Below are 57026 nucleotides of genomic sequence, written 5' to 3' on the forward strand. Positions count from 1 at the left end.
TCGAGGGCGTATAGCCGTTGTCGAGCGCGGCCGAATAGACGATCGGCTTGAACGACGAGCCCGGCTGCCGGTAGGCCTGGGTGGCGCGGTTGAACTGGCTCTGGTCGAACGAGAAGCCGCCGACCATTGCGAGCACGCGGCCGGTCCAGGGGTCCATCACCACCATCGCGCCGGACACTTCGGGGATCTGGCGCAGCCGGTACTGTCCCTCGACCGGATTGCCGTCCTTGTAGAGCGGATCAGCGTAGATCACGTCGCCGGGCTGGAGCACCTGCGACACCGCCGTTGCCGCCCTGCCCTTCGCAGGGCCGGTCGCCGCCCTTGCCCATTTGATGCCGTCGAGCGTGATCAGGCCGGTTTCGCGCTGCTTGCTGACGGCGCCGCCGAGCTCGCGGCTCGGCTGGAATCCGATGCGCGCCGACTGGTCGCTGGTCTCCAGCACCACCGCCATGCGCCACGGCGAGATGTCGGAGAGCGACTTGATCTCGGCGAGCTTCACGCCCCAATCGCCCGAAATATCGAGCTTGCTCATGGCGCCGCGATAGCCCTGCTGCTCGTCATAGTTGACGAGGCCGGCGACCATGGTCTTGCGCGCCATCACCTGGATCTTCGGATCGAGCGTGGTGCGGACAGACAGACCGCCCTCGTAAAGCTTCTTCTCGCCGTAGCGCTCGAAGATGTCGCGGCGGACTTCCTCGGCGAAATATTCGCCGGCGAAGGTGTGGGCGCCGTTGGACCGGTTGGTGACGGCCAGCGGCTCCTTGCGCGCCTTGTCGGCGTCGGCCTGCTTGATCCAGCCGTTCTCCTGGAGGCGGTCGATCACATAGTTGCGGCGCTCGATGGCGCGGTCGCGGTTACGCACCGGATGCAGGGTCGCCGGCATCTTCGGCAGCGCCGCCAGATAGGAGGCCTCCGCCACCGTCAGCTCGTTCACCGACTTGTCGAAATAGACCAGCGAGGCGGCCGCGATGCCGTAGGCACCGAGGCCCAGATAGATCTCGTTCAGATACAGCTCGAGGATCTTGTCCTTCGAGTAGGTCTTCTCGATCCGCATCGCCAGCAAGGCTTCCTTGATCTTGCGGGCGAAGGAGACCTCGTTGGTCAGAAGGAAGTTCTTGGCGACCTGCTGGGTGATGGTGGAGGCGCCCTGCGGACGCCGGTTGGAGCCGTAGTTCTGGATATAGACCAGACCTGCGCGCGCCATGCCGGTGTAGTCGATGCCGCCATGCTCGTAGAAATTCTTGTCCTCGGCCGCGAGGAAGGCATTGATCACGAGCTTGGGCACGGCCTGGATCGGCAGATACAGCCGTCGCTCCTTGGCGTACTCGCCGAGCAGCGAACCGTCGACCGCGTGCACACGCGTCATCACCGGCGGCTCGTAATCCTGAAGCTGAGAGTAGTCCGGCAAGTCCTTGGAGAAATGCCAGATCAGGCCTGCCACGGCCCCGACACCGACAAGGAACACCACCGTTCCCGCGGCGAACAGGAAGCCCATGAACCGCACCAGCAAGCGCATTATCTGTTTATCCGTTCAAACTCTGGATCAGCCCAGTATCAGCCCCTTGGCGCTCAAAAACAGGCGCCAACCTCACGTCGCGCATTCACCGGCCTACTCAATTACGTCAGTGCCGGACCTAAGACGCTCGCCGAACGGGATTCTCGCCGATTCCGGAACCCCCTGCGGCGTTTTTATAAATCGCCCGCTGTGGCCAAACTAGGGCTTTTGCGGCGGGACGGAAAAACCCTTCCTCAATTCTCTCAATTCGACGATCCCCCGGTCGTCAATTCGACGATCCGGCGGTCGCCAGCCGCTTGGCCAGGAACCCGTCGATGGCTTGCGCCATCGCGCCCACGGCACGGGACCGCCAGCCCTCGGAGACCAGATGCTCGAGATCGCCCTTATTGGAGACATAACCGATCTCGACCAGCACCGACGGCACGTCGGGTGCCTTCAGCACCCGGAAACCGGCCGATTTCAGCGGATGCTTGTGCATCCGCACCGTCGACTTCATTTCGCCCATCAGCACATGCGCAAAACGGTTTGAAAACGTGCGGGTTTCCCGCTGCGTCAGATCGATCAGGATGTCCGCGACGTCGGTCGGCTCCTCCGCGAGATTGAAGCCGGCGATCGCGTCCGCGCGGTTTTCCGCGTCCGCCAGACGCTGGGCCTCGGCGTCGGACGCCTTGTCGGACAGCGTATAGATGGTGGCGCCCTGGGCATCCCCCTCGGCGCGCGGCAGCGCATCGGCATGAATCGAGACGAACAGCGCCGCCTTGATGTTGCGGGCGACTTTGACCCGGTCATTGAGCGGGATGAACGTGTCGTCGTTGCGCGTCATCACGACACGGTATTTGCCGGCCTTTTCCAGCCGGTCGCGCAGCGCCAGGCCAAAGGCCAGCACCAGGTTCTTCTCGCTCTCGCCGCTCGACTGCGTGCCGTTGTCGATGCCGCCATGGCCGGGATCGATCACGACGATCGGCCGGCCATCGGCCTTCTGCTGCGCCGTTTCCGGGCCCGCCGTCGCGGGCACCGTGGCGGGCGGCGCGTCGGCGATCGCGGGCCGCAGCTCGGGCCGGTTTTCCGGGGCGAGCGATTGCACGAAGGCGGCGCGGTCGACCTCCTCCAGCTCGAGCACGAGCCGGGCCGGCTGTCCGTTGGCCGCCTCCAATACGTAGGAATTGGCGATCTTGGCCGGCCCCGTCAGGTCGAACACGATTCGCGAGCCGCCGGGCATGACGAGCCCGTAGCGGAAGGCCTTGACCAGTCCCCGCCCGCCGGACCCGGTCCCCGCGGGCAGCTGAAAATTGACCTGGGGCACGTCCACCACCACCCGGTACGGGTCGGCGAGCGTGACGGCGCGGAAGCTGACGGTCCGGTCGATGTCGAGGATGAAGCGGGTCTGCTTGCCGTCGCCAGCCAGCCGGGCGGCCGAGGCGATTGGAAAATTCGCTACCGCAACAGAGGGTTGCGGCTGGCTTTCCGCGGCGCTCAGGCGGGAGGAATCAGCATATGGCAATGCCGCGGCGCACAGAAGCACGCATCCCAGCAGGACTCTTTGTTTTGCGCGGCTCGCCACCGATTTCGTGCCTCCGAGCAGCTTGTTTAACGCAATAGAACCACAGGGTTAATCGATCCTTAATGACGGGCGCGCGAAACTCGCTGACTGTGACCGCCGTGCGACGCTCCCTTGCACGGATGGCCCATTCCTCGTATGTACGGAATGCTGACGGCCGATATTTTCGGTTGTGTCGCATTCAGCCTCCCGGTGCAGCGCCGGAACTCTCAAGATTTGGGAATTCCAGCGTTTTCCGTTCTCCTCTAAGACCAGCGCGGTGCGCGGCAGCGAGGTGGAGCGGGCCAAGCCCCGGCGGCGGACGGTTCCCGGGTACCACTTTTCCGGGACGGTTCGGACAGCGACGTAACCCATTACCCGGTCCCTTGATCCCAAGGGAGCGGTTCGTGATCCCCAAGGCGAGCGCGCTCGCGCCATGCCTGGCCAGCAGCAACTGATTGAGGGGCGGCCCCGCCGCCCAATGTTTCATACGGGCCGACGCTTGATGCGCCAGACTGTGCCGACGAATTCTGAAGGACCATTCGCGACGCTGCGGAGTGATAATCCCGCGCGCCGCCACGGCCCTGAGGCTTCCGGTCCGGCAAGGCGCGAGAGACGGCGTTTCGGCCTTCCCCTCACCCCCGAATCAGGTGGACCGTCGCGTCTCCCGGCGGCGCGATACGCGCCCACGGTGAATCGCGCCCGCCGCCGCCAAGAGTTAAGACATGCCCAACAAGATGTTGATCGATGCCACCCACCCGGAGGAGACCCGGGTCGTCGTGGTCCGCGGCAATCGCGTCGAAGAGTTTGATTTCGAGACGGCGCAACGCAAGCAACTGCGCGGGAATATCTACCTCGCCAAGGTCACCAGGGTCGAACCCTCGCTCCAGGCCGCCTTCGTCGAATATGGCGGCAACCGCCACGGCTTCCTCGCCTTCAGCGAAATCCATCCCGACTACTACCAGATCCCGGTTGCCGACCGGCAGGCGCTGATCGAGGCCGAGGAGCAGGCCCATCGCGAAGCCGAGGAAGAGAGCGAGAACCGCTCGCACGGCCGCCGCCGCTCGCGTCACCGCAACGCCCGCCGCCGCGGTCACGGCGAACGCGTCCGCAGCGACATCGTCGAAGGCCTCGACGCCGGCGCCGATCCCGCGGCGCAGCCGGTCGAGGGCCAGATTCTGACTGAGCACGCCGAGGGCGCTCCGCAAGAGGGCGAGCATCTGCACGCCGACGCGGAGCATCACGGCGAGCACGATGCCCATGATCACCACGATCATGATCACCATGAACACGCGCACGACGACCATCATCACGATCACGCTCACGATCATGACGACCATGGCCATGACGGCGGGCACGATCATCACGACCACGATCATGCCGACGAGACGCCCGCGCCTGTCGCGGCCTTTGGCGCCGAACCGGTGGTCGCGGCCGAGGCCGTTGCCGAACCGCAGGAGGCGACCTCCGAAGCGCACGCAGAGGCTCTGGCCGAAGCCGTAACCGCCGCCGCTGAACCGGCTGATGCAGTGTACGCTGCCGGCGAAAGCACCGAAGCTCTGCATCACGACGCTGACGCGGCGGCCGAGGACGACGACGACGAGGATGACGACGGCGAGGAAGCCGAAGAGGAAGTCGTCGAATCCGTCGGCGGCGACGACGTGTTGGAGGAAGTGCCGGAGCGCACCTTCCGTCCGCGCCGCCAGTACAAGATCCAGGAAGTCATCAAGCGCCGCCAGGTGATGCTGGTGCAGGTCGTCAAGGAAGAGCGCGGCAACAAGGGCGCGGCGCTGACAACCTATCTGTCGCTCGCCGGCCGCTACGCCGTGCTGATGCCGAACACCGCGCGCGGCGGAGGCATCAGCCGCAAGATCACCAGCGCCCAGGACCGCTCGCGTCTGAAGGAAGTGGTGCAGGATCTCGACGTGCCCGAGGGCATGGGCATCATCCTGCGCACCGCCGGCGCCGCCCGCACCAAGCCCGAGATCAAGCGCGACTTCGAATACCTGATCCGGATGTGGGAGACGGTGCGCGACCTGACGCTGAAGTCGCAGGCCCCGACCCTCGTCTATGAGGAAGGCTCGCTGATCAAGCGCTCGCTGCGCGACCTCTACAACAAGGAGATCGACGAGATCTCGGTTGCCGGCGAATCCGGCTACCGCGAAGCGCGCGACTTCATGAAGATGCTGATGCCCGCCAACGTCAGCGCGGTGAAGCAGTATCGCGACGGCCAGCCGCTATTCTCGCGCATGGGCGTCGAAAGCCAGTTGGACGCGATGTTCTCGCCGACCGTGCAGCTGCGCTCCGGCGGCTACATCGTGATCAACCAGACCGAGGCGCTGGTCTCGATCGACGTCAACTCCGGACGATCGACGCGCGAGCACCATATCGAGGACACCGCGCTCAAGACCAATCTGGAAGCGGCCGAAGAGGTCGCCCGCCAGCTCCGCCTGCGCGACCTCGCCGGCCTGATCGTCATCGACTTCATCGACATGGACGAGAAGCGCAACAACCGGGCGGTCGAGCGCAAGCTGTCCGATTGCCTCAGGCAGGACCGCGCACGCATCCAGGTCGGACGCATCTCGCATTTCGGCCTGCTCGAGATGTCGCGCCAGCGCATTCGTGCCAGCGTGCTGGAATCCTCGACCGATCCCTGCCCGCATTGCGGCGGCACCGGCCATGTCCGCTCGGTGTCCTCGGTTGCGCTCCAGCTGCTGCGCGGCCTCGAAGAGATCCTGATGAAGGGCGCGACCCACAATCTCGTGGTCCGTACCCGCACCGACGTCGCGCTCTACGTGCTGAACCACAAGCGCGGCCATCTGCGCGACCTCGAAAACGGCTTCAAGGTCACCCTGGCGGTCATCGCCGACCCGAGCGTCAGCGGACCGCAGGCCTACCTCATCGATCGCGGCGAGCAGGTGCATACGCTCGAAGCCGCCAAGGCGCTGCTCGCGGCGCAGGCCGCGGCAAGCCCGCCCCCGGTGGTTGAAGAGGCCTATGACGACGAGGAGTTCGATCCGGAGCTGGAATCCGAGATCGAGTCCGAGGAGACCGAAGGTCTCACTGAAGAGCAGGCTGCCGGCGAGGCGGCCCCCGAGCAGGACGGTCAGCGCCGCAAGCGCCGCCGTCGCCGGCGCGGCCGCGGTGGCCAGCGCGACGGCGAGTTGCGCGAGGATAGCGCGCCCACGCTTCCCGAGCCGGCAATGGTCGCTGGCGAGTCCGAAGAGGACGCCGAGTCCGAGCAGGACGGTGAGGAAGGCGAGGAACAGGCAGCCCGTGGCGAGCAGCAGGGCGGCGGTGAGCGCCGGCGCCGGCGTGGTCGCAGAGGCGGACGCCGTCGGCGTGGGGGCGGCGAGGAAGGTCTTGCCGGCTCCATCGGCGACGAGCTCGGCACCCAATCACCATCGGAAGCGACCGAAGCGGTGGCCGATTTCGACGGCTTTGGCGGCGAGGCTGCGCCTTCGATCGCGCAGGCCGAGCACACCGCCGAGCCGCAAATCGCGCCGCCTGAGCCGCGTGCCGAAGTGCAGGCCGAGGTGCCGGCTCAGCCGGAGCCAGCTCCTGCTGTCGTAACGGCGGAAGAAGAGCCCGCTGACGAGAAGGCCGCGCGGCGGCGCTCCACCGTCCGGGAAAAGGTGAGCTTCCTGTCGAGCAGCCCAAGCGAGCCCGCAACGCCTGTTGCGCAGGCGAGCGAGCCGGTCGCGCCGCCCGCGCCGGCACCTGCGCCCGCACCGGAAGCGGCAAGCGAAACGCCGGCCGCCCCACGCCGCGCCGGCTGGTGGTCCCGCCGTTTCGGCGGCGGCGAATAAAGTCGGACATAGAATAAAAAACGCCCGGCCATGCCGGGCGTTTTTCGTTTCACCGCTCGCCAATCCGCTATGGGGGCAGCTCGTCATTACCGAGCGGCGCCACATCGCGCGAGGCGATCTGGCGGAGCTGGTCGTAGAGATCGGGCGCCTCGCTGGTGCACAGGCAGACGCCTTTTGCAGAAGGCGCCTCGCCAGCGTTGAGATAGGCGTGGCCCATGGTGCTGTCGAGATAGATGCCGTCGCCCTCACCGAGGATCTCAGGCGCGTAGAACTCGGTGTGGACGGCGACGCGTCCGCTCGTCACCAGGAAATATTCCTCGCCGCCATGGCGCAACAGCGGGCCAAACTCCTCCAGCGAGCGCGCGCGAACCTCGGCCACGATCGGCACCATGCGTTTGCCGATCAGATCGGTGCATTGATAGGTGTAGGTGTAGAATTTCGTGGTGATCACCTGCCCCTGCCCGGCCCGGCTGATGCTCCGCCGCGCGGTGACCGGCCGGCCCTGCGGCGCCGCGACCGCTGGATTGAACAGCTCGGCGATCTCCATCTTCAGGCCGGAGGTGAGCTGGAGCAGCTTGTCGTAGGTCAGCGACATCAGGCCGTTCTCGACCTTGGACAGGGTCGACAGCGCCATGCCGGTGCGCTCCGCGACCTGCTTGAGCGTCAGGCCCCGGGCCTGGCGGGCCGCCTTGAGGCATTGGCCCAGCTGGGAATTGGCACCTTCGGGCGTCGTTATCTCGCTCATGCAGCAATCCTACCACGGCGATGGAAATATTGTTGGCCTATCCGTCTAATCTTTTCGGCCAAGACACCCCTTGAGGGGCCCATTTGACGACCTGTTGGGCAGCAGCGCCAGCATTTGGGCACGAAATGCCTCGGTTTGACGATTATTGGTGCGCCGCCTTTACTTTCCGATATGCTAAATTGTTTTCATAATCTGAAAGGGGATTGGCATTGTCCGGACTTTGCGATTCCAGCGCCGTTGAGCTGCGCCGCCTGCTGGCCGCGCGGGCGATCTCGCCCGTCGAGCTGCTGGAGGCCTGCCTGTCGCGCATCGCCACCATCAATCCTGCCGTGAATGCCGTCGTGACGTTGGACGTATCAGGCGCGCGCAAGGCGGCAACGGCCGCCGAAGCCGCCATCCTGCGCGGCGAGGATCGCGGCGCACTGCACGGCCTTCCGGTGCTGATCAAGGACACCCAGGACACTGCCGGGCTGCGCTCCACCTATGGCAGCCCCCTGTTGCGCGACAATGTACCGGTCGCCGACCAGGGCTCGGTCGCGCGGCTGCGCACAGCCGGCGCCATCATCTTCGGCAAGACCAACACGCCGGAATGGGCGGCCGGCGGCAACACCCGCAATCCGGTGTTCGGCGCAACCGGCAATCCCTTCGATCCCATGCGCTCGGCAGCCGGCTCCTCCGGTGGCTCGGCGGTGGCGCTCGCCTGCGGCATGGCGCCGCTCGCCTCGGGCTCGGACACCGGCGGCTCCTTGCGCAATCCGGCAGGCTTCTCCGGCATCGTCGGCATGCGTCCGTCCTACGGTCTCGTGGCCAGCGAGAAGCGCGCCTTCGGCTGGTCGAACCTGTCGACCGACGGACCGATGGCGCGCAATGTCGCCGACACCGCGCTGATGCTGTCGGTGATGGCGAGCGATGATGTCCGCGATCCCCTGGCCTATACGCTGCCCGGCGAGCCGGTGCGCAGTCGCGCCGAACGCTGGGCCGCACCGCGTCCCGCGGACCTTGGCAAGCTGCGCCTCGCCTTCACGGAGGACTTTGGCTTCGCCCCGACCGAGCAGGCCATCCGTCGCGTATTCCGCGATCGTGTGGCGAGGCTCGCGCCGCTGTTCGCCGACTGCCGCGAGGCGACGCCGGATTGCTCCGGCGCCGACGACGCGTTCGCGGTTCTGCGCGCCGGCCTGTTCCTGGCGATGCACGGGAAGAACTACAAAGAGCGTCCCGAAATGCTCGGCCCGAATGTCCGCGCCAATGTCGAGGAAGGCCTGAGCTACACGCTCGAGGATCATGGGCGCGCCGCCACGACGCAGACGCGGATCTATCGCGCCTACCAGACCTTCTTTGAAACCTGCGATGTACTGATCAGTCCGACCATTACGCTGAGCCCGCGCCTCTGGTCGGAGCTCTATCCCGCCGAGATCGACGGTGTGCCGACCAAATCCTATTTCCACTGGCTCGCGCTCGCTTATGCCGTGACGCTTCCCGGCCACCCCGCGATCAGCATTCCGCTCGGCCTCGATGAAGCCGGCCTGCCGTTCGGTCTCCAGATCGTCGGCCCGCGCGGCGGCGACGCCATCGTGCTTTCGGTCGCCGCGAGCATCGAGGCCGCGTTCGCGGGCGATGCGCAATTGTGCCGGCCGGTGCCCGACCTGGCGCGGCTCGCCGCAGCGCCGCCGCTGTCGGCCGCGCCCGGTTTCCTCACCTGGGAATAACCCGACACCAGCCCTGGATGCACCGCCGGCGCAACGGAGACGAGCATGACGGAACTGCCGAGGAAAGCCAGCGTCATTGCCTTCGTCCTGCTCTACATCGCCTACTGCATCTCCTACATCGACCGCGCGGCGATCTCGCTGGCGCTGGCGCAGATCGGCAAGGACTTCAATCTGCAGGCCGCCGATCTCGGCATCGTCATCAGCGCATTCTTCCTCGGTTATGCCGCGATGCAGGTGCCGGGCGGATGGCTCTCCGACCGCTTCGGCTCGAAATATGTGGTGATCGTCACCATCGCGATGTGGTCGCTGTTCACGGCGTTCACGAGCCTTGCCTGGTCGCTGACCTCGCTGATCGCGATCCGCTTCATCTTCGGCATCGCCGAGGGCGGCTTTCCGCCGGCGAGCATCCGCGCCGTCGCGGAAGTGTTCAAGAAGGATAGCCGGCCGAAGATGTCGGGACTGCTGCTGTCGTCCAACTACGCCGGCAGCATGGTCGCGCCGCTGATCATGGCGCCGCTGATCCTCTGGCTCGGCTGGCGCCATGCCTTCAACGCCATCGGCATCGCGGGCATCGTCTTCGCGGTGGTCTATTTCGTCTTCGTCCCCTATCTGGGACGCCCGGGCAAGGCCGATGCAGGCGCGCCAGTGAAGGCCGAAAGCCGCGCGCCGATGCGCGAGCTCATGAAGAATCCGCTGCTGTGGCAGTTGATGGTGGTGTGGTTTGGTCTCAGCTGCGTCAACAAGGGCCTGGATTCCTGGATGCCGCTCTACCTGCTCCAGCAGCGCGGGCTCGACCTCAAGACCGTCGGCGTCCTGGCGCCGATCCCGTTCGTGATGGCGACGATCGCGACCGCGATGGGCGGCTGGGTGATGACGACGTTCTTCTCCGAGCGCGAAAAATACCTGCTGATCGGCAGCTCCGCATTGACCGGCATCTTCCTCTACGCCATGTACAAGTCGGAGACGATCACGATGCTGATCGCGTTCCAGTCGCTGGTCTACTTCTTCAAATCCTTCGTGCTGGCCTCGGTGATTGCGCTTCCGACCAAACTGCTCCGCGACGACCAGATCGGATCGGGCGTCGGCATGGTCAATCTCGGCGGCCAGAGCGCGGGCTTCGTCGCCCCCGTCGCGATCGGCTTCATCGTGACCGGAACCGGATCGTTCGATGCCGCCTTCGGCTTCCTGGTGGCGATGACGGCGTTGTCGGTCGTGGTCGCGGCAACCATCAGCACGGCGCAGCCGAAGCTCGTACCACAACCGGCCTGACAGGAGCATTCTGCCCATGCAAAGCGCGATCGTTCTCGGCGGCGGCATGATCGGCGTGAGCGCGGCGCTGCACCTGCGGCAGCGCGGCTGGACCGTCACGCTCGTCGACCGCAGGGAGCCGGGCCGCGAGACCAGCTACGGCAATGCCGGGATGATCCAGGCGGAAGCTGTCCGCCCCTATCCGATGCCGCGCGACCTCGCCTCGCTCCTGAAGATCGCGACCGGCCGCACCAACGACGTGCGCTACAGCCTGTCGTCGCTGCATCTCCATATCGAGCCCCTGCTCCGCTACTGGTGGCATTCGGCGCCGAAGCGGCATCGTGAGGCGATCGACGCCTGGGCCAGGCTGATCGCCTATGCGACGGCAGAGCACGACATTCTCATTCGCGAGGCCCACGCCGACAATCTCATTCGCCGCGCCGGCTACCGGGCGCTGTATCGCGACGCCGCTGCATTGGATCTCTCGATCAAGGCCGCCGAAGAAGACCAGCACGAGTTCGGCGTGAACTTTCGTGTGCTCTCGGGCAGCGAGCTCGCCAAGGCCGAGCCGGTCCTGCGCGACGATCTTCCGGGCGCGATCCATTGGCTCGACACCTGGACCGTGTCCGATCCCGGCGCGCTGGTGACAGCCTATGCCGAGCTGTTCGAGCGTCTCGGCGGCAGGATCGTGCTCGGCGATGCGCAGTCGCTGCAGCAGACTGCGGCGGGCTGGTCGGTCAATACCGACCTGGGACGCATCGATGCCGCGACGGCCGTCGTGACACTCGGGCCGTGGTCGCCCGATCTGTTGCACAAATTCGGCTATCGCATTCCGCTCGTGCGCAAGCGCGGCTACCACATGCACTACAGCGGCGGCGCTTCGCTCGACCTGCCGCTGATCGACAAGGCCGGTGGCTACGCCATGGGGCCGATGGCCAAGGGCATCCGCATCACCACGGGCGCGGAGCTCACGAGCCCCGACGCGCTTGCAACGCCGGTGCAGCTCGCCAGCGCCGAAGCCTCTGCGCGGGAGCTGATCGACCTCGGCAAACGCGTCGAGCCCGATCCGTGGTTCGGCACCCGCCCCTGCACGCCCGACATGCTGCCGGTGCTCGGCCCCGCCCCGCTTCACCCCGGCCTCTGGATGAATTTCGGCCACGGCCACCAGGGCTTTACGCTTGGCCCTGCGACCGGGCGCCTGCTCGCCGAGATGATGAGCGGCGAGACGCCGGCAATCGATCCGACGCCGTACCGGCCGGAGCGGTTCTAGCTGCCGGCGTTGCGGCGCGCAGGGCGAGCGCGGCTGAGATGCGCGGCAGCGGCCAGATGCAACGCGCGAGGCGGCAATTCCATCAGTCGGCGCGCTCGGCCAGCAGCGTCCTGATGCGGTCGGCATCCTCCGGCGTCGCCGGATTGTAGACGATCATGCTGAGATCGGAGCGGCCCTCGACATTGAAGCTCGAATATTCGAACGACATGGTGCCGTGAACGGGATGCCGCAGCCGCTTGGTGCCATCGCCATGATGGCGCACGTCGTTGTCGCGCCAGAGCGCCGCGAACTCGGGACTGGTGCGGCAGAGCTCGTCGACGAAATCGGCGACATGCGAGACCGCGCCCGCGCGGGCGGCGTCCGCCCGAAACGCCGCCACCACGAAGCGGGCCACACTGTCCCAATCGTACTGCGCGGCACGCACGCGCGGATCGCAGAAGATGAAGCGCAGGATATTGCGCTGTCCCGGCGGGATCGCGCCATAGTCCGTCAGCACGGCGGACGCGGCGCGATTCCAGGCGACGACATCCCAGGTCGCGGTCCGCACCAGCGCCGGGCTGAATGCGAGTGCATCCAGCACGCGCTGCAGCCGCGGTGAGACGCCTTCGCTCGCCTGGTAGCGCACCTCGGGCGGGCGGCCGAGGCCGATCAGGAACAGATGCTCGCGCTCGACATCGGTCAGCATCAGGGCGCGGGAGATGCGGTCGAGCACGTCGGCCGATGGGGCCCCGCCGCGGCCCTGCTCAAGCCAGGTGTACCAGGTCGGACTGATATTGGCGCGCTGCGCCACCTCCTCGCGCCGCAGCCCGGGCGTACGCCTGCGGCTGCCACTGAGGCCGAACGCGGCCGCATCCAGGCGGGTGCGGCGATCCTTCAGATAGGCCCCGAGCAGGTTTTCGGCCGAAGCGGTTTCGCTCATCCTGTTAGCTATTATACCCCGATAAGGTCACTACTTTACCCGGATAACTCTAGCGCAGATGGTCCTCACCACCAACCCTCTTCCGATCCCTGGAGACTGCTCATGCGTGTATTCGTCACTGGCGCCACCGGCTTCGTCGGCTCCGCCGTCGTTCGGGACCTGATCGCCGCCGGCCACAGCGTCACCGGTCTTGCCCGAACGGATGAAGGAGCGGCCGCCGTCACCGCGTTGGGAGCCGAGGTCCATCGCGGCTCGCTGGAGGACCACACCTCCCTGCGCGGCGGTGCGGCCGCCTCCGATGGCGTGCTCCACCTCGCCTTCAATCACGACTCCTCGAAATTCGCCGACAATTGCGAGCTCGACCGCCGCGCCATCCTCGCACTCGGCGAGGAGCTGAAGGGCTCCGAGCGTCCACTCATCGTCACGTCAGGCGTGGCATTGCTTGCGCCGGGGCGGCTCGCGACCGAGGACGATGCGGCGGCCCGCCACTTTCCGCGCGTCTCGGAAGCGACCGCCGAGGATCTCAGGGAACGCGGCGTCCGCGCCGGCATCGTGCGGTTGCCGCCCACGACCCATGGCGAGGGTGATCACGGTTTTGTGCCGCGCCTGATCGCGATTGCTCGCGAGAAAGGAGCCGCAGCCTATATCGGCGACGGCATGAACCGTTGGCCAGCCGCCCATCGCGTCGACGCCGCACGCGTCTATCGGCTCGCGCTGGAGCACGCTGCATCCGCTCGCCGCTATCACGCGATCGCCGAGGAAGGCGTGCCGTTCAAGGTGATCGCAGAGGTGATCGGCAAACGGCTCGGCGTGCCCGTGGTCTCGAAATCCACTGATGAAGCCGAGCAGCATTTCGGCTGGTTCGCGCGATTTGCCGCCATCGACGTTCCGGCCTCGAGCGCGAAGACGCGCGCCCTGCTCGGCTGGGCGCCGCAAGAAAAAGGGCTGATCGAGGATCTCGACCAGCCCTATTATTTCCAGGCCTGACGGCGCTCAGCGCCGCCGTCGGCAGCCTGCAGATCAGTCCGTCGTGATCGCCGTTTCCATGTCGGTCGGATCGATCTGCCGGCTCAGCCCCGCGTTGAGCTTGTCGCGGTCGAGCTCACCCTCCCACCAGGCGACGATCACGCAGGCCACGCCGTTGCCGCAGAGATTGGTCAGCGCGCGGCATTCGCTCATGAACTTGTCGATGCCGAGCACGATCGCCATGCCCGGCACGAGGCGCGGATCGACCACGGCAAGCGTCGCGGCCAGCGTGATGAAGCCGGCACCGGTGATGCCGGAGGCGCCCTTCGACGTCAGCATCGCCACGACCAGGATCGTGAGCTGCTGACCGAAGGAGAGATCGAAACCGAGTGCCTGCGCGATGAACAGCGTCGCCAGCGTCATGTAGATGTTGGTACCGTCCAGATTGAACGAGTAGCCCGTGGGCACCACGAGGCCGACCACCGACTTGGAGCAGCCGAGCCGTTCCAGCTTCTCCATCAAGGATGGCAGCGCGCTTTCCGACGACGAGGTGCCGAGCACGATCAGGAGCTCGTCCTTGATGTAGGCCAGGAACTTGAAGATCGAGAAGCCGGCCAGGCGCGCGATGATGCCGAGCACGACGAACACGAACAGCGCGGCCGTGACGTAGAAGGTCGCGATCAGCCCGATCAAATTGAGGATCGCACCGGTGCCGAACTTGCCGATGGTGTAGGCCATCGCGCCGAACGCACCGATCGGCGCCGCGCGCATCACGATGGAGATGACGCCGAACACCGCGTGCGCGGCATCGTCGATGAACGAGCGGATCGTGTGGCCGCGCTCACCGAGGCTCATGATCGCGAAGCCGAACAGCACCGAGAACAGCAGCACCTGGAGGATCTCGCCTTGGGCGAAGGCGCCGACCACGGTGTCCGGAATGATGTGCAGCACGAAGTCGACGGACTTCTGTCCGGCGGCCTGCTTGGCGTAGGTCGCAACGGCCGCCTCGTTTGCCGCCGCGTTGCCGAAGCCCGCGCCCGGCCTCACCAGGTTGCCGATGATGAGTCCGATCACCAGGGCGAAGGTCGAGACGACCTCGAAATAGACCAGCGCCTTGACGCCGATGCGTCCGACCTTCTTGGCGTCCTGGATGTGGGCGATGCCCGAGACAACGGTGCAGAAGATGATCGGGGCGATCACCATCTTGATCAGCTTGATGAAGCCGTCGCCGAGCGCCTTGATCCAGTCGTTGGTGGCAACCGTCGGCCAGAGCCAGCCGACGATGGCGCCGAGCACGATGGCGATCAGCACTTGGACGTAAAGAACCTTGTACCACGGCTTGGCAGCAGCCGGCGCGACCGGCGTCCCCGCCATCGTTGTCGTTGTCATTGTTTCACTCCCCCTCGAAACGCCGGGCCAGCCAAGATCAACTTGGCCGGCCCTGTCAATTGGAACTGCTCGTTCTTGCGCGCTTTACCCGCGGCGATCGACGATCCGGCGAGCCGCCGGCATCAGCGTCGCGCCCAGCGCGTTCTTGACCAGCGAGGCCGCGATGAACGGCGCCAGGCCGACCTGCCAGGCCTTGGACGCGCCAAGACCGAGGCCAAAGGCCAGCCAGCCGAACCCGGCGGCCAGAATGACGATATGGCCGACGGCCATCGCGGCAAACAGCAACACCACGCTGCGATCCCAGCCGCGCTCGGCGAGCCAGCCGGTCACGAAGGCCGCAGCGATGAAGCCGAACAGATAGCCAGCGGTCGGGCCGACCAGCGGCGCAATTCCACCCACGGGACCTGCGAATACCGGCAGGCCGAGCGCGCCCTCGGCGAGGTAGGCGATCATGGTTGCGCTGCCAAGGCGCCAGCCATAGGCCGCGCCGATCATCAGCACCACCAGCGTCTGCAACGTCATGGGGACGTAAGGCAGCGGCAGGTTCACCTTGGCCGACAGCGCCAGCAGCGCCGTGCCGAGCGCGACCAGCACGAAGGCGCGCAGTGCCCCCACGGTTTCACCAGGCCGGGTCGGCCACATCAATGCGGCGAGAGAAGAATGCGGTGCAGCAGCGGACGGGACAGATCGGTCAGACAAGATGAACTCCGGAGGTGGGACGAAAACTTCCGGCTATTTAAGCCAGTGAGCGATCCGGTCAACGGCCTCCCGCATCTCCGCCGCCGAACGCGCATAAGAGAACCGGATGAACGAGCGGCCATGGATGGGATCGAAATCGAGGCCCGGCGTTGCCGCGACATGGGCCTGTTCCAGCATCTGCTTGGCGAACTCGAAACTGTCGGAGGTGAAGTCCGAGACATCGGCATAGAGATAGAAGGCGCCGTCGGCCGGCAGGAACCTGGTGAGGCCGGCCTTGGGCAATCCCTCGATCAGGATGCGCCGGTTTTCCTGATAGCCGTGCTTGATCTCCTCCATTTCGGCCGCGCCGTCGAAGGCGGCCTCGGCCGCGATCTGCGACAGCGACGGCACCGAGATCGACAGGTTCTGCTGCAGCCGCTCGATCGGCCGCACCAGGATCTCCGGCACGACCATCCAGCCGACGCGCCAGCCCGTCATGCAAAAATACTTCGAGAACGAGTTGATCACGAGTGCGTGGTCCGACAGCGCCGCCGCCGTCACCGCCGGAAACGCATAGTCGAGCCCGTGATAGATCTCGTCCGAGATGAAGCGGATCTTGGCGTCTTCGGCCGCCGCGATCAGGCCGGACAGCGCCTCGCGGGACATCATCGTTCCCGTCGGATTGGCGGGGCTGCCGACCAGCACACCCTTCAGCGGCGCCTTGCGATGGGCGGCAAGCAGCGCCTCGCCGGTGAGCGCGTGACGCGTCTCGTTCGTGGTCTCGATCAGCACCGGCTCGCAGCCGAGCGCGGTGAGGATGTGGCGGTACGGCGGATAGCCCGGCACCGTCACGGCGACGCGGTCGCCAGGCTCGAACATCGACAGGAAGGCGAGGATGAAGCCGCCCGAGGAGCCCGTCGTCACCACGATCCGCTCGGCGCTGACGTCACAGCCATGGGCATCGCGATAGTGCCGCGCGATGCGCTCGCGCAGGCTGGGGATGCCGAGCGCGGAGGTATAATCGATCCGTCCCGCCTCGAGCGCCGCGTGAGCGGCCGCAATCGCGGTCTTCGGCGCGCCGGCCGCGGGCTGGCCGACCTCCATATGGATGACATGGCCCCCGGCGGCCTCGATTCGGGCCGCCGCGGCCATCACGTCCATGACCATGAACGGGGGAACATCGCTACGGCGGGAGGGCTCGAGCCACTGCCCCAACCGGTTCCTCAATGTCGCATCGTGCATCGATTTCTGCTATTTCGCTGGCGGACCGGCCCGTCCGGTCCGGGAAACGGGGCGCTTGCGCCCCAGACTGGCCGCATTGTACGGCTCATAAGGGGTAAGGCTCATAGGCCATATCGCGTATCCGGTCCGCCGCCAATCGCCAAGACCAATCACGAAACTGCTTGCCAAGATCTCTTGCCAAGACCGCTTGACCAAGACCGCTTGATGTTGCTCCAGATCGCATTGCGCAAAAAGGCCTCCGCCCTCACCGCCGTCGTCACCGCCGCGGCGATCGCTTTGCTGCCGCTCCCGGCGGCGCAGGCACAGCAGAAGGGCCCGCCGGTCCTGCGCGACACCGAGACCGAGCAGTTGCTGCGCGAATATACCCGCCCGATCCTGCGCGCCGCCGGTCTGGAGAAGCAGAACATCCAGATGGTGATCATCAACGACGGCTCGTTCAACGCGTTCGTCGCGGACGGCCGCCGCATCTTCGTCAATTACGGCGCGATCCTCCAATCGGAAACGCCGAACCAGATCATCGGCGTGCTCGCGCACGAGACCGGGCATCTGGCCGGCGGCCATCTGTCCAAGCTGCGTGAGCAGCTCGCCAGCGCGCAGACCCAGATGATCATCGCGATGCTGCTCGGCGCCGGCGCGATCGCCGCAGGCAGCGCCCGCGGCGGCAACGCCGGCAACAACGGCCTCGCCAATGCCGGCGCGGCCGCGATCGCCGGACCGCAGGAGATGATCCGCCGCACGCTGTTGTCCTATCAGCGCCAGCAGGAGGAGAACGCCGACCGCGCCGGCGTGAAATTCCTGACCGCGACCCAGCAGTCGCCGAAGGGCATGTACGAGACGTTCAAGCGCTTCACCAGCGAGAGCCTGTTCGCAGCGCGCGGCGCCGATCCCTATCTCCAGTCGCACCCGATGCCCGCCGAACGCGTCGCCTCGCTCCAGGAGTTCGCCAGCTCCAGCCCCTATTGGGACAAGAAGGACGATCCCGCACTCCAGCTCCGCCACGATATGGTGCGCGCCAAGATCTCCGCCTTCATGGAGCGGCCGGAGACGGTGTACCGTCGCTATCCCCAGACCAACGACAGCTTGCCGGCACGCTATGCCCGCGCCATCAGCACCTATCTGCACGGCGATCTGCGCAGCGCGCTCGCCCAGATCGACGCACTGATCCAGGTCCAGCCGAACAACCCGTACTTCTACGAGGTGCGCGGCCAGGCCCTGCTCGAGAGCGGCAAGCCGGCCGAGGCGATCCCTGCCCTGCGCAAGGCCGTCGCGCTATCGAGCAACTCGCCCCTCATCGAGATGTTACTTGGGCAGGCTCTGGTTGGAACCGATAATAAGGCCTACACCGACGATGCCGTTCGGATTCTCCGCGCCGCGGTGGCGCGGGAGCCCGAGGCGCCGCTCGGCTATACCCAGCTCGCGATGGCCTATGGCCGGAAGGGAGATTATGCCGAGGCGGATCTCGCGTCGGCGCAGGCCGCCTACTTGCGCGGCGACAACAAGACCGCCCGCGAGCTCGCCACGCGCGCGAAAACCCGTTTCGCCGTCGGCACGCCCGGATGGGTCAAGGCCGACGACATCGTGGCAGCCAAGCCGCCGCGCAACTAGCCAGAACGACGCCAGACACCACGACGTCACGACACCGAGCCTTGAGCCCGCCGGGACGTTTTCCGAAACCTGCTTTGGATAAGAGGATTTGCCTATGCCTTCGCTGCGTCTGCTTGCTCCCGCGCTGTTTGCGCTCGCCATGTTCGGCGCAGCCGCGCCCGCGTCGGCCGACAGCTTCTCCGATGCCCAGCGCACCGACATCGAGGCGATCATCAAGAACTACCTCGTCACCCATCCCGAGGTGCTCGAGGAGGCGATGACCGAGCTCAGCAAGCGCCAGGCCGCGGCGGAAACCCAGAAGCACGAGGCCAGCATCGCGCAGAACGCGGACGCGATCTTCAACTCGCCGCGCCAGGTCGTGCTCGGCAACAAGGAGGGCGACGTCACCTTCGTCGAGTTCTTCGACTACAATTGCGGCTACTGCAAACGCGCGATGGGCGACATGCTCGATCTCATGAAGAGCGATCCGAAGCTGAAGGTCGTGCTGAAGGAGTTTCCGGTGCTGAGCCAGGGCTCCGTCGAGGCCGCCCAGGTCGCCGTCGCCGTGCGCATGCAGGATCCCACCGGCAAGAAATATCTCGACTTCCACCAGAAGCTGCTCGGCGGCCGCGGCGCGGCCGACAAGGCACGCGCGCTGCAGGCGGCCAAGGAGGCCGGACTCGACACCGCGAAAATCGAGAAGGATCTCGCCAGCCCCGAGGTGCGCGCCACCATCGAGGAGAACTTTAAGCTCGCCGAGGCGATGGGCATGAACGGCACGCCGAGCTACGTGATCGGCAAGCAGATCGTGATTGGCGCCATCGGTCTCGAAGGCCTCAAGGAGAAGATCGGCGTTGCCCGCTGCGGCAAGGCAACCTGCTGATCACGCGCTTCACAACTCACGCACGCAACGAGGCCGGCTGAAAAGCCGGCCTTTTTGCTGCGCCAAACAATGGCGCGATCCGGCACAATCATTCATCCGGCGTTCAACAAACAAATGCCGCGGAACCGCCGATGTTCCGGAACAACCGATATCTCCTTTCGTTGTTGGCGCGGGCAATGACGCAAATAAACACGTGAGGAGAATCTAAATGTTGAACCGCTTTATGATCTCTGTTGCCGCGCTTGCACTCGTCGCCGGCACCGGACTGGCGAACGCACAGGGCACCATGAACCGCGAGAGCGGCGGCGCCGGCGCGCAGCCCGCGCAGCAAACACAGCCGTCGGGCGGTGCGGCCGAGCGTGGCTCCATGGGCAAGGACTCTGTGACGAAGGAAAAGGGCACCGTCGGTCAGGCTGGCGGCGCCAGCGCCTCGAAGCCGGGTGCGGCCGCGGAAGACAAGGCGCCCGGCGCGATGAAGGACGAGCGCCCGGGCGGCGCGATGCACAAGAACGCCGCCGAGGACAAGGCCGGCGCGACCAAGGGCCAGCGTACCGACGAACGTGCGCAGGGTCAGATGGACAAGTCGCAGCAGGACAAGTCCAAGAGCATGAGCCAGGATACGACCAAGTCCGGCACCAAGGACCACAAGGACATGAAGGCTGAGGACAACAAGGCCGGCACGTCCACCAAGAGCAATGCCGAGAACCGCCCAGGCTCGGGCACCTCGACCGACATGAAGGCCGAGGGCAAGAGTTCGACCTCGTCCTCGACGACGGTCGGCCAGGCCGGCGCTGCCGCCAAGCTCTCGACCGAGCAGCGGACCCAGATCACGTCCGTGATCCGCGAGGAGCGCGTGGCCCCCGTGACCAACGTGAACTTCTCGATCGCGGTCGGCACCCGCGTGCCGCGCGAGGGTATCGAGCTGCATGCCCTGCCGTCCCGCGTCGTGTCGATCTATCCGGAGTGGCGCAGCTACCGCTACGTGCTGGTCCGCGAGCAGATCGTGATCATCGATCCGAATACCTATGAGATCGTCGCGATCCTCGACGTCTAAGGCCGGATGACGGCAACCTCAGGGGCGGGCAGCGATGCCCGCCCCTTTGCGTTCGGCCGACAGCCATGCTTTTGACTGGTTAACAAGCAATTTCCGTAGCTTCCGCACAGGTTTTTGCACCCCGGATGAGGTGCCTGAAGGCCTCTGGGAGGTCCTTCAAGGCTTCCCCTAGGGCGCTTTGTTACCTATAACCCCGCCACGCCGAAACACCTCTTGCGGGATTGGAATGGCCGAACCAGCAACCGACACGATCCTCGTTCTCAACGGGCCGAACCTCAACATGTTGGGGACGCGCGAGCCCGAAAAGTATGGTCACGCGACCTTGGCCGACGTCGAGGCGCTGTGCCGGGAGACGGCGGCATCATTCGGTCTCAAGGCCGACTGCCGTCAATCCAACCGCGAGGGCGAGTTGATCGACTTCATCCACGAAGCGCATGCGCGCAAGATGAAGGGCATCATCATCAATGCCGGCGGCTATTCGCACACCTCGATCGCCCTGCACGATGCGCTGCTCGCTGTGCAGATCCCGACGGTCGAAGTGCACGTGACCAACATCCACGCCCGCGAGAGCTTCCGTCATCACTCCTACACGCGCGCGCGGCCTTCGCCTCGCTCTGCGGTTTCGGCATCGAGGGCTACCGCCTCGCCATCCAGGGCCTTGCCGCCAAGCTCGGCCTCAAGCCCAAAGCCTGACGCTCCCTCCCCACACAGAACATTCGGATCAAGAACATGGCGCGCCAGCCAGACGACAAAGCAGCCGCAAAGTTTTCCAGCGAGGATTCCGCGCTCGTCCGCGAGCTCGCCCTGCTGCTCGATGAGACCAGCCTCACCGAGATCGAGATCGAGCGCGCGGGCCTGCGCCTGCGCGTCGCCCGCAACATCAGCGTTGCCGCGACCATGCCGATGCCCGTCGCTGCCGCTGCCGCCGGCCTGCCGGTGGCCACGGCCGCGCCCGCTGTTGCCGCGGCGGCCGACCTGTCGAAGCATCCCGGCGCCGTCACCTCGCCGATGGTCGGCACCGCCTACTGGGCGCCGGAGCCCGGCGCCAAGCCGTTCATCGAGGTCGGCAGCAAGGTCTCGGTCGGTCAGACGCTGCTGATCATCGAAGCCATGAAGACCATGAACCAGATCCCCTCGTTGCGCGCCGGCACGGTGACGCAGATCCTGGTCGAGGACGGCCAGCCGGTCGAGTTCGGTGAGCCGCTCGTCATCATTGAGTAACGGCCAGGGCAGCTCAGCTGCCCCCGTCGCATTTCGCGCGCCAGTCCCTTAAGGACATCATGTTCGACAAGATCCTCATAGCCAATCGCGGCGAGATCGCCCTTCGCATCCTCAGGGCCTGCAAGGAGCTCGGGATCGCGACCGTCGCTGTGCACTCCACCGCCGACGCCGACGCGATGCATGTACGCCTGTCGGATGAGAGCGTGTGCATCGGACCGCCGCCGTCCAAGGACAGCTATCTCAATGTGCCCGCGCTGCTCGCGGCCTGCGAGATCACCGGGGCGGACGCCGTGCATCCCGGCTACGGCTTCCTGTCCGAGAACGCGCGCTTCGCGGAAATCCTCTCCGAGCACAATCTGCATTTCATCGGCCCCAAGGCCGAGCATATCCGCCTGATGGGCGACAAGATCGAGGCCAAGAAGACCGCCAAGAAACTCGGCATCCCCGTGGTGCCCGGCTCCGACGGCGCGGTCGGTCCCGACGACGATGCGCTGGGGATCGCCAGGAAGATCGGCTTCCCGGTGCTGGTGAAGGCGGCGGCGGGCGGCGGTGGCCGCGGCATGAAGGTCGCGCACAGCGAGGCCGACCTCCTGATGGCGCTGTCGACGGCGGCCAATGAGGCCAAATCCGCCTTCGGCGATGCGTCCGTCTACCTCGAAAAATATCTCCAGAAGCCGCGCCATATCGAGATCCAGATCCTCGGCGACGGCCGCGGCGGCGCGATCCATCTCGGTGAGCGCGATTGCTCGCTGCAGCGCCGCCACCAGAAGGTCTGGGAGGAAGGCCCCTCGCCCGTCCTCTCCGCCGCCGCGCGCGCCAAGATCGGCGAGACCTGTGCGAAGGCGATGCGCGAGATGAAATATCTCGGCGTCGGCACCATCGAGTTCCTGTTCGAGGACGGCGAGTTCTACTTCATCGAGATGAACACCCGCATCCAGGTCGAGCATCCCGTCACCGAGAGCATCACCGACATCGACCTCGTGCTGGAGCAGATCCGCATCGCCGCCGGCGGCGAGCTGCCGGCGAGGCAGGAGGAAGTCCAGGTCATCGGCCACGCGATCGAATGCCGCATCAACGCCGAAAATCCGGTGACCTTCCGCCCCTCGCCCGGCCGGATCCTGCAATATCATCCGCCCGGGGGCCTCGGCGTCCGGATCGATTCCGCCGTCTATCAGGGCTACACGATCCCGCCTTATTACGACTCGCTCGTCGGCAAGCTGATCGTGCACGGCAAGACGCGCGCCGAATGCCTGATGCGGCTGCGCCGGGCGCTGGACGAAATGGTGGTCGAAGGCATCGAGACCACGCTGCCGCTGTTCCGCGCGCTGGTGCGCGAAGACGACATCATCAACGGCGACTACCACATCCACTGGCTGGAGCAGTACCTGGCCGGCAAGGCGGAACCCGCTGCGAAATAGTCTTCCCGCCCCGTGGAACCCTCTCGCCCCAATCGCGTTCTGGACGGTTGGGCAGTTCCAAGGGGGCGTTTTGAACTCCACCGGCGTAACAGGGCGAGACCGTCGTGACCGCTGAGGCGCAGCGGCGGCGCGCATTTTGGCAGATCCTGCTGTTCGCTGCGGGCCTTCTGGTGCTGACCGTGATCAGCGCCGGCTCCGTCTATCTGGTCAACAAGGCGCGGGAAGACAGCAAATCGGTCGTCCACACCATCGAGGTGGAGAACCAGATCAACACCCTGCTGCTCGAAGTCCGACGCGCCGAGAGCAGCGCCCGCGGCTTTCTCCTGACGCAGGGACCGGATTTCCAGTCGGATCACGAGAAGGCCGTTGCAGCGATCATTCCGGCGCTCGACAAGCTCACGCGGCAGATCGGCGACAATCCGGCGCAACGCGACAGCATCGAGAAGCTGAGCGCGGCGATTGAGACCCGGCTCGACCAGTTCTCGCGCGAGATGAATTTCGTGAAGCAGGGTCAACCCGACAAGGCCACGGCGCTGATCCGCGAGGCCGCCGCCGGCAACACCACAACCACGATCAGCAACCTGGCCAACGCGATGACCCGCGAAGAGGAACGACTGTTCCGGATTCGCACCGCCAACTCCGACCAGAGCCAGACGCTGGCCGCGTCGATGACCGGCATCGGCTCCGGCCTCGTCGTGGTGCTGGCCCTGATCTCGATCTGGCTGGTGCGGCGCTCGGCCCGCGCCCGTGACGAGGCCGAAATGCGCCTGCGCGATGCCAACGTCAACCTGGAGACCGTCGTCGACGAGCGTACGGCAGACCTGCGCGAAGCCAACAACGAAATCCAGCGCTTTGCCTATATCGTCAGCCACGATTTGCGCTCGCCGCTCGTCAACATCATGGGCTTCACCAGCGAACTCGAAGAACTCGGCGGCGACATTTTCCGCCGCATCGGCAGCCTTACCCGCGTCCCGGCCGACGGGCCACCCCTGGCCCCCGGCGAGATCGCGCTCGAAGGCCCCGACCAGCAGCTTTCAGCGGACTTCTCCGAGGCGCTCGGCTTCATCAAATCGTCGATCGCCAAGATGGACCGGCTGATCTCGGCGATCCTCAACCTCACCCGCGAGGGCCGGCGCGAATTCCAGCCGGAGAAGATCGACATCCGCGAGTTTGTCGAGGCCATCGTGTCGACACTGGCGCATCAGGCGGTGGAAGCGCAGGCCGAGATCCACATCGCGCCCCTGCCGAATATCGTCAGCGACCGCCTTGCGCTGGAGCAGATATTCTCCAATCTGATCGACAACGCGATCAAATATCTCAAGAGCGGGGAGCCCGGAGAGATCAGAATTCGCGGGCGCACCAAGCTCGGCTACGCTATCTTCGAGATCAGCGACAACGGCCGCGGCATCGATCCAAAAGATCATCAGCGGATTTTCGACCTGTTCCGGCGCGCGGGAACCCAGGACAAGCCCGGACAGGGCATAGGTCTTGCACATGTGCGTGCACTTGTGCGCCGTCTCGGCGGCACCATGTCGGTATCGTCGGAACTGAACGCGGGCAGCACATTCACGATCACGCTGCCCGTCGCCTGGAACGCCAGCAACCGGAACGTAGATCGATGACGCAGCCTGTTACCATCATCATGATCGAGGACGACGAGGGGCACGCCCGGCTGATCGAGCGCAACATCCGTCGCTCCGGCGTCAACAACGAGATCATCCCGTTCGGCAACGGCACCGACGCGATGAGACACCTGTTCGGCGCCGACGGCAGCGGGCTTTCCCAGAAGGGAAATGCCCTCCTGATCCTGCTCGACCTCAACCTGCCCGACATGAGCGGGATCGACATTTTGAAGCAGATCAAGGAAAACAGTCATCTCAAGGCATCGCCCGTAGTCGTCCTCACGACCACAGACGACTCCCAGGAGATCAAGCGCTGCTACGAGCTCGGCTGCAACGTCTACATCACCAAACCCGTCAACTACGAGAATTTCGCCAACGCCATCCGGCAACTCGGGCTGTTCTTCTCGGTCATCCAGGTCCCGCCCGCCGCCACATGAACCAGAGAACGCCGACACTGCTGTATATCGACGACGACGACGCGCTCGCGCGCCTGGTCGACCGCGGCCTGACGCGGCGCGGCTACAGGGTCGTTCATGCCGCGAGCGGCGAGGAAGGCCTCGAGCACATCCGCCGCGCCGGCGCCCAGGACAGCATCGAAAGCGGCATCGACGTCGTTGCGCTCGACCAGTACATGCCGGGTCTCGACGGCCTCGAGACGCTGGAGCAGATCATGGCGATCCCGGGCGCCCCACCCGTGGTGTTCGTCACCGCCTCGCAGGATTCCAGCATCGCGGTCACCGCGCTGAAGGCGGGCGCGGCCGATTACCTCGTCAAGGACGTCAAGGGCGACTTCATCCCCCTGCTTCACGTCGCGGCGGAGGGCGCGCTGCGCCAGGCCGAATTGCAGAATGCGCGCGAGGAGGCCGAAGCCGAGATCCACGCCTCGCGCGACCGCTATGCCGCGCTCGCCGCCGAGCGCGAGATGCTGCTGCGCGAGGTCAATCACCGCGTCGGCAATTCGCTCCAGATCATCGCCTCGCTGCTGCATCTTCAGGCGAGCTCCGCCGGGCAGGAAGAGGTCAAGGCCGCGCTGACCAACGCGATGGGCCGCGTCGCCGCGGTCGCGCAGGTGCACCGCCGCCTCTACACCTCGCAGGACCTCAAGAGCGTCGTCCTGAACCAGTACCTGGACTCGCTGCTCGAGGACCTGCGCCGTTCGGCCGAAGGTAACCGGATGTCGCGCCTGACGCTGAAGGCCGAGCCGATCGAGATCGATCCGGACCGCGCGGTCGCCGTCGGCATCATCGTCAACGAGCTGGTGATGAACGCGGTGAAATACGCCTATCCCGACGGGGCCGGCCCGATCCATGTCGAGCTGACCCTGCAGGGCGAGAATCTGCTGCTGGCGATTGCCGATGACGGCGTCGGCGACAACGTCAAGGCCGATCCGCGCTCCACCGGCATGGGCCAGCGCATCGTTGCGGCCATGGCCACCAAGCTCGACGCCTCGGTCGAGCGCGATCCCGCCCACAGCGGAACCCGCATCTTGCTGAGGTTCCCCCGCATACCCGTCGCGCCCGGCAAGAGCAACAGCGCCGCCGCGAGCTGACCCGCGCCCCCATCGCAACCGCATTGCGATCCTGCTATTGTTGCACCATGACTTCGCGCGACTCCGCTTCGTCTGAAATTACGCCGGCCGTGCTGCTGCGCGCCTATGCCTGCGGCATCTTTCCGATGGCCGAGAGCGCCGACGATCCGACCCTGTTCTGGGTCGAGCCGGAATTGCGCGGCGTCATCCCGCTCGGCGGCTTCCGCGTGGCCTCGCGGCTCGCGCGCACCGTGCGCTCGGATGGGTTTCGCGTGACCGTCAACACCGCGTTCAAGGCCACGATTGCCGGCTGCGCCGCGCCGCAGGCCGGGCGCGAGGACACCTGGATCAACAAGCGCATCCGCGACCTCTATAGTGGCCTGTTCGAGCTCGGCCATTGCCACAGCGTCGAGGCCTGGCAGGGCGACGACCTCGTCGGTGGGCTCTACGGCGTGAGCCTGGGACGCGCCTTCTTCGGCGAGAGCATGTTTCACACCGCGCGCGATGCCTCGAAGGTCGCGCTGGTGCACCTGGTCGCGCGGCTCATCCATGGCGGTTTCGAGCTGCTCGACACGCAATATGTCACCGAGCATCTGAAGAACTTCGGTGCGGTCGAGATTCCGCGGCGCGCTACACCGCGCTGCTCGACAAGGCGCTGGCGGGCGAGCCCGGCGATTTCCTCAAGCTCTCGCCCGGCGAGGCGATCCCGGGCGCTCGCGCGCTCGAGATCATCGCCTCGCGGCAATAGTCGATAGCCGGCTTAGCGGCCGAATCCGGGGATACCGAACAGGCCTGGCCGCTGCTCCGGTGGCGGGGGCGGCGGCGGTGCCGGTTGCTGCTGCTGGATCGGCGGCAATGGCTGCGGCGGACGCTGCTGCACGGCCTGCTTGGGCGCGGCCTTCTTCTGCGCGGGCGGCGGCGGCGCAGCCGGCTTGGTCGCGGGATCCGGTGCAGCCGTCGCAATGGTCTGCTGCGGCTCTTTGCAGTCGGTCAGCCAGATGTCGTAGATCGGATGCTCGACGCCGTGCAGGCCGGGGCTTGCCGCGTACATCCAGCCCGAAAAAATCCGCTTCACCTCGCCCTGCAAGGTGATCTCGTCGACTTCGACGAAGGCGTCGGTGTTGGCGGCTTCCGTCGCCGGCCTAGTGTAGCAGGCATCGGTCTTGACGCGCAGCGCGCCGAACTGGACGGTCTCGCCGATATCCTCGTCGAAATTGATGATGCGTCCGGTGATCTTGTCGAGGCCGGAGAAGGTCGCCTTCTTGTTCACGATCTTCTGGGCCGGCGGCTCGGTCACGACCTCGTCGCCCGGCTGCAGGCTCGCCGGCGTCTGCGGCACGGCACCGCCCGGCCCGCCCTTCTGCTGGGGCTGGCGCTGACCGGGCGCGCCCGGCTGGGGGGCGCCTGGCGGCGCGACCGCCACGGGCGGCTGGTTCGGCGGAGCGACGGTGGAGCCTGGCGGCGGCGCCAAAGGCTGGGTCTCGACCGGCCCCGGCATGACATTGCCCTGACGTCCGGGCGGCGGCGCCATCGGACGCGATGGCAGCACGCGGCCCTGCGGCGGCAGCTCGGGGACCTCCTCGTCGTCGTCGGGCACCTGCGGCTGCGGCTGTCCGCGCGGAATGCTGCCGGGCGGCCGCAGCGGCGGCGGATCGGAGAAGATCGTGCCGATCTGCGCCTGTGAGGGCGTCGCAGCCGTGAGCGCAGTGGCGGCAAGAAGCGCCGCAAGACCTGTCAGGGTAAGGGTTCGAACCATCTTCTCGCGCGGCTTCAACAGCGAATCGGGCTTGCTGGACATTCTACAGGGGATACCGCCGCTCGCAGGCCATCCGGTTAACACGCCGAATACGGCGGGGAAAGGGCGGCATTCCTGCCCTGCCCGGCCCCGGCTGGCCAGACCGCCGGCCGAATGGGATAGTCGGACGACCCTTCCCCGGGGGCCGAGGCGGGTCCCGCCCCCCGAACACGCCGTCCAACGATAAACAGAAGCCCCAAGGTCGCTCCCCCATGCCCGTTGTGCTCGATCCCGATGCCGCCGCCGTCTACATGGCCTTCCAGGAGGCCGGCCGCCCCGCCTACGAGACCCTGACCGCAGCGGAAGCGCGCGCCTATTACGCCCAGGCGCGCTTTGCCACCAACCCCGAGCCGCCCGAACTTGCCCGCGTTGCTCCGCTGGCGATCCCGGCGCCGCACGGCACCATCCCGGCCCGCATCTACGTGCCGAAGGACCCGCGCCGGCACGACGGCCTGTCGCCGGCGCTGGTGTTCTTCCATGGCGGCGGCTGGGTGATCGGCGATCTCGACTCCCATGACGTCGTCTGCCGCCAGCTTGCCGTCGAAGCCGCGCTGATCGTGATCTCGGTCGACTACCGCCTCGCGCCCGAGCACAAATTTCCCGCCGCGGCCGATGATGCGATCGCCGCGACCAAATGGATCGCCGCGAATGCGCGCGAGCTCGGCATCGACGCCTCCCGTCTCTCGATCGGCGGCGACAGCGCCGGCGGCAATCTCGCCGCGGTCGTCGCGCTCGCGGCGCGCGATGGCAACGGCCCTGCGATCGCCGGCCAGATCCTCATCTACCCGGCCGTCGATTTCGCCATGACGCACGGCTCCCACAGCGAGCCCGAGACCAGCGTGCTGCTGACCCATTCGGTGATCTGGTGGTTCCGCGACCATTACCTCAACGGCACCGCCGACATCCACGACTGGCGCGCCTCGCCGGCGCGCGCGGAAAACCTTGCCGGCCTGCCGCCGGCCTATGTGCTGACCGCCGGCGCCGATCCCCTGCGCGACGAAGGCGACGAATATGCCGCGCGCCTGAAGCAGGCCGGCGTCAGCGTGACCTACAAGCACTTTCCCGGCCAATTCCATGGCTTCTTCACCATGGGCAAGTTGTTGCGAGAGGCCAATGTCGCGGTCAGCGAGATCGGCGTGTGGTTGAAGGGATTGGGCTGACGACGCCGTTGCGCATGGCTTCCAATCTTCAAACGATCTTCGCCATTCCCCTGCGCGGGCTGACATGGCTCGGCGACCAGGGCACGCGCGCCGTGGCGGCCATCGCCTTCATCGCGGTTGCGGTGCCGCCGCTCGGCGCGCTGCTGCGCCCCTACGTCACCGAAGCGATCTTCCTTCTGCTCTGCATCTCCTTCATGCGGGTCGACCTGGCGGCGCTCTACGGACATCTGCGCCGGCCGGCCCTGGTCGCGGCCGCCACGGCCTGGACCACGATCGGCGTGCCGCTGATCGTCGGGCTGCTCGCACATGTAAGCGGGCTCGACAGAAGCTCGCCCGGCCTCTTCCTCGCGCTGATGCTGCAGGGCATGGCCTCGCCGATGATGGCCGCCCCGGCGCTCGCAGCGCTCATGGGTCTCGATGCGACGCTTCCCCTGGTCGCGCTGGTGACCGCCACCGCGCTGGTGCCTTTCACGGCCTCGTTGTTCGCAAGCCTGTTTCTCGGCGGCATGCTCAGCATCTCGCCGCTCACGCTCGGCCTGAAGCTGCTCGGCATCCTCGCGGCATCGCTGCTGGCCGCGACCGTCATCCGCCGCCTGTTCGGCACTGAGACGATCCAGCGCCACAAGCGTCCGACCGACGGCATCAACATCGTCATCCTGCTGGTGTTCGCCTCGGCGGTGATGGGCGACGTCGCAACCGACTTCCTCGCCGCCCCCCTGTTCACGATCGGTGTCGCGCTGCTCGCCTTCGCGGTCTATTTCACCCTGCTCACCGTCACGACGCTGATCTTCCGCCGCGTCGGCTATGAGCGCGCCTTCGCGATCGGCCTGATGGTGTCACAGCGCAATCTCGGGCTGATGCTGGCCGCGACCGCGGGCGCACTGCCGGCCACAACCTGGCTCTACTTCGCGCTCACGCAGTTTCCAATTCATCTTGCGCCCTACCTGCTGACGCCGATCGCGCGCCGGCTGACGGCACACGCAGGTACCTCCGGCCGGGCAGCTGCAGATAGCCCGACCTAGGCATGTGCTCATAGATCGGGGATGTCTGCTTTCGAGGGGAACGGGACAGGCGGTTCCACTCTCGGAACTTCACACCCTGTGCCCCAGAGCGGCCATCAAGGAGACGACAAAGGGGCTGGAGGAGTGGCGGCTTACGCTCGCTGGCGCTCAGGTGGGGTACTCCCGCCAACATGCGTCAATCCGCCACATAACCCCGGAGGATGATTCTCCCCGAGCGATGCGAACGCTATCCAACGTTGCCTGCGGCTTGGTCGTCGCGTGCCGCCCAGAGGCGGGTTTGGAGGAAGTCGTGTTCCGTCCCGATGCTCATGGCATCGCACATTCTCAGCTCACTGCTTTCGGCCAATGGTGTGAGGCCCGAACGGGGCAGCGGCTGAGCGATCACGCTGCGATGGACCGCTTCTCGGTGGAGGATTTCCACAGCTTCTGGCGTCTCTTCCTTGAGTGGTCCGACGTGCCGCGGGACGGTGCAGCCGAGCCCGTCTGCGTCGGCGATGCCTGCGAGACCGCGCGCTTCTTCCCGGATCTTCGTCTCAACTACGCCGAGTGCCTCCTCGCCGGCAGTCCCGGCCAGCCGGTCCTGACAGCCTGCCACGCTGACGGCAGCCGCGACCGGTTCACGCGTGGCGCGTTGCGCGTCGCGGTTGATCGATTGGCAAAGTCGTTGCAGCGGCTCGGTGTGCGCCGCGGCGACCACGTCGTGGCAATCGCACGCAACAATGCCGAGGCGGTCATTGCCTGTCTGGCGACCGCCGCGATTGGCGGGACTTTTGCCAGCTGCTCGCCGGAGATGGGCGTACCCGCTATCCTGGCGCGGTTCGCCCCTCTCGAGGCCGTGGTGCTCTTCGGCTGCCTTCGAGCGGAGCGATGGGATGCGGGAATTCCGGTCGCCGAGCGCGTCCTCGAAACGGCGGCCGGCCTGCCGAGCCTCGCGGCGATCATTGCGCTGGACGATGGCTCGCTGGACGTCGATGAGGGGACGGCACCTCTGCACAGGCTTGCCGATCTGCTCGGTGATGATGATGGTGGCGAGATTGGGCCAGGCTGGCCTCGTCACCCGTTCAACCATCTGCTGTTCACGATGTTCTCTTCGGGCACCACGGGCCCGCCAAAATGCATTCAGCACGGCGCCGGGGGCACCTTACTGGAGCATCTGAAGGAGCACCGGTTGCACTGTGATCTCAGCCACGGCGACAGGCTGTTCTTCCAAACCTCCTGCGGTTGGATGATGTGGAACTGGCAGCTCTCGGCGCTGGCGTCCGGCGTCGAGATTGTCCTCTACGACGGGCCGCTCGCAGCGGCGGACACGTTCTGGCGGATTGTTGCCGAGGAACGTGTGACCGTGTTCGGCACCAATCCCGCCTATCTGCACTTCTGCGAGGAGAAGGGTTTCTCCCCAGGGCGGGTGCTCGACCTTTCTGCCCTGCGCACCATGCTCTCGACCGGCTCGATCCTCTATCCCCGCCAGTACGACTGGGTCAGCAGCAAAGTGAAGTCGTCGATGCCGCTGCAGTCGATCTCAGGCGGCACGGACATCATCGGCTGCTTCGTCCTTGGCAATCCGAATCTGCCGGTCCATCGCGGCGAGGCACAGTGCCGCAGCCTCGGCCTCGATGTCCGCTCGCTGCCGCCGCCTGACGATCCGCAGGCGGAGATAGGCGAATTGGTCTGCGCCAACCCCTTCCCCTCGCGGCCCCTCGGCTTTCACGGCGATGCCGACGGCACCCGCTTCCACGCCGCCTACTTTGCTCAGAACCCCGGCTATTGGACCCATGGCGATCTGATCGAGGCCACGCCTCATGGGGGCTGGCGCTTGCATGGTCGTTCAGACGGCGTCCTCAACGTGCGCGGCATCCGCATAGGGACCGCGGAGATCTACCGCATCCTCGATGACGTCGGCGGGATCGTCGAGGCGATGGCGGTCGAGCAACAAGCGGAAGACGAGCCAGGCGGCACACGCATGGTTTTGTTGCTCGTGTTGCGCGAAGGCGTGGTGCTCGACAGCGCTCTCGCCAAGCACATCCGCTCCGAGCTTGCACGCTGCGGCTCGCCGGCCTTCGTGCCGGCGCGTATCGCACAGGTCGACGCGCTTCCTGTCACCTTTAACGGCAAGCGGTCCGAAATCGCAGCGCGGGATGCGGTGAACGGCCGCCCTGTACGGAATCGCGACGCCCTGCAGAATGCCGAATGCCTTGAGGCCATTGCCAACCATCCGGTTCTGCGAGCGCCTCCGACCGCCAGTGTGTCTCGGGAGCCGACCCCGGTCTGTGGAGTGCTCCCAGACGTTGAGCAGCTGCGGAAAGACCTGCAGGCGATCTGCCAGCGCGTGCTGGACCTGGCTCCCATCGGCTGGTCCGATAATCTTCTGGACCTCGGCGCGGACTCGCTGGCCATAGTCAGCCTGCTCCTGGAGATCGAGAGCTATGCAGGGCATCCGGTGCCACTTTCGGCCTTTCTGCGGGCGCCGTCGATCGAAGGCCTGATCGCGGTCCTCTCCGGCGCGGAGGCAATGACGGCTCAGCAGCTTGGCCGGTCGGGCCTGCACGTCCGTGCCCTCGGTCCGGAGGACGTGGAGCCGGTCTGCCGCTTTCTTGAGGAATCGTTTCGCGGGGCGGGCATCGATGCCACGAGATGGCGCCGTCTGTTCGATCATGGCTGGTCGGATCACACCCGCGGCTTCATGCTTTTCGACGGCAACGCCTTGGTTGGATTCATCGGGGCAGTTGCTGCCCGGCGGCAGGTGAACGAGGAGGCAGTCCTCGTCTGCAATCTGTCCTCTTGGGTTGTGCGCGCGCAGTACCGCGGCTGGGGCATGGCGCTGCTCGCATCAATGCTGGATGACGCAAACGCCACGTACACGTGCTTCACTCCACAGCCGTCGTCTTGGGCCGCCCTCATCGCACAGCGTTTCAAACCGCTGGACTCGCAGCGCATCGCCATACCGCCATTGCTACAGGCCGCGACCTTGTTCGGCTCGACCCGGCCGATGATCAGCTTCGATCCGGCCGTGGTCCGCGAGAGACTGACCAGCCACCAAAGGCAAATCTTCGACGATCACGCGGCGTATGATTGCCTGCAGCTCATCGTCGTCGACGGGCCTGATTACGCCTATCTCGTGGTGAAGCGCCGCGATCAGCGTCTTGCAGCAAGTCGATTGGGACGACTGGCACGGTTTCTGCCGCTCAAAATCCCCTATTCGGACATTCTGCATTGTAGTGCGCCGGTTCTGTTGTTGCGGCATCTCGAGCGCGTCAAGCTGGCGATCTTGCGCCGGCAGCGAACGGTGGCGCTCGTCGCGGAGGCGCGAATCTTTCCGGTCCCACCACGAGGCATGATGCTCCCGATGATCACGTGCTTCCGTTCCCCGTTGATCGCCGACGGCGAGCTCGACAGGCTGTATTCGGAAATCGTACTCCTGCCCATCTGAAGGCGGACATTCGCTTTGCGCATTGTCGACGTCCGCTTTCGTGGCAACGCTGATCTCGCTATCACGCACGCGCGCGGCACATTTACGAGCACACCACCTACCCCGCCCGCGCCGCGCGCCGCAACGCCTGCGGCGGCTGGCCGAACGCGCGGATGAAGGCGCGCCGCATCCGTTCGGGGTCGCGAAATCCGGTCGCCTCCGCAACGAGCTCGATCGCCTCGCGCGAGGATTGCACGCGCTCGCGCGCGACCTCGATCCGCAGCCGCTCGATCGCTTTCGACGGCGTCGTGCCGGTCTCGGCGGCAAAGGCGCGGGCAAAGTGCCGCGCACTCATGCCGGCGCGATCAGCGAGCTCTTCCACCGTGAGCGGCGCGTCGAGATTTTCGCGGGCCCAGGACAACAGCGCACCGAACCGGCCGTTCGGCGCCTTCAACTCCAGCAGCGATGAGAATTGCGACTGGCCGCCGCTGCGGCGATGATAGAGCACGAGCTGGCGCGCGGCCGCCTGCGCGATCTCCTCGCCATGGTCCTCCGTGACCATCGCCAGCGCGAGGTCGATGCCCGCCGTGATGCCTGCCGACGTCCACACATTGCCGTCGCGGGTAAAGATCTGGTCCGGCTCGAACTTCACCTTGGGATAGCGCGCGACGAAATCGCGCGTGCGGCCCCAATGCGTGGTGGCGCGGCGTCCGTCGAGCAGACCCGCTTCGGCGAGTACATAGGCGCCCGAGCAGACGCTGGCGACCCGAACGCCGCGCCGCGCCAGCCGCTGCACGAAGGCACGCGTGACCTCGCAGCGCGCGGCATCCGCCACACCCGCGCCGCCCGCGATGACGAGCGTCGTGATGGCGTTCGCCGATTTGAAATCACGCGCCATCATCTCGACGCCCGAGGAGCTGCGCACCGGTCCCGCATTCATCGCCAGCACCCGCAGCGCAAGCGGCTTGCCGGCGCAGCGTGCTGCGACCTCGAACACCGAGATCGGGCCCGCCGCATCGAGCAACTGGAAATCCGGGAAGATCAGAATGCCGATCATGGTTATGTCCGAAATTGAGGGAATTATGCCATTTTGGACAGAAGGGCATCATGCCAGTGTGCCCGCGTCAAGCCCATGATTGGAGGATCTCCCGATGTCGTCCCCGCTCCAGATCGGACTTCTGGTGTTTCCGCGCGTCACCCAGCTCGACTTCACCGGCCCCTTGCAGGTGTTCTCCGCCGTTCCCGGCGCCAAGCTGCATCTGATCTGGAAGCGGATCGAGCCGGTGCCGAGCGATTCCGTGCTGACATTGACGCCCACCACGACATTCGCCGACTGCCCGCAGCTCGACGTGATCTGCGTGCCCGGCGGCGGCGGCACCAACGATCTGCTCAATGACGAAGAGGTGCTGGATTTCCTGCGCAGGCAGGCCGAAGGCGCCAGGTACGTCACCTCGGTCTGCACGGGGGCGCTGGTGCTCGGCGCCGCCGGCCTGCTCAAGGGCTACCGCGCCGCCACCCATTGGAGCGCGATGGAGATGCTCGGCCAGTTCGGCGCAACGCCGACCAAGACGCGCGTCTGCATCGACCGCAACCGCGTCACCGGCGGCGGCGTCACCGCCGGGATCGATTTCGCGCTGACGCTGGTGTCGATCCTGGTCAACCGCACCACGGCGGAAGCGATCCAGCTCCAGATCGAATACAACCCCGCCCCGCCGTTCACGTCCGGCTCGCCCGACACCGCGCCCGCCGAGGTGCTGGCCTTGCTGAGAGAGCGCGGCGCCGCAAATCAGGCCCGCCGCCTCGAGGCGGTCAAACGCGCGGCTGAACGGGTCATCTGATTCCACGCAATCAGTCTCGTGTCCCGGACGCGCTGCAGCGCCTCTTTGCGCTGCGGCGCTGAGCCGGGACCCAGATTGCGGCCCCTGGGTCCCGGCTCAGCGCCGCAGCGTTACACGCTGCACCGCGTCCGGGACACGCAACTCATCCCAACAGAAAAAGGCCGCTCGGTTTCCCAAGCGGCCTTTCCTGTCTTACGGCGGCTGCACATTTCATCGGGCGATTTCGGAACTTCCAGACCGGGGGCCTATCTCCCGATCGAGTCCTGGTCGGCGGCCGCTGCATTTCGGGACAGTCGCGAGCTGTTGCCCGAACCGAACGCGATGGTCTCCCATCTCCGTAAGATGGGACCATTGAGCCGCATCGCCGGCGCGAACACAACGGCCGCGCAGCCGGCATCCCCGCTGTTCCCGTTGTCCACAGCGGGATCAGCCGGATGCGCCTGCATCCAGTCCGAAGATGACGATTCGACGAAGGCTGGAAGCCTAGCCGGGGGTCCAGGGCTGATAGTCGCCGGTCGCCTTCGGCCGCTTGCCGCCGGCGAGCGTCGAGCCCGAGGGGCGGTAGGCGTTGGCCGTGCCCGTGAGATTCGGCTGGTGCGGCTTTTCCCACTCGCGCGGCTGGTAGTTGTCCTGCGTCGGCGGCACGTCGACGACGTGATGGATCCAGCCGTGCCAGGACGGCGGGATCCGGCTCGCTTCCGCATAGCCGTTATAGATCACCCAGCGCCGCTCGAAGCCGAGCGTCGGGTCGATCGCCCCGCCGCGGGTGCGATAATAGAGATTGCCCTGCTCGTCCTGACCGACCAGCTCGCCGTATCGCTTGGTCCAGAGCTGGGTGCCAAACGTCTGGCCACTCCACCAGGTGAAAAACTTGAGGAAGAACTGTTTCATGCGGCAAGGGCCCTGCTTCGTCGGGTCCTGATGCCATCCGGTCACGGAAATGTCCAGTTCGGCGGCTGCGGCCGTGCCCCACGCGAACGTCGGAGCGCGGCAGCGCCGCCGCAAAGCTGACGCGATCCGTTCATGCCGAGTACAGCGACCGCGTGAAAATCTCCCCTTCACACGCGCACACCCGCGTGAATCCAGGAACCTCCGCCCTTTCAAGGGGTTTGCTCCCTGGAAAAGGAGTTTGAACATGAACAGTCTGAGAGTTCTAGGCGCGGCGGCAGCCTTGGCGCTGGTCCTTCCGATGGCGACACCGAGCTTCGCGCAGGGCCGTGGCGGTGGCCATTTCGGCGGCGGGGGCGGTGCTCACTTCGGCGGTGGCGGCGGCGCTCACTTCGGCGGCGGTGGCGGCGGCGCCCGAATGGGCGGGGGCGGCTTCAGCGCCGGTCCACGGATCGGCGGTGGCGGCGGCAATTTTGCGGCTGGTGCAATGGCGCGTCCCGGCCTCGGCACTGCTCCGTCGTTCAGCGGTGGCGGTGGCCGCAACTTCGCAGCCGCCGGCAGCAACTGGCAGGGCGGTGGCGGCAATTGGAACGGCGGCTGGCGTCATCATCATCGCGGCGGGTTCTGGCCCGGTTTCGCGGCAGGGGCTGCTATCGGCGGCCTCGGCTCATACGCCTATTATGGCGGCGGGTATTACAACGATCCCTACTACTACGGCGACGACAGCTACTACGACGAGCCGTCGGTGGCGGTTGTTCCCGACAGCGGCGGCGATTCCGCAGGCTACTGCGCGCAGCGCTACCGCTCCTACGACCCGGCGTCGGGCACCTATCTCGGTTATGACGGCCTGCGTCATCCCTGCCCGTAACCGCAACTACAATGCTTGACAGAAACGGCGTCGCAGCGATGCGGCGCCGTTTTCGCGTGTGCTCCGCTTTCACCAGTTTCGCGTGCACCTGTTCCCGCGACGATATGTACAAGTCGACGCAAACGGACCTTTATTCACCGCACCGTGCATATCTACCCTGATCCAATCCAAAATTGACCCGACCCACGATTCGCGGATATCACCAATGCGGGGACTTCGATCTACTGGGAAAGGTCATGCCGCGTATTCTCGTGGTAGATGACGATCCGATGGTCGGCGCGACCATCGAGGTCCTTCTCCAACGTCAGGGCTTCGACGTTACGCTGGCCGACGGCGGTGAAGCGGGACTGGCTGCGCTGGAAGCGCAGACGTATCACGTGATGCTGGTCGACATCTTCATGCCGCATATGCGCGGCTTCGAATCCATCCGCATCTTTCACGAGCGCGCGCCGGCGATCCCGCTGATCGCGATGTCCGGTTACGCCTTTGCATCGTCGGCCTCGCCCTCTCCCGATTTCCTCCGCATGGCGCTGGAGCTCGGCGCAACGCGTTGCCTGCGCAAGCCGTTCACGCCGGAAGCGCTGCTGACGACAATCCGGGAATGTCTCGCGGGCGAGAGCGCACAGCCGAAGGACAAGAAAGAAGCCCCTTGATTCCAACGCAGCGCGTCATTCTCGGTGCTGGACTTGCAATCCTCCTGATCATCACCGCCGCCTCGATCGGCCTCGACGTCAAGTCGCGGTCCGACTCGGCGTGGGTCAGCCGTACCGTCCAGGTCCAGAAGAAGATCTCCGATCTGCGCGTCCTGATGCGCCGCGCCGAGAGCGCCGCGCGCGGCTACGAGATCTATCGCAGCCCGGCCTTCAGCGACGAATTCCAGGCGGTGCATGCCCAGATCGCGCCGGCACTCGCCGACCTCAAGCGCGGCGTGGGCGACAACCCCGATCAGGTCACGCTGCTGGAGGGCACCGAGCCGCTGGCGCTGCGCCGGGTCGAGATCGCTGCCGAGGCGATGCGCCTGCGCGCCATGAATGACCAGGCCGGCATTGCCGCGCTCAACGGCAAGGCCGAGGGCCGCGGCCTGATGGACACGGTGATGGGCAATCTCGACCGTCTGAGCGCAGAGCAAGAACGATTGCTCGCCGCGCGCTCCCAGGATTCGCGTCGCACCGGCATCGTGCTGCTCGGCATCGATGTCGCCGGCGCGCTCGTGATCCTGCTGCTGGTGGTGATGGTGATGCGCGAGAGCCGGCGCACCGAGGGCGCGCTCAAGAGCACGCTGCTGGAGACCACCGCCGCCAAGGAGCAACTCGAGGCGGCGGTGGCCGAACGCACCGAACATCTGGTCACCGCGCATGACGAGCTCCGCCTGTCCGTCAACGTGCTCCAGAGCACTTTTCGCAGCATGGCGGAGGCGGTGCTGGTCATCGACGTCGACAGCAACGTTCTTCTGTCCAATCCGGCCGCGGAGCGCATGCTGCTGCACCGCACCGGCATGAACCTGAGCAGTCTGCGGGTGCTGTCGGACGTCTTTCATGGCGACGGCGTCACGCCGATGAAGGCCGAGGAGCTGCCTTCCGTGCGTGTGCTGCACGGCGAGGAGTTCGAAGACCTGGAGATGATCGTCCGCCCGCACAGCGGCAATCAGGTGCGCCACCTCATGATCAGCGGCCGTCCGATGCGGGACGGACAAGGCGAAATCTCGGGCGCCGTGCTGGTCTATCACGATGCGACCACCTCCCGCGAGACCGAGCGGCAATTGCAGCAGTCGCAGAAGCTGGATGCGATCGGCAAGCTGACCGGCGGCGTCGCGCACGACTTCAACAACATGCTGACGGTGATCTCGGGCAATACCGAGACGCTGGTGGCGAGCCTGAAGCAGCAGCCCGAGCTCCAGCGCGTGGCGCGCCTGATCGACGATGCCGCCGAGCGCTGCGCCGAGCTGATCCAGCACCTGCTCGCCTTCGCACGCCGGCAGCCGCTCCAGCCGCGCAACGTCGAGATCAACGCCGCGATCACGGACATCGCAAAACTCCTGCGCCCCACTCTCGGCGAGCAGATCCAGATCGAGACCGTGCTGGAACAGGGGCCGATGACCGCGCACATCGATCCATCCCGGCTCACCAACGCCGTGCTCAACATGGCGATCAACGCCCGCGACGCCATGCCGAACGGCGGCAAGCTGCTGCTGGAGACCCATCGCGTCGTGCTCGACGAGGCCTATGCGCAGGCCAATGCGGACGTGGTGCCCGGCCCCTACGTCATGCTCGCGGTCAGCGACACCGGCACCGGCATGCCGCTGGACATCCAGGAGAAGGCGTTCGAGCCGTTCTTCACCACCAAGGAGGTCGGCAAGGGAAGTGGCCTCGGCCTCTCCATGGTCTACGGCTTCGTCAAGCAGTCCGGCGGCAACATCAAGATCTACAGCGAGGAAGGCCACGGCACCACGATCAAGCTCTATCTGCCGCCGGGCGAAGGCATGGCGGAAGTGGCCGCGACCGTCGCGCCTCAGGCCGAAGGCGGCGCCGAGATCATTTTCGTCGTCGAGGACGATCCGCTGGTGCGCAACTTCGTCACCGCGCAATTGCAGAGCCTCGGCTACCAGACGATTGCCGCGCCCGACAGCCGCGCGGCGCTGCAGGTGATCGAGAACGGGCAGGCCTTCGATCTCCTCTTCACCGACGTCGTCATCCCCGGCGGCATGAGCGGGCGCGAGCTCGCCGAGGAAGTGGCCAAGCGGCGGCCGGGCCTGAAGGTGCTCTACACCTCGGGCTACACCGACAACGCGATCGTCCATCACGGCAAGCTCGACGACGACGTGCTGCTGCTGACCAAACCCTACCGCCGCAACCAGCTCGCCGAGATGATCCGGAAGGCGCTGGGCGGCGGCGGGATGGCGGTCTAAAGCGTTTTCAAGCGAAGTGGATACCGGTTCGCGTAAAGAAAACGCGTCAAACAAGAATCTAGCGCGTCGCCAGCACCACGGCAGCGAGCGTGAAGACCAGCGCCGCGATCTGCCCTGGCCCGAGCGGCTCGTGCAGCGCGATCGCCGAGGCCACGACGCCGATGACCGGCACGGCCATGGTCCCGATCGCGGCAACCGAGGCCGGCAGGCGGGCCAGCGCGGCGAACCAGCTCACATAGGCGATGCAGAACTGCACCACGGTCGAATAGACCAGGAGCCACCAGCCGACCGGCGTCACCAGCTCCAGATGCGAGGTCTCGATCAGCAGACCGACGATCGAGATCGGCAGGCAGCCGATCCCGATCTGCCAGGCCGCTGCCGTGATCGGCGGCAGGCGGATCGGGTACTTTTTCGAGAACACGGTGCCCAGGGCAAAGCCGAGCGCGCCGAACAGCGCCATGATGATGCCTGGCAGCTTCGCCGTGCTGGCGGCAATGCCGTTGCCGCCCATGATCGAGGCGAGGCCCACGAAGGCCATCACCAGCCCCAGCGTGCGCAGAACGGTCGGCCGCTCGCCCAGCACCGGCCAGGCGATGATCGAGGCCCAGACCGGCATGGTGTAGGCGATCAGCGCGGCCTCGCTGGCGGGCAGCCAGAGCAGCGCCAGGCCCATCAGCACCATCCAGCCGGTGACGTTGAGGACGGCGGCGGTCAGCAGCCGCGGCCAGATCTCGCGCGGCACCTTCAGGCTGTCGCCGCGGACCAGGGCAAGGGCGGCTAGCAGACCAGCCCCGAGCACGCCGGTCACCCCGCGCAAGGTCAGCGGCGGCAGCTCGGCGAGCAGGAATTTCGTCACCGGCCAGTTGAAGCCCCAGCCGATCGAGGTGATGGCAAGGAACATCAGGCCGGCCGGGGCGATGCGCGGTCGCAGCACCGGCCGAGTCGAATCAAGCATGTGGGGTACCCGGCAAAATCGAGGTCAGGTTGGCGCGGATTCGCGCCCCCCACCACCACCTCGGCGGGCATGCCTGCCCTCACCTTCCGTAAGGCTACGTGAGTCCTGCTGGCGCAACCCCGCCGGCCAAAAATATACCTGCCCTGTGAAGAGCGGGGTGAAGGGTTCCGATCACCACCGGACACAAATTTTTTCAGTTGGGAATCCCTGAGGACTCACTGATACTTGCCTCCACAACAGGCGCGGGCTTGCCCCCTGTTATCCCCCGCAATCCACCATATTTAGTATTTGATTCAGGAACTCGCACTAGTTCTTGACGGGCGCAACGGAGAGTCCTAGCTTTCGGTCCGTTCGGCGCGAGTGAGTTTGCGTCCCGCCGGCACTCCCCCAAAGGGTCTCGCAAATCGTCACTCCGCCAAGCCAGCCAAAGGCAGCGGGATGAGGGCTTGTCTGCCCGCGGTAAGCGGACTTTTCGGGCGCCAGAACGGGCCGGCAACAGGCTCGGATGGCATCGATAGAAGTTGTGACGTTGTGGGGCGTTGAACGCATGTCGCGCGCATCCCGTTGGGGCGGATGAGCGTGGACATGCCGGCGGGTGATCGATGCACGCATCGAGAAACCGCGCCGGGAGAAACTGGGCCGGATCCACCGGCTGAACTGCGAAGCCTTAAGGCCGGACGGCCCGGGAGGAATCGCGAAGCGAAATGTCGACCCGGCTGCCTGAACGGAGGCGGTTCGGTCAAAGATAAGGACGGGGCAAGACCATGCGGATTGAGCGGCGGCACACCACCACGGGACAGTCACCTTACGCCGGGATCGATTTCCGGCTGACCACGTCGGAGATTCGCAATCCCGACGGCTCGGTCGTGTTCAAGCTGGATAATGTCGAGGTGCCGACCGAGTGGTCGCAGGTCGCCTCGGACGTCCTCGCCCAGAAGTATTTCCGCAAGGCCGGCGTTGCCGCGCGCCTGAAGAAGGTCGAGGAGGAATCCGTCCCCTCCTTCCTGTGGCGCTCCGTGCCCGACACTGAAGCTCTTAGCCAGCTGCCCGAGAAGGAGCGCTATGTCAGCGAGCTCAGCGCCAAGCAGGTGTTCGACCGCCTCGCCGGCTGCTGGACCTATTGGGGCTGGAAGGGCGGCTATTTCACCAACGACGAGGACGCCCAAGCCTTCTACGACGAGCTCCGCTACATGCTCGCCATGCAGATGGTCGCGCCGAACTCGCCGCAATGGTTCAACACCGGCCTGCACTGGGCCTATGGCATCGACGGTCCCGGCCAGGGCCATTATTACGTCGACCCCTTCACCGGCAAGCTGACCAAGTCCAAGTCGGCCTACGAGCATCCGCAGCCGCATGCCTGCTTCATCCAGGGCGTCGGTGACGACCTCGTCAACGAGGGCGGCATCATGGACCTCTGGGTCCGCGAAGCGCGCCTGTTCAAATACGGCTCCGGCACCGGCTCCAACTTCTCGCGCCTGCGCGGCGAAGGCGAGAAGCTCTCCGGCGGCGGCCGCTCGTCCGGCCTGATGAGCTTCCTCAAGATCGGCGACCGCGCCGCCGGCGCGATCAAGTCGGGCGGCACCACGCGCCGCGCGGCCAAGATGGTCGTCGTCGACGTCGATCACCCCGACATCGAGACCTATATCGACTGGAAGGTGAAGGAGGAGCAGAAGGTCGCAGCTCTCGTCACCGGCTCCAAGATCAACCAGAAGCACCTCAAGGCGGTGCTGAAGGCCTGCGTGAACTGCGAAGGTTCGGGCGACGACTGCTTCGACCCCGAGAAGAACCCTGCCCTCCGCCGCGAGATCAAGCTCGCGCGCCGCAGCCTCGTGCCCGACAACTACATCAAGCGCGTCATCCAGTTCGCCAAGCAGGGCTACAAGGACATCCAGTTCGACGTCTACGACACCGACTGGGATTCGGAAGCCTATCTCACCGTCTCCGGCCAGAACTCCAACAACTCGGTCTCGCTGAAGGACGATTTCCTGCGGGCCGTGGAAACGGACGGCGACTGGAATCTCAACGCCCGCACCTCCAAGAAGGTGACGAAGACGCTGAAGGCGCGCGACCTCTGGGAGAAGATCGGCTACGCCGCCTGGGCGTCGGCCGACCCGGGCCTGCACTTCAACACCACCATGAACGACTGGCACACCTGCAAGGCGTCCGGCGACATCCGCGCCTCCAATCCGTGCTCGGAATACATGTTCCTGGACGACACGGCGTGCAACCTCGCCTCCGCCAACCTGCTGACCTTCTACAACGTCGCCACCAAGCATTTCGACGTCGAGGGCTACGAGCATCTCTGCCGGCTCTGGACCGTCGTGCTCGAAATCTCGGTGATGATGGCGCAGTTCCCGTCCAAGGCGATCGCCGAGCTCTCCTACGAGTTCCGCACGCTCGGCCTCGGCTACGCCAACATCGGCGGCCTGCTCATGACCATGGGCCTGCCCTATGACAGCAAGGAAGGCCGTGCGCTCTGCGGCGCGCTGACCGCTGTGATGACCGGCATCACCTACAAGACCTCGGCGGAGATCGCCGCCGAACTCGGCACCTTCCCCGGCTACAAGAAGAACGCCGCGCACATGCTGCGCGTGATCCGCAACCACCGCCGCGCCGCCCACGGCCAGTCCAACGGCTACGAGGCGCTCAGCGTCAACCCGGTGCCGCTCGACCTCGTCTCCTGCCCGCAGGCTGACCTCGTCAGCCACGCGCAGGCGGCCTGGGACGCGGCGCTCGAGCTCGGCGAGAAGCACGGCTATCGCAACGCCCAGACCACGGTCATCGCGCCGACCGGCACGATCGGCCTCGTCATGGATTGCGACACCACCGGCATCGAGCCCGACTTCGCGCTGGTGAAGTTCAAGAAGCTCGCCGGCGGCGGCTACTTCAAGATCATCAACCGCGCGGTCCCCGCGGCGCTGCGCGCGCTCGGCTATCGCGAGAGCGAGATCGCGGAGATGGAAGCCTACGCCGTCGGCCACGGCTCGCTATCGAACGCGCCGGGCATCAACGCCTCGACGCTGAAGGCCAAGGGCTTCACTGATGAAGCCATCGCCAAGGTCGAGAAGGCCCTGCCGACCGCCTTCGACATCAAGTTCGCCTTCAACAAGTGGACCTTTGGCGAGGACTTCATTCGCGACCAGCTCGGCATCGGCGCCGAGGCGATCGCGGCCCCCGGCTTCGACCTGCTCCAGGCCGTGGGCTTCACCAAGCGCGAGATCGAGGCGGCCAACGTCCACATCTGCGGCGCGATGACGGTGGAAGGTGCCCCGCACCTCAAGGCCGAGCACTATCCGGTGTTCGACTGCGCCAACCCCTGCGGCAAGATCGGCAAGCGCTATCTGTCGGTCGAGAGCCACATCCGCATGATGGCAGCTGCCCAGCCCTTCATCTCGGGCGCGATCTCCAAGACCATCAACATGCCGAACGACGCCACGGTGGAGGACTGCAAGTCCGCCTACATGCTGTCGTGGAAGCTCGCATTGAAGGCCAACGCGCTCTATCGCGACGGCTCCAAGCTCAGCCAGCCGCTCAACTCGCAGCTCATCGCCGACGATGAGGACGAGGAAGATGCGGTCGAGACGCTCTACGACAAGCCGATGGCGGCGCGCACCGCCCAGGTCTCGGAAAAGATCGTCGAGAAGCTGGTCGAGCGCATCATCGTGATGCGCGAGCGCGAGAAGATGCCGGATCGCCGCAAGGGCTACACCCAGAAGGCGGTCGTCGGCGGGCACAAGGTCTATCTCCGCACCGGCGAGTATGACGACGGCCGTCTCGGCGAGATCTTCATCGACATGCACAAGGAAGGCGCGGCGCTCCGCTCCTTCATCAACAACTTCGCCATCGCCGTGTCGCTGGGCCTCCAGTACGGCGTGCCGCTCGACGAATATGTCGACGCCTTCACCTTCACCCGCTTCGAGCCGGCGGGCCCCGTGCAGGGCAACGACAGCATCAAGTACGCGACCTCGATCCTCGACTACGTCTTCCGCGAGCTCGCGGTGAGCTACATGTCGCGCTTCGACCTCGCCCATGTCGATCCGACCGAGTCGAACTTCGACGCGCTCGGCAAGGGCGTCGAGGAAGGCAAGGAGCCGGACGAGGGCCACCACGCCTCCAAGCTCGTGTCGCGCGGCCTCACCCGCTCCCGCACCGACAACCTCGTCGTGATGCGCGGCGGCTCCACCGCGATCGCGCAAGGCAACGACAGCGCGCCATCAGGCGGCAGCAAGGTCACCGCTCTCGCCTCCCACGGCGCGAGCGCCCGGGTCGGCGATGTCCTGGAAGGCGCCGTCGCGCTGAAGCAGGAAGTGAGCCACGACCTCTCTCCGACGGAGAAGCTGGAAGCCCTCCAGTGGAGCAAGTCCGGTACCGCGCAGACCCTGGTGCCCTCCAAAGCCGAGCGCCGCGCGGAAGCCAAGGCCAAGGGCTACGAAGGCGAGATGTGCTCAGAGTGCGGCAACTTCACGCTGGTGCGGAATGGCACCTGCATGAAGTGCGATACTTGCGGAAGCACGACGGGGTGTTCGTGAGGGGGTAGAACGTCTCGAGGATCGTTAGATCCGGACATATGCAAAGGGCGGCCGAAAGGCCGCCCTTCTCATTTCAGCAACCTCATCCGCTTAATGCGTCGGATCGCTCTTGCGCTGACTCGCGTTTTGCCGGCTCCATCTGCGTGAGGTTCCCGCAAGCGTAGCCCGGATGCCCCACAACCTCCATCCGGGCCACTCGCTCCTCACCGCTCATCATTGGCCACCGCATTGCAGCGTGCCCGTCTCGCAGCTCGCCTCGCCGCCTTCCTCGCAACCCAGCGCGCGCGAAACTGCTTTGCGGCACGAAAGGTTCGTGGTGCCACGACCTGAAATGCCATTGAGGCTATTCCGGCGACCATTCCTTTCACCACGTCGAAAGCGAAATCGGGTCCAAAATACTCCCACATGACCCTGCCTCCTTCTCGCGAAGGCTCCGCCGGGCGGAATGGGCAGATTGCGAACATGAAAAAGCCCCGTCCGTCACCGGCGGGGCCTCGGGAAAATCTCTGTGCGCCTTGTTCAGCGCACGCGAAATCTCTCGGTACACCCGCTCATGGTGGACTCGATGAACCAGCTGCAAAGCATGGCCGTGCGATAAAAAACGCCCATAGCGATCACCCAGAAATTTCGAAGAACGAAGGCGCCAGATGCGCAAGGCCAAACGCGCGCACGAGGGGCCGGTTGGCGGCAGATAAACAGACTGGACGGCCGCCGTCTGTGGAGCAATTCACAATTGCGGTATGACTTTTTTGGGGCGCGCTGCGGTTAGCTCGTAGGATGGGTTGAGCACTTGCGAAACCCATCATTCGATCGCGGCAATCGATGGGTTTCGCTACGCTCTACCCATCCTACGTGATCCAAATTACGGTGACAGTGCACTAAATTCACTCGCTCCGTCCCGCCGATCTGCGGCTTCGGCTCGCGCTTGGTGGGCGGCGTCAATTAAGTGTACTGTCGCCGTAATCGCAGATTGGTTCCGGCTTCGATGCTCATCAATGCTCTACCGCCGAAATAGCCTTTGCGGTCGAGCTCTTCCCTCCTAAACTCCAGACACCACCGGCATGGGTTCCGACGGGCCCGGTAGAAGCGGAGTCAAGTTATGCCCAAACCGGAGAGCTTCCCGATCGAGAAGATCTTCGTTCCCACGAAGCAGAAGAAAGCTATCAAGCCCGAGATCGTCGGGGAGATCGCGGAAAGTATTCTGGACATCGGACAACAGGCCCCCATTTCCGTTCGGCTCGACGGAGACCGCCTCGTTCTGGTCGAGGGACTGCATCGGCTCGAAGCCTGCAAGGCGCTCGGTGAGACAACCATTATCGGTGTCCTGGTCCCGGCCGAGCTTGCTCAACACAAGCCGCGGCTGTCCGAAGGACCCGAAGTCGAGGCAGAGCGCATCAAGATGGCGCGATTGAAAAAGCTGCGCCTCGAGAAGGAAGCCGCAGAGACATCGACTGCTGCCTTGAAGAGCGTCAACGAAATGGAAGCACCGCGCGCCAGTCCGGCGAAAGCCGTCCGCGGCAATCCGAAGGCATCACTGGGCCGGACTGCGAAATCGACACCGAAAACATTGTCGGACTGGATCACGCAGCAAAAGGGCAACGGCGGCCGCTATTGATTGTCGGCTCCAGAATTTCTGCGACTACGGTGACAGTGCACTGAACCGGCCTATCAACTTAGATTGAATGCACTGTCACCGCCACCAAGCCCGGCTCAGCCGGTTACTCGGTGGCCGCTGCGCCAACACCGGCTAGTAGCAAGGGGGGTAGGGTTCGTAGCCGCAGCGGCGATAGCCTCCGTAGGCTCCGTAAGCCCCGTAAGCAGCAGCACCAACCGCAGCAGCTCCGACGCCCACGGCAACGCCACGGCGCACGGCTGCACCACGATAGACGCCGCCGCGATAGACACCGCCGTGATAGACACCGGCGCGACCAACCCCAACGCCTCTTCGATACGCGAAGGCGTCAGTCGAAATAGTCACGATGCAGGCGATGCCAATGATGGCGGATGCGGTAAGTGAAACGATGGTTCGGCGCGACATGACCACACTCCCTCCTGGACTGGAACGGTTCGTCAGCGTAAGTCGCCAATGAACGGGTTTGTTGATTTAGAACAATGCGGGCCCTGCGATCCGGCTGCCGAGTTCATGACGGGACAGTGAAGCTGTCACGCTTACCTACATAGGCATCAGCGGGAGCCACACCGATTTCGGCGATGCACCTGACGTGCGCGACACAAGGCTCACCCCGTCCTACCCGCTCCCCACAAGACCCATGCCAAGAAAGAGCAAGAGCCTCCTCCCCCGCCTTCGCAGCCTCCGGCGGGGCACTCGGTGGGTGCGCAAGACGTTCGCGCGCGCACCGCGGGTGGTTCGGATTGCGGGCATTGCGGCGATCCTGCTTGCGGCTATCGCGCTCCTGAACATCGCCTATCAAATGATCCGCAAGCCGACCGAGCTGTTTGTCTTCGTCGGCAACTCCCTCGACAAGGAGCCGGCCGAGACCTGGTGGCAATACGGGCCGCTCTTCCGCACCTATTCCACCGCGACGATCACGCCCGAATTGCTGGCCGCGCTGGCGCAGGTCGAGAGTTCGGGGAATCCGGTGGCGCGCACCTACTGGCGCTGGCGATTGAGCTTCAATCCGCTCGCGATCTACCGGCCCGCCTCCAGCGCCGTCGGCCTCTTCCAGATGACCGACCCGGCCTTCGCTGAAGCGGCGCGGTTCTGTGTCCGCGGCAATGCGGTCACGGAGACCGGATGCGGTTCTACCTTCCTCTACATCCGCGCGATCCCGAGCCACGCCATCGAGCTGGCGTCGGTGTATCTGGATCGCCAGGTGGCCATGGTTCTCGGCCTCGCGGGCGATGTGAAGGCTACCGCACAGCAGAAGCAGGATCTGGCCGCCTTCATCCATCTCTGCGGCGCGGGTCCCGCCACCGCCTTTGCGCGCCGCAAGTTTCAGATGGTGGCCGGCGCGCGCTGCGGCGATCACCTCGTCGCGGGCTATGTCGCCAGGGTCAACGCGATGAAGCGGCAGTTTTTGCGGCTGGCGGCGGAAGATGGTAATTGATCCGTAGGGTGGGTTAGCCTGCGGCCGCGCGAAGCGCGGCTGCTGGCGTAACCCACCTCTTTGATTTCCGCGGAGACAGAAATGGTGGGTTACGCTTCGCGACCTGCGCTTCGCGCCGTCGCTACGCTAACCCACCCTACACACCCATCAAAGTCGCGCCCGTCGGTGGCCTTCACCACCAGTACGGCCACCGCCATCCCTCATAGCGGACCCACGACGATACCAGCGGCGGGCCGTATGGATCGACCCGGTCGTCTTCGGGGCGATAACGATATCGTGGAACGATATAATAATCCCACGGCGTTGGCCTCAGCACGGGCGCCGTGACGATGAGCCTCTCTTGCGGTGCACGAACGACTTGCGCCTTCCGCGGCCGGGCTTCAGCGCCTGATATCCCGAGGTTGCACAGCACCAGCGCCGTTCCGAGAGCGCACACGACGGTCAATTTCTTCATGCGTTGGCCTCCTTGCGAAGAGAGTGCAAAAGGACTCAAGGCAAGGCAAGCGAATTCGACTTGCATGAATGACGCTCTCGGCACTGGCGGATTTCGGCTGCCGCTCACGACGCCTGAAGAGGTGGGTTTCGCAACCTGCGGCGCCTGGCAGGTTGCCAAACCAACTCCACCGCTCGCCCGACCAGCGAAGCCGGACTTGTCCCGCCGAAGCTCAGCGAGCGAAGGCGGGAGCGATACCCATCATTCGGCATGACGGGTTTCGCCGGGGGCCCAACCTGTCCCACGTTCGACGTGCCGTTGGGTCCCGTCAGTGCCTGGACTTCAGTCCCCTCTGGACTTCAGTACGCTCGCTTTGTGCTCGTGCCGGTGGTCGGCCTCGTGCTCGCGCCGGTCGTTTGGCCTGGAGCGGCGTTCGTCGCGGCGGGGCTGGCGGTCTTCGAGGCCTTCGCGTGGCGCATCGCGTGACGCTTCTTATGTCCGGGAGCGTAGCTGGAAGCGCCCGGCTCGCCTGTCTTGGACCCCATTTGCTGCATCTCCTGACCTGGCGCCTTGCTCGACACACCCTGAGCAAACACGGCTGGTGCTGTCGCCACGAGAGCGGCAGCAGAGAGCGCAATGATCTTTGCTTTCATGTCGTCCTCCTCTCAACATGCCCTCACAATGCAACGAAATGAACCAGCGCCCGTTCCCCTGAACGGTTGTTCATCGTGACAACAGCCCTGCTCAACCCATCGCTTTCGCCGCCGCAACGGGACGATGGGTCTTTCGAAGCGGATCATGCCGCGAGACAAAACCGGATCACGAGGATTCGATCAGCATCGGTGAACCGAGCTCTTCGAAATGAAAGAGCTGAAAGACCCGCTGGCCGTTGAAGTCGAGCACTCTCAAATCATCGGTCTCGTGCAGATTGCTTTCGACCGCGTGAAAGTGCCCGCCGTAGCGCTCCCTGGCGAGCGACAAGGGAACCTCGAACGCGACGAACTTGCCAATACCTTTTTGCCTGAGCACCCCAAGGAGCTTTTGGTCGTTCAGGGATTGGTGCGAGGTGAGAATGAGCAGCGGACCGCTCGCGGTGAGCAGCAGAAGCGATTTCATCGGATCCTCCTTTGCGCCCCGCCCTACCTGATCTTCGCCAGGCACTCCTTCAGGCGCTCCAGCTCCGTCCGAACTTGTGCCTCCATGGCGTCTTGCAATGCGAGTATGCCCCTGCTGGACAGTTCTGCAGAGGCCTTTTTGTCCAGATTCTGCTTCCAATCCCGGATGCCCTGCTTGGTCGCCCTTTGCGCCTCCGACGTCGTCTTGACGTACTCCTTCATGCAGGCGTCGGCCATCGCGCATGTCTGGCACTCCTGGGCGGCGGCCGGACTTGAAAGAAGCAGGGCGAGTATCGCGGTGGGGACCCTCATGGCGCTTCCTCCCCCGACAGCATAGCACGTCGCAGGGATGCCTAGGGGAGCACAGCTGTTTCAGCAACCGTGGCCCGCCATAATTTCTCCTTCGCACGCGCGTTGTGTTGGACAAATGTGAGGCCTATCCTTCCGACGATCGGACTGCCGCACTCCCATGAACGCCCGACTGGATGGAGCGCGCATCGATGCCTGAAGCGAACGACCCCAAACCTGATGTCCAGAAGCCCGATGCCCACAAGCCAGGCGAGGTGCGCGCCGATGGCGGACTGGCGCGGGCCTACGACCAGATCAAGAGCGCCAATGAAGACCTTGCGCGGCTGGACCGGCTGGTTTCCGGAATGGAACACGGCGGCGAGGCCCTGCGGACCTCGCAAGCCAGCGCCGGTACGACAGCAGCCGAGCCCCCTAAGGACAAGGCGCCGGATCGCAACGGTCGCGATCAAGGCCTGAAAGGAGATCGGACCATGCTGCGCGCTTTGGTTGGCCTCGTGCTGGCGATCGGCATTCTCGGTGCCGCCTTCGCTTCGCAATATCGCGATGAGGCCAGGTCGATCAGCAAGTCGATCATGGCGCGATGGGCTCCGCCGGCCAGTCAGCCCCGGCAAACGGCCGCGGTTGAAACTCCGGCGCAGCCGACGGCACTGCACCTGGCGGCGGCGGATGAACCCAGTCCGGTGCCCGCACCGCCGCCCGGCAAGGAAACGCAAAGCGCTGCTCCAACGCCTGGCGCTCCAGCACCTGGCGTTCCGAGTCCTGGCGCCACACCGCCTGACCAGTCATCGTCCGATCTTGCGCAATCGCTCAAGACCATCACGGGCGAGCTTGCGAACATCAACGGTAAGCTCGAGCAACTGAAAAGCCGCAACGAGCAGACGCTGCGCGAGCAGGCCGACACCATTCAACAGCTCAAGGCGGCGCAGCAGAAGGATGCGGCGGACAATGCGCGCCTCGCCGCGCAGGTCCAGGCGCTGCAAACGCAACTGACGGCGTCGTCCACGCCTGCGGCCGCGAAACCCGTCGTGCGGAGCGTGGTGAACAACGATACGGCCGCGCCTGCACGGCCGCACGTGCAGGCGGCCGCACCTCGGCGGCCCAGGCCGCCGCCGCGCGGCCCCTGGATGCCGCCGCCCTATATGGCCGACCCTTACGGCGATCCGGATTGGTAAGCAGTTAGGGCGGCTGAGCCGGCGGCTCGCAGGACGGGGGAGCGCTGGCGCCCACCCCATCCCGCGAACGACGCTCTACGCCCGCCTCACCGGACCTCGCACACCGACACCTTGGCCGCGATCCCGGTCAGCTCGCGCTCTGGCATTGCAAGCTCCTCATCCGGATCGGGGGCCTCGCCGACCGAGACGTCCTTCATGCGACGCTTGACCTCTTCGCATGTCCTGCGGACGTCCTCCGTGAACAGCGCGCATTCCTCGATGCGCTTGAAGATCTTCCGCCCCTCTTCACGATACCCCGCCGCCGTTTCGCGCATGAAGGCAATGGCATCGTGGACCTGGGCTGTCAGCGCCTCGCATTTTTGCGCGGCGTCGATCAGCTCGGCGCCCATGGCCTCGATCTCCTTTGCAGCGGACTCATAGTCGCGAACCACCGCCTCTGCACTGAGCGCGCCGACCCGCGTGACCCCCTCGGTGTGCTCGACGTAATCAGGAAGAGCAATTGAAGCGATCGAGCTTCCCGCGCGGACCGATGCAATGTCCGCCTCGAGTTGGACCAGGTTCACCCCGTCCCGTCTGCGCAATTGTTCAACACTTGCCATGATCAGTCCCTCCCAATACATGACCCCGAACCCCAAACGGCGATCAGTGTATTCCGTGGGTAAGCGGCCTCCTAACCCGATCTGCCGTTGACAGCCTCAGCTCTGCCATTTTTTCCCAATTTCGGGCGCGGCACGCAGCGATGATCGATGTCATCGGCGCTCAACCTGTCCTAGTTGCGGTTCGCGTGGCGGGCTCGTGGACGCGTGAGCGGCTCGCGGCGGGCTACGAGCCTCAGCCGCCGCACCTGCCCACCGTGCCATCATACCCCTGTCTTGCCCGACGGGTCAAATTCACTTCGGTATTTCAGAACAATTGAAATCGCTGGCAATTTCTACTGTGCATGGGGTTGTTTTCAACATTTTTGCCGGGAGCGCGCTCAATCGCCTCTCAGGCTCAGAATGTAGCTCGACAGCGCCTCGGCCTGCTCCGGCGAGATCACCAGATTGGGCATGTTCTGGTGGCTGGTCCGCCAGAACACCTTGAGCGACAGCGCGGTCGTTCCTTTCCGATCGGCGATGGCCTGGAAGCTCGGAGCCAGGTCGAAGAATCCGGCCATGTGCGGCTCCACGGCGTGGCACGTCTGGCACCACGCCTGCGCCAGGCGATGTCCTTCCTCTGCCGTGCGTGAGGAAGGCCTCGATGCCCCCGCGGCCGTGTGGACGACGCTGAACAGAAACAGCAACGACAACAGGATCAGGAGGCCGAGGCCGATATAGATTCGAACGCTGCGCGACATGGTTTCACCTCGCCATTGCTGCGTAACTCGAAGCGTAGGTCGGTGCGAGCAGACCAGGTTGACCTGCATCAAGAGAGCGGATCCCGGCAGGACAACTCCCTCAGCACGCCACAAGGTCGGTGTGGCCAAATCCCTTGGAATAGTCGAGCAGCGAGATCACCGTCGGCGTCAGCGCGATCAGGCGAACCTCGGACGGTTTCGGCACGGCGAGGCCGGTGGCCTTCTGTTCCGGATAGCGTGCCATCAGCAGGCCGATCGCCTTCTCGGCTTCGGCCGGATCGGTCAGGGTTCGGGCCCGCGCCGCCATGGACACGCCGGTGACCTCCATCACCTGCGCCGGGTCGTCATCGATCGCAAGCGAGACCCGATCGTCCCGCGACAGGTTTTGCGCCTTCTGGCTGTCGATGCCGCACAGGAAATAGATGGTGAAGCCTTCGTTCGCGTAGCCGACGGTGGTCACCTGCGGCCAGCCGTCCGGCCGCAGCGTCGCGATCCGCATGGTACGGTGCTGGTCCAGCAAGGTCTGGATTTTTCGTCTGATCAGATCGTCCATCGCGCCCTCCGCAGATCTACCTCGAGAAGGATAGTGAGCGGCTCGCGCAATGGGGTTGATGCACCTCAAGTCACAGCGGCCGGCATTGACGGAATCATGGACTCACAGGATGGGTGACGCGATGCCCATCGCGAAGATGACGGACATCGCATACGCTTGCGCCCATTCCACGATCGGGAGACATCCATGAACGGCAACCGCTATTACGGCGTCCGCGTCGAGGGCGCGAAATACGGCGTCGGCTTCGGCTCGGCGCTCGCCATCGCGATCTCCTACACCAACAACCATTCGATCCTGTGGGCGATCATCCACGGCATCCTGGGCTGGCTCTACGTCATCTTCGTCGCGCTGTTTCGGTGACATCGCACCGGCAGGCAGCCGCCTGCCCGCGCACGCCCCAGCTTTCCCTTGCATTCTCCGGTTCCGCCCCTACGGTGCGCCGCGCAACGCCACCCGAGACGAGACCTGCCATGCCCGACGCCATGAAATGCCCGAACTGCCAGTCGGAGCACGCCTATCAGGACCGCGATCTCTGGGTCTGCCCGGAATGCGCCCATGAATGGAGCGCTACGGCCGGCGCTGCGGCGGATGCGCCGCAGGAGGCGGGCGTGCGCGATGCCCATGGCAATCTGCTCACCGATGGCGACAGCGTCATCGTGATGAAGGACCTCAAGGTCAAGGGCTCCTCCTCCGTCGTCAAGGGCGGCACCAAGGTCCGCAACATCCGCCTCCAGGACGCCACCGACGGCCACAACATCGCCTGCAAGATCGACGGCATCGGCGCTATGAATTTGAAGTCGGAGTTCGTGAAGAAGGCCTAGCGCTACGCGCCCAGCAGCGCGTCATATCCCTTCGCGCTGAACGCCAGCAAACAAAACCCGTGCCCGAACGGATCGGCCAGCATCGCGATCCGTCCATACGGCGCATCGCGCGCGGGCGCCTCGAGCACGGCACCGGCGCGCACCGCGCGCGCGACGGCGGCATCGACATCGTCAACGACGACGTCGACATGCAGCGGCGTCCAGTGCCGCTCGTAGCGGCGGCGGTCGCTGCCGGCGCCCAACGTGCCGGCCTGCTTGGTCAGCAGGTAGATCGGCGCCGGCCAGCCGAGCAGTTCGACGAAGTCGGCGCCGAAGCGGCGGCCGACCGTCAGCCCGAACGCTTCGGTGTAGAAATTCGTGGCGGCGGCGACGTCGGGGACGTCGATGTTGAGCAGCAAGGTCATGGCGGGCTCGTCAAGTTACGGCGTGCCCGGGAGCGTAGCCGGGATGGAGCGTCGCGCAATCAGGGATAGTGCCGCACGTCCCGCCCCGGAATTTCGCTTGCGCTCCATTCGGCTTGTGCAGATGCGTTCACCGCTGCCGTTGCGCCAGATAAAACCCGCACAGCACCGTCACGAGGCCCGCGGTCTGCAACATCGTCGGCGGCTCGCCGAGCAGGAGCCAGCCGGTGAGCAGCGTCAGCGCCGGCACGCAGGCCGGGAACACCGCCGCGCGGGCGACGCCGAGCCGCTGGACCGAGACGGCGAAAAGATAGAGCGCTGCGGGCCCCGCCAGCACGCCCTGCGCCAGCGCCTGGATCGCATTCTCCGTCACGCCGATCGCAGCGACGCGAGCGGGCCCGCCGGTCAGGAGATAGGCCGGCAGCAGGAGCAGCGACAGCACGTTGATGACAAGCGCCGCCGAGACGGCGGAGACGCGCCAGTGGCGCAGCAGCGCGCCAAAGCCTGCGAACATCAATCCGGTCAGCACGAAGATCAGATCGCCCTGCACGCCGTCGGCGCCGATATGGCCGATCGATTCGGCGCCGATCACGCCGAGACCGCCGACGATGACGATGGCACCGGCAAGGCGCGAGGCGGAGATCTTCTCTTTGAGGAACATGGCGGCGAGCAGCAGGCCGCCGAGCGTCGCGGAGGACGGCTGGATCACGCTGCCGTGGCCGAGCGGCACGAACAGGAAGCCGGTGTAGGAGATCAGCGACATCACGGGGCCGCCAAGCACCATCAGCGCAAGGCCCCTGCCCCAGCCGATACCGCAGAGATCGGAGATCCCGGCGCGGGCTACCAGCGGCAGGAACACGATGCCCGACCAGACGTAGCGATGCACCAGCAGATCGACCGGCGTGAAGCCGACCTTCAGCCCGTGCCGCGTACCGGCAAAGCCGAGCGCCCAGAACAGCGCTGCTGACAGGCCGCACACGACGCCGAGAAGCGCCGGCGCCGCATCGTTCTTCTGAATGAGAGCGTCAGCGCCGCTCGTCCGCTGATCCATCGGCAAGCCTTATGTCAGCGCGCTCATCCGCTCAACCCACGCGGTTGCAGGTCTGGCACGCGGCCGAGAGGCGAGGATTCCCGTAGCAACTTGTCATGCATGTGGTCCGTGTGATCGAGCGCGACCGCGGTGGCGTTGCCCTTCGGCGCGATCCATTCCGCGTCGTCGGTGAACAGCGCGGCGATCGGCGTCACGCGATGAAAAGGTCTTCCAGGCGTTCAGGACGACGTCTTTCGGGCAGGTCACGGCGGGCTCTCCGGCTGCATTGAATTGAGAGCCGCCTTCTAGGCCGCCATGCGCGTTGCGGCTCGCCACAATCGGACTCGGTCATCCCGCGGCCCTTCCGCCCGCACGGGCTTGCGCTATCATTCGGCCATGCTGAGCTTTGCGACCTGCGACGCCGCGCGCCTGCGCCGCGATCCCCGCTATGATGGCCGCTTCTTCACGGCGGTGAAGACCACGGGCGTCTATTGCCGCCCGGTCTGCCCGGCCAAGCAGCCGCTGACGCGCAACGTCGCCTATTATCCGACGGCAGCCGCAGCCGAGGCCGCGGGTTTCCGGCCCTGCCTGCGCTGTCGTCCCGAGACCGCACCGTTCTGCCCGGCCTGGAACGGCACGCGCTCGACGGTCACGCGGGCGGTGAAGCTCATCAATGAGGGCGCGCTCGACGAGGCTTCCGTGGTGACGCTTGCGATGCGGCTCGGCATCTCCTCGCGTCATCTGGCGCGGCTGTTCGAGCGCCACGTCGGCGCAACGCCACAGCAGCTTGCCAGGACGCTGCGCGTCCAGCGCGCAAAACGCCTGCTCGATGTCGGCGGTCACACCATGACCGACATCGCGTTCCTGGCCGGTTTCGGCAGCCTGCGCCGCTTCAACGCCGCGTTCGCCGAGCTCTACGGCCGCTCGCCGTCAAGTTTGCGCGACTATCAGAAAAACCCGGGGCTGAGATCGAGGCCGTAGGTCAGGCTCAGCACGAACACGAACAACGCGGCGGCCGCGGACAGCGCAAGATGCCTGATGATGAACTCACGCGGCGAGGTGCTGGCAACAACGGCTTTTTGCGCAA

General features: G+C 65.6%; 51 protein-coding genes and 2 pseudogenes (2 of these 53 only partly in view). 29 read left to right on the forward strand and 24 right to left on the reverse strand.

The window, feature by feature from the left end; all coding sequences use genetic code 11:
- The 3 genes from EI171_RS26230 to EI171_RS46530 all read right to left on the reverse strand — a co-directional run.
- Positions 1–1516: the 5' portion of a penicillin-binding protein 1A gene (locus EI171_RS26230; protein ID WP_161535066.1), read on the reverse strand. It extends 992 nt beyond the left edge of the window; the window shows 1516 of its 2508 coding nt (coding positions 1–1516); its start codon is at positions 1514–1516; its stop codon lies off the left edge, out of view.
- Positions 1517–1781: 265 nt separating this feature from the next.
- Complete coding sequence (locus EI171_RS26235; protein ID WP_060911837.1) at positions 1782–3077, reverse strand: N-acetylmuramoyl-L-alanine amidase; 1296 nt, start codon at positions 3075–3077, stop codon at positions 1782–1784.
- Between the two features lie 611 nt (positions 3078–3688).
- A complete protein-coding gene (locus EI171_RS46530; RefSeq protein ID WP_305764991.1) occupies positions 3689–4618 on the reverse strand; it encodes a hypothetical protein in 930 nt (309 codons plus the stop codon).
- Here EI171_RS46530 and EI171_RS26240 point away from each other — a divergent pair.
- On the forward strand, positions 4583–6862 hold the full coding sequence (locus EI171_RS26240) for a ribonuclease E/G (protein ID WP_305764992.1): 2280 nt from the start codon (positions 4583–4585) through the stop codon (positions 6860–6862). The two genes, EI171_RS46530 and EI171_RS26240, sit on opposite strands and share 36 nt — an antisense overlap.
- A gap of 67 nt (positions 6863–6929) precedes the next feature.
- Here EI171_RS26240 and EI171_RS26245 read toward each other — a convergent pair whose 3' ends face one another.
- On the reverse strand, positions 6930–7607 hold the full coding sequence (locus EI171_RS26245; protein WP_161535068.1) for a helix-turn-helix domain-containing protein: 678 nt from the start codon (positions 7605–7607) through the stop codon (positions 6930–6932).
- Positions 7608–7816: 209 nt separating this feature from the next.
- Between EI171_RS26245 and EI171_RS26250 the strand changes: the two genes are divergently transcribed.
- From EI171_RS26250 to EI171_RS26260, 3 genes are read left to right on the forward strand one after another with little or no spacing between them, the layout of a single operon-like run.
- Positions 7817–9313 (forward strand): amidase, encoded by a 1497-nt coding sequence (locus EI171_RS26250; RefSeq protein ID WP_161535069.1) that lies wholly within the window; start codon positions 7817–7819, stop codon positions 9311–9313.
- Between the two features lie 45 nt (positions 9314–9358).
- Positions 9359–10582: an MFS transporter gene (locus EI171_RS26255; protein WP_161535070.1), complete on the forward strand. Its 1224-nt coding sequence runs from the start codon at positions 9359–9361 to the stop codon at positions 10580–10582.
- A gap of 16 nt (positions 10583–10598) precedes the next feature.
- Positions 10599–11831, forward strand: coding sequence for an FAD-binding oxidoreductase (locus EI171_RS26260; protein ID WP_161535071.1), 1233 nt, complete (start codon positions 10599–10601; stop codon positions 11829–11831).
- An 82-nt stretch (positions 11832–11913) separates the two neighbouring features.
- Here the strand turns inward: EI171_RS26260 and EI171_RS26265 are convergent, their stop codons facing one another.
- Positions 11914–12750, reverse strand: coding sequence for a helix-turn-helix transcriptional regulator (locus EI171_RS26265; RefSeq protein WP_161535072.1), 837 nt, complete (start codon positions 12748–12750; stop codon positions 11914–11916).
- Positions 12751–12852: 102 nt separating this feature from the next.
- Here EI171_RS26265 and EI171_RS26270 point away from each other — a divergent pair, with 102 nt between their 5' ends.
- Positions 12853–13737, forward strand: coding sequence for an SDR family oxidoreductase (locus EI171_RS26270; protein WP_161535073.1), 885 nt, complete (start codon positions 12853–12855; stop codon positions 13735–13737).
- A 33-nt stretch (positions 13738–13770) separates the two neighbouring features.
- Here the strand turns inward: EI171_RS26270 and EI171_RS26275 are convergent, their stop codons facing one another.
- The 3 genes from EI171_RS26275 to EI171_RS26285 form a co-directional block, all read right to left on the reverse strand.
- Positions 13771–15105 (reverse strand): dicarboxylate/amino acid:cation symporter, encoded by a 1335-nt coding sequence (locus tag EI171_RS26275; RefSeq protein WP_011087071.1) that lies wholly within the window; start codon positions 15103–15105, stop codon positions 13771–13773.
- 84 nt (positions 15106–15189) lie between these two features.
- Positions 15190–15747, reverse strand: coding sequence for a biotin transporter BioY (locus EI171_RS26280; protein ID WP_011087070.1), 558 nt, complete (start codon positions 15745–15747; stop codon positions 15190–15192).
- Between the two features lie 90 nt (positions 15748–15837).
- A complete protein-coding gene (locus EI171_RS26285) occupies positions 15838–17025 on the reverse strand; it encodes a pyridoxal phosphate-dependent aminotransferase (protein ID WP_028171231.1) in 1188 nt (395 codons plus the stop codon).
- Between the two features lie 204 nt (positions 17026–17229).
- Between EI171_RS26285 and EI171_RS26290 the strand changes: the two genes are divergently transcribed.
- From EI171_RS26290 to aat, 10 genes and pseudogenes are all read left to right on the forward strand, one after another.
- Complete coding sequence (locus EI171_RS26290; protein WP_011087068.1) at positions 17230–18630, forward strand: M48 family metalloprotease; 1401 nt, start codon at positions 17230–17232, stop codon at positions 18628–18630.
- A 94-nt stretch (positions 18631–18724) separates the two neighbouring features.
- Positions 18725–19492, forward strand: coding sequence for a DsbA family protein (locus EI171_RS26295; RefSeq protein ID WP_011087067.1), 768 nt, complete (start codon positions 18725–18727; stop codon positions 19490–19492).
- A 208-nt stretch (positions 19493–19700) separates the two neighbouring features.
- On the forward strand, positions 19701–20546 hold the full coding sequence (locus tag EI171_RS26300; RefSeq protein ID WP_060911829.1) for a DUF1236 domain-containing protein: 846 nt from the start codon (positions 19701–19703) through the stop codon (positions 20544–20546).
- A 226-nt stretch (positions 20547–20772) separates the two neighbouring features.
- Positions 20773–21239: pseudogene (gene aroQ, locus EI171_RS26305) on the forward strand (type II 3-dehydroquinate dehydratase).
- A gap of 36 nt (positions 21240–21275) precedes the next feature.
- On the forward strand, positions 21276–21767 hold the full coding sequence (accB, locus tag EI171_RS26310) for an acetyl-CoA carboxylase biotin carboxyl carrier protein (protein WP_028171229.1): 492 nt from the start codon (positions 21276–21278) through the stop codon (positions 21765–21767).
- Between the two features lie 59 nt (positions 21768–21826).
- A complete protein-coding gene (gene accC, locus EI171_RS26315) occupies positions 21827–23185 on the forward strand; it encodes an acetyl-CoA carboxylase biotin carboxylase subunit (protein ID WP_011087063.1) in 1359 nt (452 codons plus the stop codon).
- Between the two features lie 104 nt (positions 23186–23289).
- Complete coding sequence (locus EI171_RS26320; RefSeq protein WP_028171227.1) at positions 23290–24807, forward strand: CHASE3 domain-containing protein; 1518 nt, start codon at positions 23290–23292, stop codon at positions 24805–24807.
- A complete protein-coding gene (locus tag EI171_RS26325) occupies positions 24804–25244 on the forward strand; it encodes a response regulator (RefSeq protein WP_011087061.1) in 441 nt (146 codons plus the stop codon). Before EI171_RS26320 ends, EI171_RS26325 begins: the two co-directional genes overlap by 4 nt.
- Positions 25241–26356, forward strand: a complete 1116-nt coding sequence (locus EI171_RS26330; protein ID WP_110116079.1) for a sensor histidine kinase — start codon at positions 25241–25243, stop codon at positions 26354–26356. The genes EI171_RS26325 and EI171_RS26330 overlap by 4 nt, the downstream gene beginning before the upstream one ends.
- Before the next feature lie 47 nt (positions 26357–26403).
- Positions 26404–27083 (forward strand): annotated as a pseudogene (aat, locus tag EI171_RS26335) (leucyl/phenylalanyl-tRNA--protein transferase).
- Positions 27084–27095: 12 nt separating this feature from the next.
- Here the strand turns inward: aat and EI171_RS26340 are convergent.
- Positions 27096–28133 (reverse strand): DUF2155 domain-containing protein, encoded by a 1038-nt coding sequence (locus EI171_RS26340; protein ID WP_161535074.1) that lies wholly within the window; start codon positions 28131–28133, stop codon positions 27096–27098.
- A 209-nt stretch (positions 28134–28342) separates the two neighbouring features.
- Between EI171_RS26340 and EI171_RS26345 the strand changes: the two genes are divergently transcribed.
- The 3 genes from EI171_RS26345 (at position 28343) to EI171_RS26355 (ending at position 33739) form a co-directional block, all read left to right on the forward strand.
- A complete protein-coding gene (locus EI171_RS26345) occupies positions 28343–29290 on the forward strand; it encodes an alpha/beta hydrolase (protein WP_161535075.1) in 948 nt (315 codons plus the stop codon).
- Positions 29291–29304: 14 nt separating this feature from the next.
- Positions 29305–30312, forward strand: a complete 1008-nt coding sequence (locus EI171_RS26350; RefSeq protein WP_161535076.1) for a Na+-dependent transporter — start codon at positions 29305–29307, stop codon at positions 30310–30312.
- A gap of 289 nt (positions 30313–30601) precedes the next feature.
- Positions 30602–33739, forward strand: a complete 3138-nt coding sequence (locus tag EI171_RS26355; RefSeq protein WP_161535077.1) for an acetoacetate--CoA ligase — start codon at positions 30602–30604, stop codon at positions 33737–33739.
- 97 nt (positions 33740–33836) lie between these two features.
- On the opposite strand, the gene EI171_RS26360 is transcribed toward EI171_RS26355, so the two are convergent.
- Positions 33837–34775 (reverse strand): GlxA family transcriptional regulator, encoded by a 939-nt coding sequence (locus tag EI171_RS26360; RefSeq protein WP_011087054.1) that lies wholly within the window; start codon positions 34773–34775, stop codon positions 33837–33839.
- A gap of 94 nt (positions 34776–34869) precedes the next feature.
- Between EI171_RS26360 and EI171_RS26365 the strand changes: the two genes are divergently transcribed.
- Complete coding sequence (locus EI171_RS26365; protein ID WP_161535078.1) at positions 34870–35556, forward strand: DJ-1/PfpI family protein; 687 nt, start codon at positions 34870–34872, stop codon at positions 35554–35556.
- Between the two features lie 483 nt (positions 35557–36039).
- Here the strand turns inward: EI171_RS26365 and EI171_RS26370 are convergent, their stop codons facing one another.
- Entirely contained in the window at positions 36040–36447 is a 408-nt protein-coding gene (locus EI171_RS26370) for an NADH:ubiquinone oxidoreductase subunit NDUFA12 (protein WP_011087052.1), read from the reverse strand.
- A gap of 244 nt (positions 36448–36691) precedes the next feature.
- On the opposite strand from EI171_RS26370, the gene EI171_RS26375 reads away from it, so the two are divergent.
- The 3 genes from EI171_RS26375 (at position 36692) to EI171_RS26385 (ending at position 40217) form a co-directional block, all read left to right on the forward strand.
- Complete coding sequence (locus EI171_RS26375) at positions 36692–37312, forward strand: BA14K family protein (protein ID WP_161535079.1); 621 nt, start codon at positions 36692–36694, stop codon at positions 37310–37312.
- A gap of 236 nt (positions 37313–37548) precedes the next feature.
- Complete coding sequence (locus EI171_RS26380; RefSeq protein ID WP_011087050.1) at positions 37549–37965, forward strand: response regulator; 417 nt, start codon at positions 37549–37551, stop codon at positions 37963–37965.
- Positions 37962–40217 carry a CHASE3 domain-containing protein gene (locus EI171_RS26385; RefSeq protein ID WP_161535080.1) on the forward strand — a complete coding sequence of 752 codons (2256 nt, stop codon included), beginning with the start codon at positions 37962–37964 and terminating at the stop codon, positions 40215–40217. The genes EI171_RS26380 and EI171_RS26385 overlap by 4 nt, the downstream gene beginning before the upstream one ends.
- 58 nt (positions 40218–40275) lie before the next feature.
- Here the strand turns inward: EI171_RS26385 and EI171_RS26390 are convergent, their stop codons facing one another.
- Positions 40276–41172: a DMT family transporter gene (locus EI171_RS26390; RefSeq protein WP_161535081.1), complete on the reverse strand. Its 897-nt coding sequence runs from the start codon at positions 41170–41172 to the stop codon at positions 40276–40278.
- A 764-nt stretch (positions 41173–41936) separates the two neighbouring features.
- On the opposite strand from EI171_RS26390, the gene EI171_RS26395 reads away from it, so the two are divergent.
- Together EI171_RS26395 and EI171_RS26400 are read left to right on the forward strand one after the other, a co-directional pair.
- The gene (locus EI171_RS26395) at positions 41937–45701 is read left to right on the forward strand and encodes a vitamin B12-dependent ribonucleotide reductase (RefSeq protein ID WP_161535082.1); all 3765 of its coding nucleotides are present in this window, start codon (positions 41937–41939) and stop codon (positions 45699–45701) included.
- Between the two features lie 1099 nt (positions 45702–46800).
- A complete protein-coding gene (locus EI171_RS26400) occupies positions 46801–47316 on the forward strand; it encodes a ParB N-terminal domain-containing protein (RefSeq protein ID WP_161535083.1) in 516 nt (171 codons plus the stop codon).
- Between the two features lie 132 nt (positions 47317–47448).
- Here the strand turns inward: EI171_RS26400 and EI171_RS26405 are convergent, their stop codons facing one another.
- A complete protein-coding gene (locus tag EI171_RS26405; protein WP_161535084.1) occupies positions 47449–47739 on the reverse strand; it encodes a hypothetical protein in 291 nt (96 codons plus the stop codon).
- 232 nt (positions 47740–47971) lie between these two features.
- Here EI171_RS26405 and EI171_RS26410 point away from each other — a divergent pair, with 232 nt between their 5' ends.
- Positions 47972–48769 (forward strand): transglycosylase SLT domain-containing protein, encoded by a 798-nt coding sequence (locus EI171_RS26410; RefSeq protein WP_161535085.1) that lies wholly within the window; start codon positions 47972–47974, stop codon positions 48767–48769.
- A 172-nt stretch (positions 48770–48941) separates the two neighbouring features.
- On the opposite strand, the gene EI171_RS26415 is transcribed toward EI171_RS26410, so the two are convergent.
- The 4 genes from EI171_RS26415 to EI171_RS26430 form a co-directional block, all read right to left on the reverse strand.
- Positions 48942–49223: a hypothetical protein gene (locus EI171_RS26415; RefSeq protein ID WP_161535086.1), complete on the reverse strand. Its 282-nt coding sequence runs from the start codon at positions 49221–49223 to the stop codon at positions 48942–48944.
- 338 nt (positions 49224–49561) lie between these two features.
- Entirely contained in the window at positions 49562–49855 is a 294-nt protein-coding gene (locus EI171_RS26420; RefSeq protein WP_161535087.1) for a hypothetical protein, read from the reverse strand.
- A 166-nt stretch (positions 49856–50021) separates the two neighbouring features.
- Positions 50022–50363: a cytosolic protein gene (locus tag EI171_RS26425; RefSeq protein ID WP_246740261.1), complete on the reverse strand. Its 342-nt coding sequence runs from the start codon at positions 50361–50363 to the stop codon at positions 50022–50024.
- A complete protein-coding gene (locus tag EI171_RS26430) occupies positions 50342–50629 on the reverse strand; it encodes a hypothetical protein (protein WP_161535088.1) in 288 nt (95 codons plus the stop codon). Before EI171_RS26430 ends, EI171_RS26425 begins: the two co-directional genes overlap by 22 nt.
- Before the next feature lie 188 nt (positions 50630–50817).
- Between EI171_RS26430 and EI171_RS26435 the strand changes: the two genes are divergently transcribed.
- The gene (locus EI171_RS26435; protein WP_246740262.1) at positions 50818–51798 is read left to right on the forward strand and encodes a hypothetical protein; all 981 of its coding nucleotides are present in this window, start codon (positions 50818–50820) and stop codon (positions 51796–51798) included.
- Between the two features lie 86 nt (positions 51799–51884).
- On the opposite strand, the gene EI171_RS26440 is transcribed toward EI171_RS26435, so the two are convergent.
- The 3 genes from EI171_RS26440 to EI171_RS26450 all read right to left on the reverse strand — a co-directional run bounded on the left by EI171_RS26440 (position 51885) and on the right by EI171_RS26450 (position 53687).
- Positions 51885–52397, reverse strand: a complete 513-nt coding sequence (locus tag EI171_RS26440) for a hypothetical protein (protein WP_028171210.1) — start codon at positions 52395–52397, stop codon at positions 51885–51887.
- 377 nt (positions 52398–52774) lie between these two features.
- Positions 52775–53134: a cytochrome c gene (locus EI171_RS26445; protein ID WP_246740263.1), complete on the reverse strand. Its 360-nt coding sequence runs from the start codon at positions 53132–53134 to the stop codon at positions 52775–52777.
- Positions 53135–53234: 100 nt separating this feature from the next.
- Complete coding sequence (locus EI171_RS26450) at positions 53235–53687, reverse strand: pyridoxamine 5'-phosphate oxidase family protein (RefSeq protein WP_161535091.1); 453 nt, start codon at positions 53685–53687, stop codon at positions 53235–53237.
- Positions 53688–53873: 186 nt separating this feature from the next.
- On the opposite strand from EI171_RS26450, the gene EI171_RS44940 reads away from it, so the two are divergent.
- Together EI171_RS44940 and EI171_RS26455 are read left to right on the forward strand one after the other, a co-directional pair.
- On the forward strand, positions 53874–54047 hold the full coding sequence (locus EI171_RS44940) for a hypothetical protein (protein ID WP_018644642.1): 174 nt from the start codon (positions 53874–53876) through the stop codon (positions 54045–54047).
- A 110-nt stretch (positions 54048–54157) separates the two neighbouring features.
- A complete protein-coding gene (locus tag EI171_RS26455) occupies positions 54158–54508 on the forward strand; it encodes a zinc ribbon domain-containing protein YjdM (RefSeq protein ID WP_038966826.1) in 351 nt (116 codons plus the stop codon).
- Positions 54509–54510: 2 nt separating this feature from the next.
- On the opposite strand, the gene EI171_RS26460 is transcribed toward EI171_RS26455, so the two are convergent.
- The 3 genes from EI171_RS26460 to EI171_RS45835 form a co-directional block, all read right to left on the reverse strand.
- Entirely contained in the window at positions 54511–54912 is a 402-nt protein-coding gene (locus tag EI171_RS26460) for a VOC family protein (protein WP_028171206.1), read from the reverse strand.
- A 127-nt stretch (positions 54913–55039) separates the two neighbouring features.
- Entirely contained in the window at positions 55040–55960 is a 921-nt protein-coding gene (locus tag EI171_RS26465) for a DMT family transporter (protein ID WP_028171205.1), read from the reverse strand.
- Between the two features lie 23 nt (positions 55961–55983).
- Complete coding sequence (locus tag EI171_RS45835; RefSeq protein ID WP_246740264.1) at positions 55984–56154, reverse strand: hypothetical protein; 171 nt, start codon at positions 56152–56154, stop codon at positions 55984–55986.
- A 181-nt stretch (positions 56155–56335) separates the two neighbouring features.
- On the opposite strand from EI171_RS45835, the gene EI171_RS26475 reads away from it, so the two are divergent.
- Positions 56336–56920, forward strand: coding sequence for a bifunctional transcriptional activator/DNA repair enzyme AdaA (locus EI171_RS26475; protein WP_161535092.1), 585 nt, complete (start codon positions 56336–56338; stop codon positions 56918–56920).
- Here EI171_RS26475 and EI171_RS44945 read toward each other — a convergent pair.
- On the reverse strand, positions 56887–57026 hold the 3' portion of the coding sequence (locus EI171_RS44945) for a hypothetical protein (protein WP_202633018.1). The gene runs 7 nt beyond the window's last position; the window shows 140 of its 147 coding nt (coding positions 8–147); its start codon lies off the right edge, out of view; the stop codon is at positions 56887–56889. The two genes, EI171_RS26475 and EI171_RS44945, sit on opposite strands and share 34 nt — an antisense overlap.

Source organism: Bradyrhizobium sp. LCT2 (assembly GCF_009931255.1).
GTDB classification, from domain to species: Bacteria; Pseudomonadota; Alphaproteobacteria; order Rhizobiales; family Xanthobacteraceae; genus Bradyrhizobium; species Bradyrhizobium diazoefficiens.

Bases quoted from the DNA above. Each gene is read 5' to 3' on its own strand.
- EI171_RS46530 (WP_305764991.1), bottom strand. From the start codon at position 4,618: ATGCAGAGCTTCGGTGCTTTCGCCGGCAGCGTACACTGCATCAGCCGG.
- EI171_RS26245 (WP_161535068.1), bottom strand. From the start codon at position 7,607: ATGAGCGAGATAACGACGCCCGAAGGTGCCAATTCCCAGCTGGGCCAA.
- EI171_RS26255 (WP_161535070.1), top strand. From the start codon at position 9,359: ATGACGGAACTGCCGAGGAAAGCCAGCGTCATTGCCTTCGTCCTGCTC.
- EI171_RS26260 (WP_161535071.1), top strand. From the start codon at position 10,599: ATGCAAAGCGCGATCGTTCTCGGCGGCGGCATGATCGGCGTGAGCGCG.
- EI171_RS26265 (WP_161535072.1), bottom strand. From the start codon at position 12,750: ATGAGCGAAACCGCTTCGGCCGAAAACCTGCTCGGGGCCTATCTGAAG.
- EI171_RS26270 (WP_161535073.1), top strand. From the start codon at position 12,853: ATGCGTGTATTCGTCACTGGCGCCACCGGCTTCGTCGGCTCCGCCGTC.
- EI171_RS26275 (WP_011087071.1), bottom strand. From the start codon at position 15,105: ATGACAACGACAACGATGGCGGGGACGCCGGTCGCGCCGGCTGCTGCC.
- EI171_RS26280 (WP_011087070.1), bottom strand. From the start codon at position 15,747: ATGTGGCCGACCCGGCCTGGTGAAACCGTGGGGGCACTGCGCGCCTTC.
- EI171_RS26285 (WP_028171231.1), bottom strand. From the start codon at position 17,025: ATGCACGATGCGACATTGAGGAACCGGTTGGGGCAGTGGCTCGAGCCC.
- EI171_RS26290 (WP_011087068.1), top strand. From the start codon at position 17,230: ATGTTGCTCCAGATCGCATTGCGCAAAAAGGCCTCCGCCCTCACCGCC.
- EI171_RS26295 (WP_011087067.1), top strand. From the start codon at position 18,725: ATGCCTTCGCTGCGTCTGCTTGCTCCCGCGCTGTTTGCGCTCGCCATG.
- EI171_RS26300 (WP_060911829.1), top strand. From the start codon at position 19,701: ATGTTGAACCGCTTTATGATCTCTGTTGCCGCGCTTGCACTCGTCGCC.
- accB (WP_028171229.1), top strand. From the start codon at position 21,276: ATGGCGCGCCAGCCAGACGACAAAGCAGCCGCAAAGTTTTCCAGCGAG.
- accC (WP_011087063.1), top strand. From the start codon at position 21,827: ATGTTCGACAAGATCCTCATAGCCAATCGCGGCGAGATCGCCCTTCGC.
- EI171_RS26325 (WP_011087061.1), top strand. From the start codon at position 24,804: ATGACGCAGCCTGTTACCATCATCATGATCGAGGACGACGAGGGGCAC.
- EI171_RS26330 (WP_110116079.1), top strand. From the start codon at position 25,241: ATGAACCAGAGAACGCCGACACTGCTGTATATCGACGACGACGACGCG.
- EI171_RS26340 (WP_161535074.1), bottom strand. From the start codon at position 28,133: ATGTCCAGCAAGCCCGATTCGCTGTTGAAGCCGCGCGAGAAGATGGTT.
- EI171_RS26345 (WP_161535075.1), top strand. From the start codon at position 28,343: ATGCCCGTTGTGCTCGATCCCGATGCCGCCGCCGTCTACATGGCCTTC.
- EI171_RS26350 (WP_161535076.1), top strand. From the start codon at position 29,305: ATGGCTTCCAATCTTCAAACGATCTTCGCCATTCCCCTGCGCGGGCTG.
- EI171_RS26360 (WP_011087054.1), bottom strand. From the start codon at position 34,775: ATGATCGGCATTCTGATCTTCCCGGATTTCCAGTTGCTCGATGCGGCG.
- EI171_RS26365 (WP_161535078.1), top strand. From the start codon at position 34,870: ATGTCGTCCCCGCTCCAGATCGGACTTCTGGTGTTTCCGCGCGTCACC.
- EI171_RS26370 (WP_011087052.1), bottom strand. From the start codon at position 36,447: ATGAAACAGTTCTTCCTCAAGTTTTTCACCTGGTGGAGTGGCCAGACG.
- EI171_RS26375 (WP_161535079.1), top strand. From the start codon at position 36,692: ATGAACAGTCTGAGAGTTCTAGGCGCGGCGGCAGCCTTGGCGCTGGTC.
- EI171_RS26380 (WP_011087050.1), top strand. From the start codon at position 37,549: ATGCCGCGTATTCTCGTGGTAGATGACGATCCGATGGTCGGCGCGACC.
- EI171_RS26390 (WP_161535081.1), bottom strand. From the start codon at position 41,172: ATGCTTGATTCGACTCGGCCGGTGCTGCGACCGCGCATCGCCCCGGCC.
- EI171_RS26395 (WP_161535082.1), top strand. From the start codon at position 41,937: ATGCGGATTGAGCGGCGGCACACCACCACGGGACAGTCACCTTACGCC.
- EI171_RS26400 (WP_161535083.1), top strand. From the start codon at position 46,801: ATGCCCAAACCGGAGAGCTTCCCGATCGAGAAGATCTTCGTTCCCACG.
- EI171_RS26405 (WP_161535084.1), bottom strand. From the start codon at position 47,739: ATGTCGCGCCGAACCATCGTTTCACTTACCGCATCCGCCATCATTGGC.
- EI171_RS26410 (WP_161535085.1), top strand. From the start codon at position 47,972: ATGCCAAGAAAGAGCAAGAGCCTCCTCCCCCGCCTTCGCAGCCTCCGG.
- EI171_RS26415 (WP_161535086.1), bottom strand. From the start codon at position 49,223: ATGAAGAAATTGACCGTCGTGTGCGCTCTCGGAACGGCGCTGGTGCTG.
- EI171_RS26420 (WP_161535087.1), bottom strand. From the start codon at position 49,855: ATGAAAGCAAAGATCATTGCGCTCTCTGCTGCCGCTCTCGTGGCGACA.
- EI171_RS26430 (WP_161535088.1), bottom strand. From the start codon at position 50,629: ATGAGGGTCCCCACCGCGATACTCGCCCTGCTTCTTTCAAGTCCGGCC.
- EI171_RS26435 (WP_246740262.1), top strand. From the start codon at position 50,818: ATGCCTGAAGCGAACGACCCCAAACCTGATGTCCAGAAGCCCGATGCC.
- EI171_RS26440 (WP_028171210.1), bottom strand. From the start codon at position 52,397: ATGGCAAGTGTTGAACAATTGCGCAGACGGGACGGGGTGAACCTGGTC.
- EI171_RS26445 (WP_246740263.1), bottom strand. From the start codon at position 53,134: ATGTCGCGCAGCGTTCGAATCTATATCGGCCTCGGCCTCCTGATCCTG.
- EI171_RS26450 (WP_161535091.1), bottom strand. From the start codon at position 53,687: ATGGACGATCTGATCAGACGAAAAATCCAGACCTTGCTGGACCAGCAC.
- EI171_RS44940 (WP_018644642.1), top strand. From the start codon at position 53,874: ATGAACGGCAACCGCTATTACGGCGTCCGCGTCGAGGGCGCGAAATAC.
- EI171_RS26455 (WP_038966826.1), top strand. From the start codon at position 54,158: ATGCCCGACGCCATGAAATGCCCGAACTGCCAGTCGGAGCACGCCTAT.
- EI171_RS26460 (WP_028171206.1), bottom strand. From the start codon at position 54,912: ATGACCTTGCTGCTCAACATCGACGTCCCCGACGTCGCCGCCGCCACG.
- EI171_RS26465 (WP_028171205.1), bottom strand. From the start codon at position 55,960: ATGGATCAGCGGACGAGCGGCGCTGACGCTCTCATTCAGAAGAACGAT.
- EI171_RS26475 (WP_161535092.1), top strand. From the start codon at position 56,336: ATGCTGAGCTTTGCGACCTGCGACGCCGCGCGCCTGCGCCGCGATCCC.